At 69.5% G+C, this 57,369-nt stretch carries 53 protein-coding genes and 1 tRNA gene (2 of these 54 running past the window's edge); 44 read left to right on the top strand and 10 right to left on the bottom strand.

Going from position 1 to position 57,369, the window contains the following annotated elements; all coding sequences use genetic code 11:
• Positions 1-542: the 5' portion of an adenosine deaminase gene (locus E1287_RS02925; RefSeq protein ID WP_243718536.1), read on the bottom strand. Its footprint begins 412 nt before the window's first position; the window shows 542 of its 954 coding nt (coding positions 1-542); the start codon lies at positions 540-542; the stop codon falls past the left edge of the window.
• 337 nt (positions 543-879) lie between these two features.
• Between E1287_RS02925 and E1287_RS02920 the strand changes: the two genes are divergently transcribed.
• The 3 genes from E1287_RS02920 (at position 880) to E1287_RS02910 (ending at position 3,285) form a co-directional block, all read left to right on the top strand.
• Complete coding sequence (locus tag E1287_RS02920) at positions 880-1,839, top strand: hypothetical protein (protein ID WP_131963221.1); 960 nt, start codon at positions 880-882, stop codon at positions 1,837-1,839.
• 189 nt (positions 1,840-2,028) lie between these two features.
• Positions 2,029-2,538, top strand: coding sequence for a SigE family RNA polymerase sigma factor (locus tag E1287_RS02915; protein ID WP_131963220.1), 510 nt, complete (start codon positions 2,029-2,031; stop codon positions 2,536-2,538).
• A 3-nt stretch (positions 2,539-2,541) separates the two neighbouring features.
• Positions 2,542-3,285 (top strand): hypothetical protein, encoded by a 744-nt coding sequence (locus E1287_RS02910; protein ID WP_131963219.1) that lies wholly within the window; start codon positions 2,542-2,544, stop codon positions 3,283-3,285.
• Between the two features lie 219 nt (positions 3,286-3,504).
• Here the strand turns inward: E1287_RS02910 and E1287_RS02905 are convergent, their stop codons facing one another.
• Positions 3,505-4,716, bottom strand: coding sequence for a pyridoxal phosphate-dependent aminotransferase (locus E1287_RS02905; protein WP_131963218.1), 1,212 nt, complete (start codon positions 4,714-4,716; stop codon positions 3,505-3,507).
• A gap of 278 nt (positions 4,717-4,994) precedes the next feature.
• On the opposite strand from E1287_RS02905, the gene E1287_RS02900 reads away from it, so the two are divergent.
• The 23 genes from E1287_RS02900 to E1287_RS02790 all read left to right on the top strand — a co-directional run bounded on the left by E1287_RS02900 (position 4,995) and on the right by E1287_RS02790 (position 32,836).
• Positions 4,995-5,067, top strand: a tRNA-Trp gene (locus tag E1287_RS02900).
• 109 nt (positions 5,068-5,176) lie between these two features.
• On the top strand, positions 5,177-5,440 hold the full coding sequence (gene secE / locus E1287_RS02895) for a preprotein translocase subunit SecE (RefSeq protein ID WP_131963217.1): 264 nt from the start codon (positions 5,177-5,179) through the stop codon (positions 5,438-5,440).
• An 81-nt stretch (positions 5,441-5,521) separates the two neighbouring features.
• A complete protein-coding gene (gene nusG / locus E1287_RS02890) occupies positions 5,522-6,415 on the top strand; it encodes a transcription termination/antitermination protein NusG (protein ID WP_131963216.1) in 894 nt (297 codons plus the stop codon).
• A 363-nt stretch (positions 6,416-6,778) separates the two neighbouring features.
• On the top strand, positions 6,779-7,207 hold the full coding sequence (gene rplK, locus E1287_RS02885) for a 50S ribosomal protein L11 (protein WP_131963215.1): 429 nt from the start codon (positions 6,779-6,781) through the stop codon (positions 7,205-7,207).
• 97 nt (positions 7,208-7,304) lie between these two features.
• Positions 7,305-8,021, top strand: a complete 717-nt coding sequence (rplA, locus tag E1287_RS02880; RefSeq protein ID WP_131963214.1) for a 50S ribosomal protein L1 — start codon at positions 7,305-7,307, stop codon at positions 8,019-8,021.
• Between the two features lie 142 nt (positions 8,022-8,163).
• Positions 8,164-9,693: an AMP-binding protein gene (locus E1287_RS02875; protein ID WP_131963213.1), complete on the top strand. Its 1,530-nt coding sequence runs from the start codon at positions 8,164-8,166 to the stop codon at positions 9,691-9,693.
• Between the two features lie 151 nt (positions 9,694-9,844).
• Entirely contained in the window at positions 9,845-10,696 is an 852-nt protein-coding gene (locus tag E1287_RS02870; RefSeq protein ID WP_243718526.1) for a hypothetical protein, read from the top strand.
• Positions 10,697-10,876: 180 nt separating this feature from the next.
• Positions 10,877-11,761 (top strand): hypothetical protein, encoded by an 885-nt coding sequence (locus E1287_RS02865; protein WP_131963212.1) that lies wholly within the window; start codon positions 10,877-10,879, stop codon positions 11,759-11,761.
• A gap of 322 nt (positions 11,762-12,083) precedes the next feature.
• Complete coding sequence (rplJ, locus tag E1287_RS02860; RefSeq protein WP_131963211.1) at positions 12,084-12,677, top strand: 50S ribosomal protein L10; 594 nt, start codon at positions 12,084-12,086, stop codon at positions 12,675-12,677.
• A 53-nt stretch (positions 12,678-12,730) separates the two neighbouring features.
• Positions 12,731-13,117, top strand: coding sequence for a 50S ribosomal protein L7/L12 (rplL, locus tag E1287_RS02855; RefSeq protein ID WP_131963210.1), 387 nt, complete (start codon positions 12,731-12,733; stop codon positions 13,115-13,117).
• Positions 13,118-13,506: 389 nt separating this feature from the next.
• Entirely contained in the window at positions 13,507-14,613 is a 1,107-nt protein-coding gene (locus E1287_RS02850) for an ABC transporter ATP-binding protein (protein ID WP_131963209.1), read from the top strand.
• A gap of 92 nt (positions 14,614-14,705) precedes the next feature.
• Positions 14,706-15,470 (top strand): ABC transporter permease, encoded by a 765-nt coding sequence (locus E1287_RS02845; RefSeq protein WP_131963239.1) that lies wholly within the window; start codon positions 14,706-14,708, stop codon positions 15,468-15,470.
• A 29-nt stretch (positions 15,471-15,499) separates the two neighbouring features.
• Positions 15,500-16,318 carry an ABC transporter permease gene (locus E1287_RS02840; RefSeq protein ID WP_347813944.1) on the top strand — a complete coding sequence of 273 codons (819 nt, stop codon included), beginning with the start codon at positions 15,500-15,502 and terminating at the stop codon, positions 16,316-16,318.
• A 4-nt stretch (positions 16,319-16,322) separates the two neighbouring features.
• The gene (locus tag E1287_RS02835) at positions 16,323-17,633 is read left to right on the top strand and encodes an MCE family protein (RefSeq protein WP_243718524.1); all 1,311 of its coding nucleotides are present in this window, start codon (positions 16,323-16,325) and stop codon (positions 17,631-17,633) included.
• Positions 17,630-18,661, top strand: coding sequence for an MCE family protein (locus tag E1287_RS02830; protein WP_131963207.1), 1,032 nt, complete (start codon positions 17,630-17,632; stop codon positions 18,659-18,661). The genes E1287_RS02835 and E1287_RS02830 overlap by 4 nt, the downstream gene beginning before the upstream one ends.
• Positions 18,662-19,711, top strand: coding sequence for an MCE family protein (locus E1287_RS02825; RefSeq protein WP_131963206.1), 1,050 nt, complete (start codon positions 18,662-18,664; stop codon positions 19,709-19,711). It begins immediately after the preceding gene.
• A gap of 33 nt (positions 19,712-19,744) precedes the next feature.
• A complete protein-coding gene (locus E1287_RS02820) occupies positions 19,745-20,992 on the top strand; it encodes an MCE family protein (RefSeq protein WP_131963205.1) in 1,248 nt (415 codons plus the stop codon).
• Positions 20,989-22,275 carry an MCE family protein gene (locus E1287_RS02815; protein ID WP_131963204.1) on the top strand — a complete coding sequence of 429 codons (1,287 nt, stop codon included), beginning with the start codon at positions 20,989-20,991 and terminating at the stop codon, positions 22,273-22,275. Before E1287_RS02820 ends, E1287_RS02815 begins: the two co-directional genes overlap by 4 nt.
• Positions 22,272-23,744: an MlaD family protein gene (locus tag E1287_RS02810; RefSeq protein WP_131963203.1), complete on the top strand. Its 1,473-nt coding sequence runs from the start codon at positions 22,272-22,274 to the stop codon at positions 23,742-23,744. The genes E1287_RS02815 and E1287_RS02810 overlap by 4 nt, the downstream gene beginning before the upstream one ends.
• Positions 23,741-24,229 carry a hypothetical protein gene (locus E1287_RS02805; protein ID WP_131963202.1) on the top strand — a complete coding sequence of 163 codons (489 nt, stop codon included), beginning with the start codon at positions 23,741-23,743 and terminating at the stop codon, positions 24,227-24,229. The genes E1287_RS02810 and E1287_RS02805 overlap by 4 nt, the downstream gene beginning before the upstream one ends.
• Positions 24,226-25,122 carry a hypothetical protein gene (locus tag E1287_RS02800; protein ID WP_131963201.1) on the top strand — a complete coding sequence of 299 codons (897 nt, stop codon included), beginning with the start codon at positions 24,226-24,228 and terminating at the stop codon, positions 25,120-25,122. Before E1287_RS02805 ends, E1287_RS02800 begins: the two co-directional genes overlap by 4 nt.
• Before the next feature lie 353 nt (positions 25,123-25,475).
• The gene (rpoB, locus tag E1287_RS02795; protein ID WP_131963200.1) at positions 25,476-28,943 is read left to right on the top strand and encodes a DNA-directed RNA polymerase subunit beta; all 3,468 of its coding nucleotides are present in this window, start codon (positions 25,476-25,478) and stop codon (positions 28,941-28,943) included.
• A 20-nt stretch (positions 28,944-28,963) separates the two neighbouring features.
• A complete protein-coding gene (locus E1287_RS02790; RefSeq protein ID WP_131963199.1) occupies positions 28,964-32,836 on the top strand; it encodes a DNA-directed RNA polymerase subunit beta' in 3,873 nt (1,290 codons plus the stop codon).
• Between the two features lie 126 nt (positions 32,837-32,962).
• Here E1287_RS02790 and E1287_RS02785 read toward each other — a convergent pair whose 3' ends face one another.
• On the bottom strand, positions 32,963-33,733 hold the full coding sequence (locus E1287_RS02785) for an SDR family oxidoreductase (RefSeq protein WP_131963198.1): 771 nt from the start codon (positions 33,731-33,733) through the stop codon (positions 32,963-32,965).
• A gap of 378 nt (positions 33,734-34,111) precedes the next feature.
• Here E1287_RS02785 and E1287_RS02780 point away from each other — a divergent pair, with 378 nt between their 5' ends.
• The 6 genes from E1287_RS02780 (at position 34,112) to E1287_RS02755 (ending at position 39,460) form a co-directional block, all read left to right on the top strand.
• The gene (locus E1287_RS02780; RefSeq protein WP_165968856.1) at positions 34,112-35,344 is read left to right on the top strand and encodes a DegT/DnrJ/EryC1/StrS family aminotransferase; all 1,233 of its coding nucleotides are present in this window, start codon (positions 34,112-34,114) and stop codon (positions 35,342-35,344) included.
• A gap of 96 nt (positions 35,345-35,440) precedes the next feature.
• Positions 35,441-36,448: an NAD-dependent epimerase/dehydratase family protein gene (locus E1287_RS02775; RefSeq protein WP_131963196.1), complete on the top strand. Its 1,008-nt coding sequence runs from the start codon at positions 35,441-35,443 to the stop codon at positions 36,446-36,448.
• 31 nt (positions 36,449-36,479) lie between these two features.
• On the top strand, positions 36,480-37,685 hold the full coding sequence (locus tag E1287_RS02770) for an MFS transporter (RefSeq protein WP_131963195.1): 1,206 nt from the start codon (positions 36,480-36,482) through the stop codon (positions 37,683-37,685).
• 146 nt (positions 37,686-37,831) lie between these two features.
• Positions 37,832-38,074: a hypothetical protein gene (locus E1287_RS02765; protein ID WP_131963194.1), complete on the top strand. Its 243-nt coding sequence runs from the start codon at positions 37,832-37,834 to the stop codon at positions 38,072-38,074.
• A gap of 126 nt (positions 38,075-38,200) precedes the next feature.
• Positions 38,201-38,833 (top strand): DUF4360 domain-containing protein, encoded by a 633-nt coding sequence (locus E1287_RS02760; protein ID WP_131963193.1) that lies wholly within the window; start codon positions 38,201-38,203, stop codon positions 38,831-38,833.
• Between the two features lie 54 nt (positions 38,834-38,887).
• Positions 38,888-39,460, top strand: coding sequence for a dihydrofolate reductase family protein (locus E1287_RS02755; RefSeq protein WP_131963192.1), 573 nt, complete (start codon positions 38,888-38,890; stop codon positions 39,458-39,460).
• 103 nt (positions 39,461-39,563) lie between these two features.
• Here the strand turns inward: E1287_RS02755 and E1287_RS02750 are convergent, their stop codons facing one another.
• The gene (locus E1287_RS02750) at positions 39,564-39,998 is read right to left on the bottom strand and encodes a nuclear transport factor 2 family protein (RefSeq protein WP_131963191.1); all 435 of its coding nucleotides are present in this window, start codon (positions 39,996-39,998) and stop codon (positions 39,564-39,566) included.
• 183 nt (positions 39,999-40,181) lie between these two features.
• Between E1287_RS02750 and E1287_RS02745 the strand changes: the two genes are divergently transcribed.
• The 4 genes from E1287_RS02745 to E1287_RS02730 all read left to right on the top strand — a co-directional run bounded on the left by E1287_RS02745 (position 40,182) and on the right by E1287_RS02730 (position 45,116).
• Entirely contained in the window at positions 40,182-40,658 is a 477-nt protein-coding gene (locus tag E1287_RS02745) for a MarR family transcriptional regulator (RefSeq protein ID WP_131963190.1), read from the top strand.
• A 104-nt stretch (positions 40,659-40,762) separates the two neighbouring features.
• Positions 40,763-42,523 carry a serine/threonine-protein kinase gene (locus tag E1287_RS44570; protein ID WP_207933978.1) on the top strand — a complete coding sequence of 587 codons (1,761 nt, stop codon included), beginning with the start codon at positions 40,763-40,765 and terminating at the stop codon, positions 42,521-42,523.
• 71 nt (positions 42,524-42,594) lie between these two features.
• A complete protein-coding gene (locus E1287_RS02735) occupies positions 42,595-44,406 on the top strand; it encodes an alkyl sulfatase dimerization domain-containing protein (protein WP_131963189.1) in 1,812 nt (603 codons plus the stop codon).
• 29 nt (positions 44,407-44,435) lie between these two features.
• The gene (locus E1287_RS02730; protein WP_131963188.1) at positions 44,436-45,116 is read left to right on the top strand and encodes a GAP family protein; all 681 of its coding nucleotides are present in this window, start codon (positions 44,436-44,438) and stop codon (positions 45,114-45,116) included.
• A 30-nt stretch (positions 45,117-45,146) separates the two neighbouring features.
• Here the strand turns inward: E1287_RS02730 and E1287_RS02725 are convergent, their stop codons facing one another.
• Positions 45,147-45,473 carry a transcriptional regulator gene (locus tag E1287_RS02725; RefSeq protein WP_131963187.1) on the bottom strand — a complete coding sequence of 109 codons (327 nt, stop codon included), beginning with the start codon at positions 45,471-45,473 and terminating at the stop codon, positions 45,147-45,149.
• Complete coding sequence (locus E1287_RS02720; RefSeq protein ID WP_131963186.1) at positions 45,470-45,940, bottom strand: hypothetical protein; 471 nt, start codon at positions 45,938-45,940, stop codon at positions 45,470-45,472. Before E1287_RS02720 ends, E1287_RS02725 begins: the two co-directional genes overlap by 4 nt.
• Before the next feature lie 125 nt (positions 45,941-46,065).
• Here E1287_RS02720 and E1287_RS02715 point away from each other — a divergent pair, with 125 nt between their 5' ends.
• Positions 46,066-47,085 (top strand): DNA polymerase IV, encoded by a 1,020-nt coding sequence (locus tag E1287_RS02715; RefSeq protein WP_131963185.1) that lies wholly within the window; start codon positions 46,066-46,068, stop codon positions 47,083-47,085.
• Between the two features lie 22 nt (positions 47,086-47,107).
• Here the strand turns inward: E1287_RS02715 and E1287_RS02710 are convergent, their stop codons facing one another.
• A complete protein-coding gene (locus E1287_RS02710; RefSeq protein WP_131963184.1) occupies positions 47,108-48,574 on the bottom strand; it encodes an MFS transporter in 1,467 nt (488 codons plus the stop codon).
• 96 nt (positions 48,575-48,670) lie between these two features.
• Here E1287_RS02710 and E1287_RS02705 point away from each other — a divergent pair, with 96 nt between their 5' ends.
• A complete protein-coding gene (locus tag E1287_RS02705) occupies positions 48,671-49,354 on the top strand; it encodes a TetR/AcrR family transcriptional regulator C-terminal domain-containing protein (RefSeq protein WP_131963183.1) in 684 nt (227 codons plus the stop codon).
• A 7-nt stretch (positions 49,355-49,361) separates the two neighbouring features.
• On the opposite strand, the gene E1287_RS02700 is transcribed toward E1287_RS02705, so the two are convergent.
• The 3 genes from E1287_RS02700 to E1287_RS02690 all read right to left on the bottom strand — a co-directional run bounded on the left by E1287_RS02700 (position 49,362) and on the right by E1287_RS02690 (position 50,943).
• Positions 49,362-50,006 (bottom strand): NAD(P)-binding domain-containing protein, encoded by a 645-nt coding sequence (locus tag E1287_RS02700; protein ID WP_131963182.1) that lies wholly within the window; start codon positions 50,004-50,006, stop codon positions 49,362-49,364.
• Between the two features lie 77 nt (positions 50,007-50,083).
• Positions 50,084-50,434 (bottom strand): helix-turn-helix domain-containing protein, encoded by a 351-nt coding sequence (locus E1287_RS02695; RefSeq protein ID WP_131963181.1) that lies wholly within the window; start codon positions 50,432-50,434, stop codon positions 50,084-50,086.
• 26 nt (positions 50,435-50,460) lie between these two features.
• Entirely contained in the window at positions 50,461-50,943 is a 483-nt protein-coding gene (locus E1287_RS02690) for an Lrp/AsnC family transcriptional regulator (protein ID WP_131963180.1), read from the bottom strand.
• Positions 50,944-50,977: 34 nt separating this feature from the next.
• On the opposite strand from E1287_RS02690, the gene E1287_RS02685 reads away from it, so the two are divergent.
• From E1287_RS02685 to fusA, 6 genes are all read left to right on the top strand, one after another.
• Positions 50,978-51,799, top strand: coding sequence for an EamA family transporter (locus tag E1287_RS02685; protein ID WP_131963179.1), 822 nt, complete (start codon positions 50,978-50,980; stop codon positions 51,797-51,799).
• 11 nt (positions 51,800-51,810) lie between these two features.
• Complete coding sequence (locus E1287_RS02680) at positions 51,811-52,791, top strand: aldo/keto reductase (protein WP_131963178.1); 981 nt, start codon at positions 51,811-51,813, stop codon at positions 52,789-52,791.
• Between the two features lie 160 nt (positions 52,792-52,951).
• Complete coding sequence (locus E1287_RS02675; RefSeq protein ID WP_131963177.1) at positions 52,952-54,583, top strand: hypothetical protein; 1,632 nt, start codon at positions 52,952-52,954, stop codon at positions 54,581-54,583.
• Between the two features lie 648 nt (positions 54,584-55,231).
• The gene (gene rpsL, locus E1287_RS02670; RefSeq protein ID WP_117398359.1) at positions 55,232-55,606 is read left to right on the top strand and encodes a 30S ribosomal protein S12; all 375 of its coding nucleotides are present in this window, start codon (positions 55,232-55,234) and stop codon (positions 55,604-55,606) included.
• Positions 55,606-56,076: a 30S ribosomal protein S7 gene (gene rpsG / locus E1287_RS02665; protein WP_131963176.1), complete on the top strand. Its 471-nt coding sequence runs from the start codon at positions 55,606-55,608 to the stop codon at positions 56,074-56,076. Before rpsL ends, rpsG begins: the two co-directional genes overlap by 1 nt.
• A 40-nt stretch (positions 56,077-56,116) precedes the next feature.
• Positions 56,117-57,369 carry the 5' portion of an elongation factor G gene (gene fusA, locus E1287_RS02660; RefSeq protein WP_131963175.1) on the top strand. 859 nt of this gene lie beyond the right edge of the window, so only the first 1,253 of its 2,112 coding nucleotides appear in the window; it begins with the start codon at positions 56,117-56,119; its stop codon lies beyond the right edge, outside the window.

Raw genomic sequence — 57,369 nt, 5'->3', positions numbered from 1 at the left:
TCGCCGCCGTGCGGCACCGACAGCAGCCCGCCGCGCTTCGCGATCCGGAACGCGCCCTCGAAGTCGTACGCCCGTCCCCGCCGCTCGTCGTTGGACAGCCCGAACCCGACCACGCCCTCGCCCGCGTACCGGACGGCCAGCCGCGCGAGCGTCTTCGCGTCCAGCGGGTGCCGCGTCCGGTTCGCCGCGATCACCACGCCGATGCCGACGCCCGCCGCGTCCGACGCCGCCCGCGCGGCGTCCAGCACCAGCTCGACGGTCGGGGTCAGCCCGCCGAACATCGCCGCGTAGCCGCTCGGATCGACCTGGATCTCCAGCCAGCCCGAGCCTTCGGCCGCCTCGTCCTCCGCGGTCTCGCGGAGCAGGCGGCGCAGGTCGTCGGGCGTCCGCAGCACCGAGCGCGCGATGTCGTACAGGCGCTGGAACCTGAACCATCCGCGCTCGTCGGTCGCGTGCAGGCGGGGCGGCCAGTCTTCGACGAGCGCGTCCGGCAGGTGGACGCCGTGCACGCCGGCGAGCTCCACCAGCGTGGAATGCCGCATCGAACCCGTGAAGTGCAGGTGCAGGTGCGCCTTCGGGAGCAGGGCCACGTCCGGACGGGTGGAGCCGCACGCGACGCGTGGGTGCTCCGAGCGGGGTGAAACGGTACGGGCCTCCATGAGCCAATGTTGCCGGATCTTCAGCTCGGCGGAACCCCCGGCCCGAAGGATCATCACACCGGACTACCTCGCATGACACCGCACGGCCATCCCGCTCATGGGCATCACTGAAAAAACTTTGGAATCACGTGCAACCCCTGCCCGGCACCGTGCGTATACGAGGGGCGCCAGAGAGAGACAGGCACACCCCCGCAAGGAAGACGGGCAGAAGGGATACACGATGATCACGCTGAAGGCCGCACTGATCGCGGCGTCCGCCGTCGGCACCGTCGCCGTGGGCGGCGGCGCGACGTGGGCGATGACCGGCGCCTCCGGCCCCGCGGCCCCGCAGCCCCCCGCCGCCAAGGCGCCCGCTGCGGAGCGCCAGGTCCAGGACAAGCTGCCCGCGACGCCCCCGACCTGCCTGCCGGCCAAGCCCGGCCTGCCCGGCGCGAAGCTCCCGGACGGCAAGCTCCCCGACGCCGCCGCCAAGAAGGAGATCGAGAAGCACCTGAAGCAGAACCCGGTCGGCAAGGACCTCCCGCAGGGCCAGCTGCCGAAGCCGGACGTCCCCGCCGTCCCCGGTGCGCCGAACCCCGGCGTGCCCAGCACCCTGCCGAAGGCGGACGTGCCGAAGAGCGACGTCCCCGGCGTCAAGGCCCCGGACGCCAAGACGCTGCCGAAGAACCTGCCCACCTGCGCGCCGTCCACCGACGACCTCGGCAAGAACGTCCCGGCGCCGCCGGCCGGCCGCGTCCCCGGCAAGCCCGGCCTGCCCTCCGCGCCCAAGCTCGACTGCAGCAAGCTGCCGCCCGCGGTGAAGGTCGGCAGCCCGGTCGAGAAGGCCGTCATGCTGACCAAGGGCCTGCGCTACGCCTCGACCGTCCCGGGCTCCGCTGAGCTGCGCAAGCACAACATCTGCGCCGTCACGCAGAAGTGGACCGGCACCGCCGGCCAGTGGATCACCGTCGAAACGCTGAAGACGCCCGCCGGAATGACGCAGAATCAGCTCCGGCAGGCGCTGAACCTGCCGAAGGGCGGAACCCCGATCACCGTGTACGGGGCGGCCGGCTGGATGGGCCCGGGCGGCAGCGGCGTGCTGCTGTTCGACCCGAACGGCTACTCGATGTTCGTCAACGGCAGCCCGGTCCTCGCGGGTGGTCTCAAGGACGTGACCACCGCCCTGCGCCAGGCCCAGTAGAGGAAAGGACGCGGGCGGTCTGAGGGACGCGGACCGCCCGCGTCAGGGCCCGCGAGCGCACCGGCCGCACGATCGCGCGGGGAGCCGGTGCGCGGGCGCGAAAAGAAAGACGCGGGCGGGCGGCCCGGCGCGGAGGCCGCCCGCTCTCGGTAAGTACGCCGGATCCGCTCTAGCCGGGACGGAGCACAGGTGGGGCGTCGAGACGACCAGTCGTTCGTGGAGTTCGTGACGGAACGCGGCGATGCCCTGCTGCGCACCGCGGCACTGATGTGCGGGGCCCGGCAGGACGCCGAGGACATCCTGCAGACCGCGCTGGAAAAGGCCTACCGGCACTGGGGCCGGCTGGAGGCGGGCAGCGATCCGGAACCCTACGTCCGCCGGATCCTGGTCAACCTCGTGATCAGCCGGTCCCGCCGCTGGAAGGTGCTACGGGAGATCCACATGGCGAGGCTTCCGGAGACGCCGGCCGTCTCGCCGAACCACGCCGTCGAGCTGAGGGGGACGCTCATGGACGAGCTGCGCAAGCTCGGTCCGCGGCAGCGGGCCGTACTGGTCCTGCGCTTCTGGGAGGACCTGTCGGAGGCGGAGACGGCGCAGGCGCTCGGCTGTTCGGTCGGAACGGTCAAGAGCCAGGCGTCCCGGGGGCTGGCCAGGCTCCGGGAACGCCTCGACAAGAACCTGGCGCCACTGGGGAGATGAGCGATGGATCTGGAGAGTGAACTGCGGAAGGCCATGGCCGAGCAGGTGTCCGGCGCGTCCGCGCCGTCGTCGCTCGTCGCGGACGTCAAGCGCCGCCACCGGCGCAGGAAGACCCGGATCCACGCGGCCGCCGGAGCGGTCGCCGCCTCGGTCGCCGCGCTCGCCCTGGTGCCCACCTATCAGTCGTTCCGGGCCACACCTGCCGGAAACTCCGAGACGACACGTCCGACGAGCACTGTCTCGGCGTTCCAGCAGCCGGAACGGCCGCCCGCCCCGGGCCTCTCCCGGCCCCCGTCAGCAAAGGGACGGTCCGGGGCGGGAGCGACCAGGCACCCCGAGCACCCGCCCGGCGGGCCGGGCGGCGGGGCGCGCAAGCCCGGCATCGGCGGGCTGCACGACCTGCCGAGCTGGGTCACCTACCTTCCCGACGGCCTCACCGCCGCCGCGCCCTGCGCCGTGACGGGCAACGCCCACCGCAAGACCACGACCTGCAAGTGGCGGGGCGACGTCGGCTGGGTGGAGATCGTCCTGGTGAAGGGCGGGCTCGCCGGGCCGCAGGAGCTGATGAAGTCGACGGGCATCCCCGGCCGCACGTCCGTCCGCGGGACGCCCGCGCTCACCGGCGACCTTCCCGGCTCCGGACGCCAGATCTCCTGGCTGGCCGGGCCGAACGTCGGCGTGACCGTGTCCGCGGGCGGATCGGTCACCGGCCACCTCATGCGCATCGCCGAAGGCGTCCGCCCATGAAGCCCGCGAAGCCAGCAAGCCCATCAAGCCCATAAAGAAGAGAACGCGATGACCCCGCTCCGGCGGGACGTTCCAAAGCGGAGAGGGGCCGTGCGGAACGTCCCGCCGGACATTCCGGGAACGGGATCAAGAGGCGGGCCCGTTCCATACGGGACCGGCCCCGGGCCAAATTGTGTGCGCCCGGGGCCGGCTCGTGACGTCGAGGCCGATGGTCGGCGGTCAGCCCGCCTCGGAGAGCAGCTTCGCGACACGCGAGACGCCCTCGACGAGGTCGTCGTCGCCGAGCGCGTACGACAGGCGGAAGTACCCCGGCGTGCCGAACGCCTCGCCCGGGACCAGCGCGACCTCCGCCTCCTCCAGGATCAGCGACGCCAGCTCCACCGACGTCTCCGGACGCTTCCCGCGGAACTCCTTCCCCAGCAGCGCCTTCACCGACGGGTAGGCGTAGAACGCGCCCTCCGGCTCGGGGCACACCATGCCCGGGATCTCGTTCAGCATCTTCACGATCGTCTTGCGGCGCCGGTCGAACGCCTTGCGCATCTCCGCCACCGCCGACAGGTCGCCGGTCACCGCCGCGAGCGCCGCCGCCTGCGACACGTTCGCCACGTTCGACGTCGCGTGCGACTGGAGGTTCTGCGCGGCCTTCACCACGTCCGCGGGCCCGACCATCCACCCGACCCGCCAGCCCGTCATCGCGTACGTCTTCGCGACGCCGTTCAGGACGAGCGTCCGGTCGGCCAGCTCAGGCACCACCACGGGAATGGAGTGGAACTCGGCGTCCCCGTACACGAGGTGCTCGTAGATCTCGTCCGTGATGACCCACAGGCCGTGCCCGTCCGCCCAGCGGCCGATCGCCTCGACCTCGTCGCGCGTGTACACCGCGCCGGTCGGGTTGGACGGCGACACGAACAGCAGCACCTTCGTCCGGTCGGTGCGGGCCGCCTCCAGCTGCTCGACGCTCACCTTGTAACCGGTGGTCTCGTCGGCGACGACGTCGACGGGCACCCCGCCGGCCAGCTTGATCGACTCGGGATAGGTCGTCCAGTACGGCGTCGGGACGAGCACCTCGTCGCCCGGGTCGAGCAGCGCCGCGAACGCCTCGTACACCGCCTGCTTGCCGCCGTTGGTGATCAGGACCTGCGCGGCCTCGACCCGGTACCCGGAGTCGCGCTCGGTCTTCTCGGCGACGGCGGCGCGCAGCTCGGGCAGCCCGCCCGCCGGCGTGTACTTGTGGAAGCGCGGCACCCTGCAGGCGGTCACCGCCGCCTCGACGATGTAGCCGGGAGTCGGGAAGTCGGGCTCGCCCGCGCCGAACCCGATGACCGGGCGTCCCGCCGCCTTCAGCGCCTTGGCCTTGGCGTCGACGGCCAGCGTGGCGGACTCGGATATCGCGGCGATGCGCTTGGAGATGCGAGGACGGTCGATGCTCATGCCCCTATCGTTACAGACGCCGTCCCGGTGCCCGAGCCATATATCGCGGCCGGTGGGACGGCACGCCCCCGCACCGGCCCGGCCGCCCGCCGCGCCCGCCCGAGGATCTCCGGCCCATCTGGTTCGACGCGGCGGCCTTGTGGCCGTAGACTCACCGTCCTAGTGACGCGTCCCCGCCATACGAGCCTGTCCGCACACCGATGCCGGACGAGGTCGTAAGCTGGTACGCGACACCACCCCGATCCGATGGTCGGGTTCTCCTTAGCCGGAGAAATTGAAGGGCAGTGGCTCAATTGGTAGAGCTCCGGTCTCCAAAACCGGCGGTTGGGGGTTCGAGTCCCTCCTGCCCTGCGAGGTGCGGTGCGCGCACCCGTGCCCGCCACGCCGTGGCAACCGCGGCGCGGGACCGCGCGGCAACCACATGGTGGTTGGATCACGACCGATGAGGTGAACGGCGGCTATGGCGACCGAGACTGACGAGCGCGACGAGCCCGAGGCCAAGGACGAAGGCAAGGGCAAAAAGGAGAGGTCTTCCTCCAGGCGGACGTCTCCGGCGCTTTTCGTGCGCCAGATCGCCGCCGAACTGCGCAAGGTCATCTGGCCGACGCGGCGGGAGCTCATCACCTACACGACCGTGTCCCTCGTCTTCGTGCTGATCATGGTCGCGATCGTTTCCGCCGTGGACTACGGGCTGCAGGAGGGCGTCTACGCCGTCTTCGGCTAGCCGCCGCGGCCCGGGCCGTCCGGGACGACCCGCCCCGCGCCATCGCAAGTCCATCACCGAAGACCGAGAGAAAGAGTCACCGTGTCCGAGCCCTCACAGCCCTACGACGAGGCCGTTGACGAGGCCCAGTCCGCTGCGGCTGCTGCGGCGGACCAGGCGGCGCAGCCCGTCGACGAGACGGCCGAGGCGGCCGTCGCCGCCGGCGACGCCGAACCCGCGGACACGAAGCTCGAGGACGAGGGTCCCGAGCCGGGTGCCGCCGAGGACGCCGGCGATCTCGCCGCCGCCGTCACGGGCGAGCAGGACGGCGCCGCCGAAGAGGCGGCCGAGTCGGATGAGGAAGGCGAGGACGAGGACACCGAGGCGGCCGCCGAGCCGCCCGTCGACCCGTACGCCGACTTCAAGATGCAGCTCCGCCTCCAGCCGGGCGACTGGTACGTCGTGCACTCCTACGCGGGGTACGAGAACCGGGTCAAGACCAACATCGAGACCCGCACCCAGACCCTCAACATGGAGGACTACATCTTCCAGATCGAGGTCCCGCAGCACGAGGTCACCGAGATCAAGGGCGGCAAGCGCCAGAAGGTCAACGAGAAGGTCCTGCCGGGCTACATCCTGGTCCGCATGGAGCTCACCGACGAGTCGTGGGCCGCGGTCCGCAACACGCCGGGCGTCACGGGGTTCGTCGGCCTGCTGAACAAGCCGTCCCCGCTGAGCCTGGACGAGGTCGCCAACCTGCTGGCCCCCGAGCCGGAGGAGGGCACCGTGCCCGCCAAGGAGGCCGCGAAGGCCGCCGCCGCGACGGTCGACTACGAGGTCGGCGAGTCCGTCACCGTCATGGACGGCCCGTTCGCCACCCTCCCCGCCACCGTCAACGAGATCAACGCCGAACAGCAGAAGCTCAAGGTCCTGGTCTCGATCTTCGGCCGCGAAACCCCGGTCGAGCTCTCTTTCAACCAGGTCTCCAAGATCTGACCGACGACCACCACGTACGGGCCGTCCCCGCCAGCGCGGAGACGGCCCGTACGCCTGTCCGGAGGTCTCGCGCAGGGGGTGCCGCCCCGGCCAGGTCGCAAGAGTGGACCGACGCACTTCGCCGAGGCCGTATCCTGGACGGGTTGTCCTCGCACTCGTGAGGCGATCACTCGTGTCCTGTAACAGTCAATAGACAGCTGTTGGACAACGAGTGGACGGCATTGGCCGGTCACGGAGCGTTCGGCTCCCGCGCCTGCGGACTGCCGTCCATAGCGGTTCCTACACGGTGGATTCGTCCCAGCCGCCGTGTTGCCCGGGTGGCCGGGAGTCGGAACCACCGATAAATGGGACAAAGGGGTTTGTATGCCTCCGAAGAAGAAGATCGCCGCCCTGGTGAAGGTCCAGCTGCAGGCTGGGCAGGCGACTCCGGCGCCGCCGGTGGGTACCGCGCTCGGTCCGCACGGCGTCAACATCATGGACTTCTGCAAGCAGTACAACGCCGCCACGGACTCCCAGCGCGGCAACGTCATCCCCGTAGAGATCACCATCTACGAGGACCGCTCGTTCAGCTTCGTCACCAAGACCCCGCCGGCCGCGCAGCTCATCCTGAAGGCCGCGGGCGTGGAGAAGGGCAGCGGCGAGCCGCACAAGACCAAGGTCGGCTCGGTCACCCGCGACCAGGTCCGCGAGATCGCCACGACGAAGATGCCCGACCTCAACGCCAAGGACCTCGACGCCGCCGAGAAGATCGTCGCCGGCACCGCACGGTCGATGGGCATCGAGGTCAAGTAGGGGCCTCGAGGCCACGTAGGGCTTCGAGGTCACGTAAGTCACCCCAGTGGAAGGGCCGGCGCTGGCCCGTACCACGAGTTCCAGTGGAGGAACGCACATGAAGCGCAGCAAGGGCTACCGTTCGGCGGCCGACAAGATCGACCGGGAGCGGCTGTACAGCCCGGCGGAGGCCGTGAAGCTGGCCAAGGAGACGTCGGTCGTCAAGTTCGACCCGACGGTCGAGGTCGCGCTGCGGCTCGGCGTCGACCCGCGCAAGGCCGACCAGATGGTGCGCGGCACCGTGAACCTGCCGCACGGCACCGGTAAGACCGCCCGCGTGCTGGTGTTCGCCGTCGGTGCGAAGGCGCAGGAGGCGGAGTCCGCGGGTGCCGACCTGGTGGGCTCGGACGACCTGATCGAGCGGATCCAGGGCGGCTTCCTGGACTTCGACGCGGTCGTGGCGACGCCCGACCAGATGGGCAAGGTCGGCCGGCTGGGCCGGGTGCTCGGTCCGCGCGGCCTGATGCCGAACCCGAAGACGGGCACGGTCACCATGGACGTGTCGAAGGCCGTCACCGACATCAAGGGCGGCAAGATCGAGTTCCGTGTCGACCGGCACGCGAACCTGCACTTCATCATCGGCAAGGCGTCCTTCGACGAGCGCCAGCTGGTGGAGAACTACGCCGCCGCCATCGACGAGATCCAGCGGCTCAAGCCGTCCGCCGCCAAGGGCCGGTACGTCAAGAAGGCGATCCTGACGACGTCGATGGGCCCGAGCATCCCGGTGGACCCGAACGCGATCCGCAACCTGACCGCGGAGCTCGAAGAGGTCTGACGAGCGTCATCGAACAGGGCGTCCCTGCCACGGCGGGGGCGCCCTGCCGCGTTGTTCGGCCTCCCGTCCACCCAGTGGAACGAGCGCCTCCAGTCCACCAGTCGATTGGTAGATTATTCGGCACGGCGAGCGAGGGGGAGCGATGGACGGGACGCGGCTCTACGACATACTCGACGCCGCCGCGCGGGACGCCCCCGACGCCCCGGCGCTGTCCGTTGACGGCACCACATGGACGTTCCGCGAGCTCCGAAGCCGCACCGACGCGCTCAGCTCCCACCTGGCCGCCCGCTGCTCGCCCGGGGCACGGGTCGCGCTGCTGGCGCACAACCGTCCGGAGTACGTGGCCGCCTACTACGGGGTTCCGCGGGACGGCCGGATCCTGGTGCCGCTCAACCAGCGGCTGCATCCTCGCGAATGGGCCGACCAGATCGTCCGCAGCGGCGCCGGGCTGATCATCGGCGAAACCGGCCTGCTCGACCGGCTGGCCGCCGAAGGGGAGTTCCCCGCCGATCTTCGTCCTCCGCTGGTCGCCGTCGAAGACCTGCCCTGGGACGCCGCCCCGCCCACCCACGAACGAGCCGCCGCGGCCTCTGACACCGAGGTCGCCTGGCTGATGTTCACCAGCGGCACGACGGGCCGTCCCAAAGGGGTTCGGCTCACGCACAGGAGCCTGCTGGCGGGGATCGGGGTGTCGGCGTCGGGCAGGCCCGTGCGGCCGGACGACGTGTTCCTCACGCCGTTCCCGCTCTGCCATGTCGCCGGATACCAGGTCATGCTGCACCACCTGTTCCGGCGGCATGCCGTCGTCCTGCGCCGGTTCGACGCGGCGACCCTCGTGGCGGCGGCGCGCCGGCACGGCGTGACGAGCCTGTCGCTGGCCCCGACGATGCTGGAAGACCTGCTCGCGCACGTGGAAGCCGACCCAGCGGCACGCGACGCCCTCCGCGCCGGCCTCCGGGTGATCTCCTACGGTTCGGCGCCGATGCCGGTCCCGCTGCTGCGCCGTGCCGACGACGTGCTGGGCTGCGATCTCAACCAGGGGTTCGGCATGACCGAGCTGTCCGGCAACGCGACGTTCCTGTCTCCCGGCGACCACCGCGCCGCCATCGCGTCCAGGCCGGAGCTGGCGGCGTCCGCGGGCCGTCCGGGCGAGGGCGTCGAGATCGCGGTGATCGGCGCGGACGGGACGTCTCTCCCGCCCGGTGCGCTGGGCGAGGTCGTCGTCCGGGGAGCGCAGGTGACGACGGGCTACTGGGACGATCCGGACGCAACGGCGGAGGCGTTCAGCGGGGACTGGTTCCGCACCGGCGACGTCGGCCGCGTCGACGCCGACGGCTACCTCTACCTGGTCGACCGCCTCAAGGACGTGATCATCACCGGGGGCGAGAACGTCTCGTCCCGCGAGGTCGAGGACGTGCTGCGCACGGTCCCCGGAGTCGGTCAGGTCGCCGTGATCGGGCTGCCCGATCCGCGCTGGGGCCAGACGGTGTGCGCGGTGATCGTCCCCGACGGCGTCCCGCCGGACGGCGACGAGCTGAGCGGCGCGTGCCGGGCCAGGCTCGCCGGGTTCAAGACGCCCCGCCGCATCGAGTTCGTGGACGCCCTGCCGCGCACCGCCACCGGCAAGATCCGCAAATCGGCCCTCCGCGCCCACCTGAGCGACCACCCCTAACCCGCCCGGGTCCCGGTCATTCGGCTCCCCCTCGGGTACGCCGCGGGTCGTACCGCCGCCGCGGGCATTCGTACCACCGGGGGATGTAGCGCCGTTAACGCCTCGGGAGACTGGGAACACCAGCAGGGCGATCAAGGGAGGCTCAACCCTCATGAACCGACGACTCATGGTGGCGGCCGGAGGCACCGCCGTGGGTGCCGCGCTCCTCCTGTCCGGATGCGGCGGGGACGGGACGACGAGCACCGAGAACATGAAGCTCAGCGCCGACCAGGCGTTGCTGAAGACGTCCCAGAAGACGGGCCAGACCGACACGTTCAAGGCCGACCTCACGGTGACCGGCACCGGCGAGCACGGCGGCAAGGTCCACGCCGACGGCCAGTTCCAGCTGCGTCCGACGCTGAAGTTCAGCGCGAAGCTGGACGAGTTCAGCACCAACGGCCGGACGGTCCCCGGCGCCAAGGGCCAGGCGCTGTTCACCGACAACGTCCTGTACGCCAAGGTCCCCCAGCTCGCCCAGTTCGTCAGCGGCGGCAAGCCGTGGCTGAAGATCGACGTGAACCAGATGGCGCAGCGGACCGGGTTCGACGTCCAGAGCCTGCTCCAGCAGGTCCAGCAGGTCGACCCGGCCGAGCAGACGAAGATGTTCACCGGTTCCAAGGACGCCCGCCGCGTCGGCACCGAGACGGTCGACGGCGTCAAGACGACGCACTACGCCGGGACGGTGACCGTCCAGGACGCGCTGAACAAGCTCGACGCGCAGTCCCGCGACAAGGTGGCCAAGTGGCTGCCGAAGGACCGCGCCAACAGCAAGATCAACTTTGATCTGTGGACGGACGGGGACAACCTGCCCCGCAAGCTCGTGTCCAAGGCGACGAGCCCGGAGGGCGAGACCGGCACGGTGACCGTCCTGTACAGCGACTACGGCGAGTCGTTCAGCGTGAACGCGCCGCCGTCCGACCAGGTGGGGCAGCTGTCGCTCGGCGGGATGCTCGGCGGGAACTGAGAAACCCGTCATCTCCGGCATCTTCGGACTTGTGTGAACCTGCGGGGTCTCCTCAGCGTCTGATCTAGCATTCGGCTCTGACGGCCGGTGGCGCGCCAACAGCGGACCGGCGCTGGCAAGACCAGACCGCGCTAGCAGGACCAGACCCGCTAGCAGGACCAGACCAGGGAGACCCCCCACATGATCCGTCGTTTCGCCGTGGGCACGGCGCTGGCGACCGGCCTCGCCCTCTCGCTGACCGGCTGTCTCGGGGACGCCGGCAACAAGGTGGACGAGGCCGGCAAGAACCTGAAGCTGTCGGCCGCGCAGGTGCTGGGCAAGGCCGCCGAGAAGACCGGCAGCGTCGACTCGTTCAAGGCCGACCTCTCGATGCAGATGAACGGGTCGAGCGAGGGCGACGTCTCGGCGACCGGCCAGATGCAGTACCGGACCAAGCCCGACCTCGCCTACAGCATGCGCTTCGACCAGATGTCGGTGGGCGGCAAGTCCATGGGCGGCATGGAGTACGTCCTGGTCAGCCGGACCATGTACATGAAGATCCCCATGCTGTCGCAGCTCGGCGGCGGGTCCGCGGCCAAGCCCTGGCTGAAGATCTCGCTGGACGAGCTGGGCAAGAAGTCCGGGATGAACATCGACGAGCTGCTCCAGCAGTCACAGCAGATGGACCCCGTCCAGAACACCAAGATGCTGACGGCGTCCAAGGACGTCCGCGAGGTCGGCAAGGAGACGGTGAACGGCGTCGAGACGACGCACTACACCGGCACCTACCGGATGGAGGACGCGATCTCCAAGCTTCCCGCCGAGAGCCGGGAGGCCATCCGCAAGAGCTACGCCGACAGCGGCATGCAGAACATGACCTTCGACCTGTGGGTGGACGGCGAGCAGCTCCCCCGCAAGCTGGCGATGAAGTCGCAGCAGACGGCCGACGGCGTCATGAACATGACGATGACGTACCGCGACTACGGCAAGCCGGTGGAGATCGCCGCGCCGCCCGCGAGCGAGACCTCCGACTTCAGCCAGCTGCTGAACGGCCTCGGCGGCGGTGGCGGCATCCCGGGCAGCTGACCCGCACGCCGCGAAACCGAACGAATGTAGGGCCGCGCCGGAACACCACCGGCGCGGCCATCACCGTTTCCGATTTGGTCAACCCCGGAGACGCACGTATTCTGTTCTCTGCCGAAGACCGCCGGTCGCCACCTCGCGAGAGGTGGCCGAAGGACCCGAACTCGTTCGGGCGGCCTGCGCAGGTAAGACGAGAGCTTCCGCATGGCCTCCCGTGCCGTGCCTGGACGCCCCGCGCGCCTGCGCCGGGGCGTTTTTTGGTCGACCCGACCCCGTCCCGGACGGACAACGGTCGTGACCACCCAGGTAATCGGAAGGAGGCCGCATGGCCAAGGCCGATAAGGACGCGGCGATCGCCGAGCTCAAGAACGAGTTCGAGAGCTCCAACGGCGCCGTGCTGACCGAGTACCGCGGGCTTACCGTCGCGCAGGTGCAGGAGCTGCGCGGCAATCTCGGCGAGACCGCACGGTTTCGCGTGGTGAAGAACACGCTGACCAAGCGCGCGGCGAACGAGGCCGGTGTCGACGAGCGGTTCCGCGAACTGCTCGAGGGCCCGTCGGCCATCGCGTTCGTCCGCGGCGACGTGGTCGAGGCCGCCAAGGGCCTGCGCGACTTCGCCAAGGCCAACCCGATGCTGGTGATCAAGGGCGGCTTCATCGACGGTCAGTCGATGGACGCCAAGCAGATCACCCAGCTGGCGGACCTGGAGTCTCGCGAGGTGCTCCTCGCGAAGCTCGCCGGCGCGATGAAGGGCTCCATGGCGAACGCGGCCGCGCTCTTCAACGCCCTGCCGACGCAGGCGGCCCAGCTCGCCGAGGCGCTGCGCGCCAAGCGCGCGGAGAGCGGCGAGACCGCCGAGGCCCCGGCCGCGGACGCGTCGGCCGCCGAGGCCCCCGCCGCCGAGGCGTCAGCCGAGTAAGGCACCCGCGGTTTCACAAACCCCAGTACTCAAGCCATAGCGGAGGAAAGATCATGGCGAAGCTCAGCACCGACGACCTGCTCGACGCGTTCAAGGAGATGACCCTCCTTGAGCTCTCGGAGTTCGTGAAGCAGTTCGAGGAGGTCTTCGACGTCAAGGCCGCCGCCCCGGCCGCCGCCGTCGCGGTCGCCCCCGGCGCCGCGGCCCCGGCCGAGGAGGCCGCGGTCCAGGACGAGTTCGACGTCATCCTCGAGGGTGCCGGCGACAAGAAGATCCAGGTCATCAAGGAGGTCCGCGCGCTGACGAGCCTCGGCCTCAAGGAGGCCAAGGACCTGGTCGACGGCGCGCCGAAGCCGCTGCTGGAGAAGGTCAACAAGGAGGCCGCCGACAAGGCCAAGGAGGCCCTGGAGAAGGCCGGCGCGACGGTCACCGTCAAGTAAGGCGCGCCAAGCCACTGCTTCCTGGGAGGCGGTCGTCCCACCCATCGGGTGGGTGCGGCCGCCTCCTTCGCATGTCGGGGATGTGGCCGCACCTGGCCGCCCGGGTCTTGGACCGCTAGTCTCATAGGGCTCTAAGTAACGATTGTCTTACGACGTCGCATTTAGCCGCTGATCTGGGTCGGAACCCCTTCCATTTGGCCGGGGTGCCGCTACGGTAGGGGAACCCTCCCGGCTACCGAACGGTAGTAAGACGGTGGCCACACGGTGTGACGACAGGACGTGCGACGGACAGACAGCGCGTGACAGACCAAGCCTGAGTGCAGACAGAGCCTGAGTGCTACTCGCTCATTGGTTCGGGATTTCCCCCCGGCCTGGACGAAAGGTGACGAGTGGGCGTCGAGATCAGAGTCGAGGGCCTGACCAAGTCCTTCGGTCGCCAGGTGATCTGGCAGGACGTGTCGCTGAGCATCCCCGCGGGTGAGATCTCCGTGCTGCTGGGCCCGTCCGGCACCGGCAAGTCGGTCTTCCTCAAGTCGCTCGTCGGGCTCCTCAAGCCCGACCGCGGGCACATCTGGATCGGTGACCGGGACCTGCCCCGCCTGCCCGAGTCGAAGCTCTACGAGACGCGGAAGCTGTTCGGCGTCCTGTTCCAGGACGGCGCCCTGTTCGGCTCCATGAACCTCTTCGACAACATCGCCTTCCCGCTGCGCGAGCACACCAGGAAGCGCGAGTCCGAGATCAAGAACATCGTGCTCGAGAAGATGGAGATGGTCGGCCTCCTCGGCGCCGAGCACAAGCTGCCCGGCGAGATCTCCGGCGGGATGAAGAAGCGCGCCGGACTGGCCCGCGCGCTGGTCCTGGACCCCGAGATCCTGCTGGTGGACGAGCCCGACTCCGGCCTCGACCCCGTCCGCACCGCGTTCCTGAACCAGGTGTTCATCGACCTCAACGCGCAGATCGGCGCGACGTTCCTGATCGTCACCCACGACATCAACACGGCCCGGACGCTGCCCGACAACATCGGCCTGCTGTACCAGCGCCACCTCGCGATGTTCGGGCCGCGGGAGATGCTGCTGACCAGCGAGGAGCCGGTCGTCCGGCAGTTCCTCAACGCCAGCAAGGTCGGCCCCATCGGCATGTCCGAGGAGAAGGACGAGTCGGAGCTGGAGGCCGAGGCGAAGCTCGGCCACGACCCCGGCAAGCTGCCGCCGATCCCGCCGCAGCAGATGCCGAGCAACGGCATGCTCCGCACCGGGATGCACGCGCCCGGCGCCTGGTGCGCGGCGCACGGCGTCACCCCGCCGCCCGGGTCGTTCATCGACGACCTGGGACGCAACTGGGTGGAGGAATGGCCGCGGTACGTGGCGTCCATGTCTCCGGTCGGCGCGCACGGCGGTCCCGGTGCTCCCGGTGCGCCTGGCGCTCCCGGCGGACCGGGCGGGCGCTTCCCGGGCAACCCGCCGCCAGGACGCCATGGGTCGGGTGCAGGGTACTGATGTCCACTCCCGATACCGGTATCGGCGCGGGCCGGCGACGGGATAGGAAGGGCGGCGGCTCTTCCGCGACGTTCCGCAAGGTCGGCGACGGCATGGCCAACGTCCTGGTCAAGGAGCCCGGACGGTTCTTCGCCCTGTGCCTGGACACCGGCCGCGCGACGTTCAAGTGGCCGTTCCAGTGGCGCGAGTTCATCCAGCAGGCCTGGTTCATCGTCAGCGTCACCGTCGTCCCCACGATGCTGGTCGCGATCCCGTTCGGCGGCATCCTGTCGTTGCAGGTCGGCGGGCTGATCCGGCAGTTCGGCGCGCAGTCCTACACCGGCGCGACCGCGGTGGCGGCGATCGTCCGGGAGGCGAGCCCGCTGGTCACCTCGCTGCTGGTCGCGGGCGCCGCCGGGTCGGCGATCTGCGCCGACATCGGCTCCCGCAAGATCCGCGAGGAGATCGACGCGATGGAGGTGCTGGGCATCAACCCGCTGCACCGCCTGGTCGTCCCGCGGATGCTCGCGTGCGCGTTCGTCGCGCTGTTCCTGAACGGCCTGGTCTCGGTGGTCGGGCTGATGGGCGGCTACTTCTTCAACGTCATGCTGCAGGGCGGCACCCCGGGCGCGTACCTGGCGTCCTTCAACGCGATCGCGCAGCTGCCCGACCTGCTGCAGGCCGAGTTCAAGGCGTTCGTGTTCGGCATCACCGCCGGGCTCGTCGCGGCCTACAAGGGCCTGAACGCCAAGGGCGGCCCGAAGGGCGTCGGCGACGCGGTCAACCAGACCGTCGTCATCACGTTCATGCTGCTCTTCGTGGAGAACTTCCTGATCTCCTCCTTGTACTTCCAGCTCGTCCCGTCGAAGGGCATGTGATGGCGGCGCCTGGCAAGACGGGGAAGACGATGTCCCGGGTGGTGAACGCGCCGCTGCAGCGGCTGGACGACTTCGGCCACCAGATGTCGTTCTACGCCCGCGCGTTCGCGTGGACCTTCCGGGTGCTGCGCCGCTACCGCTCCGAGGTGCTGCGGCTGCTGGCGGAGGTCAGCCTCGGCACCGGCGGCCTCGCCGTGATCGGCGGCTCGGTGGTGATCGTCGGCTTCATGACGTTCTTCACCGGCAGCCAGGTCGGGCTGCAGGGCTACGAGTCGCTGAACCAGATCGGCACGGCCGCGTTCACCGGGTTCGTCGCGTCGTACTTCAACACCCGCGAGATCGCGCCGCTGGTGTCGGCGCTGGCGCTGTCGGCGACGGTCGGCTGCGGGTTCACCGCGCAGCTCGGCGCGATGCGGATCTCGGACGAGATCGACGCGCTGGAGGTCATGGCCGTCCCGTCGATGCCGTTCCTCGTCACGACCCGGATGCTGGCCGGGATGATCGCGGTCGTCCCGCTCTACATCGTGGGCCTGCTCGCTTCCTACGGGGCGACGCGGGTGATCGTGACGGTGTTCTACGGGCAGTCCACGGGCACCTACGATCACTATTTCCATCTATTCCTACCGCCGAACGACATCCTCTGGTCATTCGGAAAAGTGATCATCTTCTCGGTGCTGGTGATGCTCATCCACTGCTATTACGGCTACCACGCGAGCGGCGGCCCGGCGGGCGTCGGCGTCGCGGTGGGCCGCGCCGTCCGCACCAGCATCGTCGTGATCAACGTGACCGACCTGATGCTCGGCATGGCGATCTGGGGCACCGGTACAGGCGTCCGGATCGGTGGGTGACCGGATGAGCGAACGGATGCGGTACCGGCTGCTCGGCACGGCGATGGTCATCGTGATCGGCCTGCTGCTGGCGCTGACGGTCGCCTTCTACAACAAGGCGTTCACCCCGGTGACCGAGGTGACCGTGGACGCCGAGCGCGCCGGCCTGCAACTGCTCCCGCACTCGGACGTGAAGGTCCGCGGCCTGATCGTCGGCGAGGTCCGCGAGATCGACGCGACCGCGAAGGGCGCGACGCTGCGTCTCGCGCTCGATCCCGGCAAGGCGAAGCTGGTCCCGCGCAACGTCCAGGCGCGGCTGCTGCCGAAGACGCTGTTCGGCGAGAAGTACGTCGACCTGCAGATCCCCGCGCAGCCGGGCCCGCTGGGGCTGGCGGAGGGGGCCGTCATCCAGCAGGACCGCTCGCAGGCCGCCGTCGAGATCGACAAGCTGCTGAACGACCTGCTGCCGCTGCTGCGGGCGGTGAAGCCGGAGCAGCTGAACGCGACGCTCAACGCGCTCGCCACGGCCCTCCAGGGACGCGGCGACCAGATCGGCCGCAACCTGGAGCAGGCGGACGCGCTGCTGAAGAAGATCAACCCGCAGCTCGGCACGCTGGTGCACGACCTGAACGGCCTCGCGGACGTGTCCGACATCTACCATGCCGCCGCCCCCGACCTGCTGCAGACGCTCCGCAACCTCAACGTGACCAGCAAGACGATCACCGACGAGAAGGCGACGATCGAGCAGCTGATCCCGGCGACGACCGCCCTGGCCCTGGACGCCGACACCTTCATGCGGCACAACGGCCCGAAGATCATCGGTGTCAACATCGCGAACCGGGACGTGCTGGGCCTGGTCGCCCGGTACTCGCCCTCGCTGCCGTGCGTGTTCGCCGGCCTCACCAAGATCAGGCCGGACGCGGAGGAGGCGGGCGGCGGGAACGGCTCCAAGACGTTCAACCTGACCATCGAGATCGTCAAGCCGCGGCCGGGCTACAAGTACCCGCTGGACCTGCCCGAGGCCAAGGACCAGCGCAACCCGCGCTGCTACGGCCTGCCGAACCCGAAGGTCCCGTTCCCCGACTACCTGGCCCTGGACGGCACGCAGGACGACCTGTGGTGGAAGAACCCCGATGACCCGAACGCCCCCGCCGCCGGCGGGCGGGGCAGGGCCCTGTCCAACGTGTTCGTCGACCCGGGCTCCATGAGCGAGAAGGAAAAGATCAAGAACGTGGTCGGGCCGATGACGCGGACCCCCGCCGGCGACGTCTCCGACGTGTCGGCGCTGCTGTTCGGCCCGCTGATCGCGGACGGATCGGTGGTGACGATCAGGTGAGGACGACCAGCGCCGCGATCAAGCTGACGATCTTCGTGGTCGTCACCTCGGTGGCCACCGGCGTGCTGGCGATGACGATCGCCAACCTGCGGTTCCGGGACACGATCGAGTACAAGGCGATCTTCACGGACGTGACCGGGCTGCTGGACAACGACGACGTCCGCGTCGCGGGCGTCCGGGTCGGGCAGATCGAGGGCGTCCGGCTGCACAAGGGGAACCAGGCGGAGGTGACGTTCAGCGTCGAGGAGGGCGGCGTCTTCAGGAACGGGCTGCCGTCGTCCACGAAGGCGCAGATCCGTTACCGCAACCTGATGGGCCAGCGGTACCTGGCGCTGACCGACGGCGCGGGCGCGTCCAACGCCTACCTCGACCCCGGCGACACGATCCCGATCACGCAGACCGCGCCCGCGCTCGACCTCACGACGCTGTTCAACGGGTTCCGGCCGCTGTTCCGCGCACTGGAGCCGAAGGACGTCAACACGCTCGCCATGCAGCTCGTCCAGGTGCTGCAGGGCGAGGGCGGGACGATCAACAGCCTGCTCGCGCACGTCGCGTCGCTGACCAACACGCTCGCCGACCGGGACAAGGTCATCGGCCGGGTGATCGACAACCTGAACAGCGTCCTCGGCACGATCGACCAGCGGCACACCCAGGTCGACCAGCTGATCAGGGACCTGCGGAGCTTCGTCGGCGGCGTCTCCGACGACCGGCAGGCGATCTTCGACTCGGTCACGGCGATCAACGGCCTGACCGGCACCACGCAGGACCTGCTCGCCGACGCCCGCCCGAGCCTCCGCAACGACATCGCCGGGCTCCAGAAGCTGACCGCGACGCTGGACGCGAACAAGCGCGACCTCGACAAGGGCCTGCAGCGGACGCCGGAGCGGCTGGAGAAGCTGGTCAACATCTCGTCCTACGGGTCCTGGTTCAACATGTACATCTGCGGCATGGACGCGAAGGTGCGCCTGCCCGGCGGCCCCGTCTACCAGACACCGGCGATCATGAACGAGAACGCGAGGTGCAAGTAGATGAGGGTCACGTTCCGGGAGCGCAACCCGGTCCCCATCGGCCTCTCCGGGTTCGCGGTCATCATCGTCCTGGTGGTGCTGGCGATGAACCTGGAGAGCATCCCGCTGATCTCGGGCGGCGACACCCACACCGCCGCGTTCAAGGAGGCCGCGGGGCTGAAGAAGGACGAGGAGGTCCGCATCGCGGGCGTCAAGGTCGGCAAGGTCACCGACCTCGAACTCGACGGCGACCGCGTCAAGGTCACCTTCAAGGTGGACGACGGCGTCCGGCTCGGCGACCGCACCGAGGCCAGCATCAAGATCAAGACGGTGCTGGGCGCGCACTACCTGGCGCTCACCCCGCGCGGCAAGGGGCGGCTCGGCCGCAACATCCCGATCGAGCGGACGCACGTCCCGTTCGAGGTCGTCCCGGCGATCAGCGAGCTGAGCCGGCGGGTCGGCGCGATCGACGTCCAGCAGGTCGCGAAGTCGTTCGACGTGCTGTCGGAGACGTTCAAGAACTCCCCGGAGGAGGTCCGGGCCTCGCTGCAGGGCCTGCGGCGTCTGTCCAACACGGTCGCCTCGCGCGACGACCAGCTCCACGAGCTGGCCGGTAAGGCCAAGGATGTGTCGAAGCTGCTCGCCGACCGCAACCAGGACTTCGCCAAGCTCGTCGCGGACGGCGACCGGGTGCTGCAGGCCGTCCAGGCGAGGCGCGCGGTCATCCACCAGCTCCTCGTCAACACCGTCGCCCTGTCCCAGCAGGTCAACGCCCTGATCAGCGAGAACGAGAAGCAGCTGCGGCCGATGCTGGACAACCTGGCGAAGGTCAACCGGGTGCTTCTGAAGAACCAGGACAACCTCGACCGGATCCTGCAGCTGTTCGCGCCGTTCGCCCGGCAGTTCGCGGACGTCACCGGCACCGGACGCTGGTTCGACTCCTGGATCCAGAACCTCATCCCGATCCCCGCGTCCATCCAGGCCCCGAAGAACGGCGGCAACGGCACGACGACCCGGAAGCCGGGCGGCCAGACCGGCAACACCGACAACCCCCTCCCCTTCCTCCCATGACTCCCGTGAATCCCGTGACCAGGCAGGTTCGTAGTGCGTAACTCGGCGACCATCCTTCGCCTCGGCGGCGCGGTCCTCGCCGTCGCAGTGCTGGCGGCCGTGCTCGTGCTGGTGTTCCAGGAGCCCAGGCAGCGTCACCTGACGGCGTACTTCACCAAGACCGTCGGCCTGTACAAGGGCGCGGACGTCCGCATCCTCGGCATCCCGGTCGGCGAGGTCACGAGCGTCGAACCGGTCGGCGACTCGGTGAAGGTCGAGCTGAGGTACGACGCCAAGTACAAGGTGCCCGCGAACGCGCAGGCCGTCATCATCAACCAGACCCTGGTCGCGGACCGCTACATCCAGCTCACGCCCGTCTACAAGGGCGGCGGCGTCCTGGCCGACGGGGCGACGCTGACGACGAGCCGCACCGCCGTCCCGGTCGAGGTGGACGAGGTCGGCGGCAGCCTGAACGACCTGTCCAAGGCGCTCGGGCCGCAGGGCGCGAACGCCCCCGGCCCGAACGGGCAGGAGGGCTCGCTGTCGCGGCTGCTGCAGGTCGGCGCGGCGAACCTGAACGGGCAGGGCGACGACATCCGGCAGACGATCGAGGACGCGTCCAAGGCGCTGAGCACGCTCAGCACCGACCGCGGCGACGTCGCCGAGACGATCAAGAACCTGCGGGTCATCACGGACGCGATGAAGGCCAACGACCAGCAGATCAAGTCGTTCACCGGGCACCTCAACGGGGTGTCGGGGCAGCTCGCGGGGGAGAAGGAGGAGCTCAGCGCGGCCCTCAACACCCTCGCGCCGACGCTGCGGAACGTGCAGCGGTTCGTGAAGGACAACCGGACCGAGCTGGCCGCGAACGTCCGGCAGCTAGCGCAGATCACCGGCGTGCTGGTGAAGGAGAAGGACTCGCTCGCCGAGATCCTCACCGCCGGCCCGCTCGCGATCAACAACCTGGCCCGCGCGTACGACCCGATCAGCGGGACCATCCACACCCGCGACAACTTCCGCCAGTTCCACGACCTCGCCGACTGGATCTGCTCCCTGGCCTACTCGGTGGGGACGCCGGCGAAGCAGTGCCTGGACTTCGTCCGCCCGTACAACGGCATCGGCAAGGCGCTGACGGGCTTCAGCCTTGACCTGTCCTGGATCACGGCGCTGACCACGCACTACGACCCCGTCCCGATCCCGCCGGACGCCTACGGCCCGCAAGGCCCGCCCAAGTCGGGCACCCCCAACAACGCGAGCAGGCCGACCGACGTCACCGCGCTCCTGCCCGGAGGTGGCCGATGACCACGACACGGCGGACATGGCTGGCAGGCGCGGCCGCGGCGGTCGCGGGCGCGGTGGCACTGTCGGGCTGCTCGTTCAACGGCGTCGAGTCGATCCCGCTGCCCGGCGGGCCCGACCTCGGCTCGAACCCGAAAACCGTGAAGATCGAGTTCGCGAACGTGCTGGACCTCGTCCCGCAGTCGGCGGTCAAGGTCAACGACGTCTCGGTCGGCAAGGTCGACAAGATCGACCTCGCCGGCGGGGCCGCGACGGGCGGGCAGAGCGGCTGGCACGCCGTCGTCACCGTCAAGGTGCGCGGGGACGTCAGGCTGCCCGACAACGCCGTCGCCACGATCGGCCAGACCAGCCTCCTCGGTGAGAAGTTCGTGCAGATCGAGCCGCCGAAGGGCGAGGCCCCGGCCGGGGAGCTGGCCTCCGGCGACCTGATCCCGCTGAACCGCACGACCCAGGGCACCGAGATCGAAGAGGTGCTGTCGGCGATGTCGCTGCTGCTGAACGGCGGCGGGCTGGAGCAGGTCTCCACGATCAGCCACGAGCTGCAGGCCGCGATGCGCGGCCGCGAGCCCACGATCAGGTCGGTGCTGCACCGCGTCAACACGTTCGCCGGGACGCTCGACCGCAACCGCGCCGCGATCACCCGCGCGCTCGACAGCATCGACCGGCTGACCGGCAAGCTGTCGGCCGAGCGCAAGACGATCCAGGACACCATCGACGAGACGGGCCCGGCGATCTCCGTCCTCGACCGCAACCGCGCCGACCTGACCAGGATGCTGGTCGCGCTGAACAAGCTCAGCCGCACCACCACCTACGTGATCAACCAGTCGAAGGCCGACCTGCTCGCCAACCTCCAGGACCTCGACAAGATCCTGCGGAACCTCAACAAGGCGGGCTCCGACCTGCCGAAGTCGCTGGAGTCGCTGATCACGTTCCCGTTCCCCGCGACGTTCGGGAACACGATCGAGGGCGACTACGGCAACGTCCGGCTGACCCTCGACCTGGACTTCGAGTCCATCGCGCAGAACCTGCTCGGCGGCACCGATCTCGAGGTCCTGCTCGGCAGCGGCAAGGAGATGCGCAACATGCTCCAGGTGCCGAACGTCACGCTGCCCGACACCCCGCTGGGCGTGCTGCCGCAGATGCCCGGCGACACCGGCGCCGGCGGCGGCTCGGGCGGCTCCGGCGGCCTGCTGCCGGGCCTTCCCGGCCTGCCGGGGGTTCCGGGGGCGACCACCCCGGCGCCGACGAAGGCGCCGTCCGGCACGAAGACGGGGGGCAACCCGTGATCCTCAAGCGCGGCGTCATCCTCCAGCTGATCGCGTTCGCGGTCATCACGGTCGTCGGCGTGACGATCGTGTCGGTGAACTACATCGGCATCGGCCGCGACCTGCTCGGCCGCGAGTACGTCGCCTACGTCGACCTCACCGACTCCGGCGGCGTGTTCACCAACGCCGAGGTCACCTACCGGGGCGTCCCGGTCGGACGGGTCGGCCCGATCGAGCTCACCGAGGACGGCATCCGCGTGAAGCTCCTCATGGAGCGCGGCGAGCGGATCCCGCGCGACGGGACGAAGGCGGTCATCGCCAACCGGTCGGCGGTCGGCGAGCAGTACGTCGACCTGGAGCCCACCAAGAAGACCGGCCCCTACCTGGACGAAGGCGACCCGTACACGATCCCGCGGAACCGCACCACGCTGCCCGTGTCGACCGCCGAACTGCTCCGCAACGTCGACTCGCTGGTCGGCTCGGTGAACACCAAGGACATCGGCGTCATCGTGGACGAGCTCGACAAGGCGTTCTCCGGCTCCGCCGAGGACCTCCAGTCGATCCTGGACGACACCGACCGCCTCCTGAAGACCGCCGAGGCGGCCTACCCGGACACCAAGCGGCTCCTGGACAACAGCGTGACCGTCCTGGACACCCAGCGCGGCCAGGCCGCCAACATCCGCGGCTTCGCCAGCAACCTGAACGAGCTGACCACGTCCCTGCGCAACGACGACCCGGCCCTGCGCAAGACCATCCAGGGCGTACCGGGCGCGGTGGACGAGACCCACAAGGCCATCAACCAGCTGGCGCCCACGCTGCCCGTCTTCCTGGCGAACCTCACCACCACCGGCCAGATCATCTCGTCGCGCAAGGCGGGCCTGCGGTCGCTGTTCATCCTTTATCCCGTGACGGTCGCGGGCGCGTCCACCGTCAACCCGGGCGACGGAACCCAGCACCTGGGCCTCGCGCTGAACATCGACTCACCGCCCGCGTGCACCGAGGGCTACGAGAAGACCAAGCACCGCTGGCCGCAGGACACGTCCAAGAAGAAGCCGCGCCTGGACGCCGGCTGCAAGGCCCCGCACGACGCGCCCACGGGCGTGCGCGGCCCTCGCAACTTCCCGCGCGACGCCATCGCGCCCTACCCGCAGGTCCCGCCGGGCGCGACCGCCGGCGCCGGATTCCCGGAGGGCGGCGCGACCGGGGACGACGGCGACGGCAAGACCGACGGCAAGACCGAGGCCAAGAACTCGGGCGGAGGCGACGGCGGCGGCAAGACCGCGGCGGCCCCGACCGGCCAGTTGTCCGATGGACGGCTCTACCTGTCGTATCCGGCCGATTCAGTCGAATTCGCTGGATACGATCCAACGACCGGTGCGGTCTACGGCCCCGACGGCAAGCGATACGTCATGCCCCGCAGCGCCGGTACCCGTCAGTTGGGAGAGGAATCCTCGTGGAAGTGGCTCCTTCTCGGACCGCTGAGCCAATGAGGCGCGGCCTGTCTCCGGCGATCGTGATCGCCCTGAGCGTCGTCGTGATCGGCCTCGCCGTCGCGTCCGGCTGGCTCGGCGTGGTCACCCTCCAGAACCGGGACGACGCCGACCAGAAGGCCCAGGCGATCCAGTCGGCGCGGCAGATGGGCGTCAACCTGATGTCGCTCGACGCGTCCACCGCCCAGCGCGACCTGGACCGGATCGTGGACGGCACCACCGGCGACCTGAAGAACAAGCTGGCCTCCCAGTCGAAGGCCTTCATGGACCAGGTCACCAAGCACAAGGCGAAGTCGACGGTCAGCGACGTCGACGCCGCGCTGGTCTCCATCGACGACGACTCCGCCGAGGTGATGGTCTCCCTGAACGGCACCGTCACGAATGACAAGGTGAAGAACGGCACGCCCCAGGGCTACCGGTACCAGATGGACCTCACGCGGGTCGATGACCGGTGGCTCGTCTCCGGACTGGAGGTCGTCCCGTGACGATCAAGCCGAAGGACAGGGCCGCGGAGAAGGCCGCCAGGGCGGAGGAGGCGGCCGAGGCCGCCCGGCTCGCCGAGGAGGCCGCCGCCAAGGCCCGCGAGGCGGCCCGCCTGGCGAAGATCGCCGCGGACGAGGCCGCCGCCGAGGACGAATCGGACGAGGCCGAGGAGCCCGAGAAGGCCACCAAATCCCTCCAGAAGCCACAAGACGACCAGGAGGACTCCGAAGACGCGTCCGACGGTGACGGCGCGTCAGAAGACGACTCAGAGTCCCCGGAGGACGCCTCCGCCCCCGTCGACCTCACCAAAGCCGACGAAGACCCTGAAACCGGCAAATCCGCATCGAAGCCGGTCAAGGTCAAGAAGGCCGCCAGGACGGAGGGCGGCAAGTCCCGGCGCCGGTTCCGGTCGGGGAGCCCGGCGGCGGTCGTCGCCGTCCTGGTCGTCCTCATGATCGCGTTCGGCGCCGGCACCACGGCGCTCGCCCTGGAGGTCCGCGAGCAGAACGCGACCGAGACGGCGAGCAAGGAGGCCTCCTTCGCCGCGTCCCGCGCGGCGCAGAAGCTGTCGTCGTACGACTACCAGACGCTCGACGCCGATCTGAAGGCCGCGTCCGCCACGACGACCGGCAAGCTGCGCACCGACTACGACAAGCTCGCCCAGCAGCTCCGCTCGGTCGCCGCCCAGCAGCAGGCCGTCTCCACCACCACGGTCATGAAGGTCGGCGTCGTGAGCGCGACCCCTGACAAGGTCGTGGCGCTCGTCTACGCGAACCGGTCGTCCGCCACCAAGGCCGACAAGCAGCAGCGCCTCCCCGAGCCGCTCCGGATCCGGATGACGATGGTGAAGCAGGACGGGAAGTGGCTCGCGTCCGAACTCACGGTCATCTCCTGACCAGCGCGTATCAGTTCGCGACACGTGTTTCGGGAGGGCGGCGTCCGGCCTGCGCGGGGGCTTAAACTATGGCCTTCCTCACTGCAGGTCAGAGCCCGAAAAGTCCAAGTCCGCTCTTGACTGAAAGGCGCTGAGGGGCGATGCTCCATGGCAACGTGATGCATACTGCGGCGCTAGAGTTGCGAGCGGTGTGGCATGTCGGCTACACTGCCCCTTTGCGCTGCCCTCTGACTATCCGCGTGTGAGAGAACCCCTGCCCTGGTCCATTGAGGACCTGTCTGTGCAGGTCTCGGACGTGGATCGTCTGGCGTGCGTGTCACCAGTTACGCCGCGAGCCCTCGGAAGGACCACTCTTGGCAGCCTCGCGCAACGCCTCGAATACCGCAACCGGTCCGAACCGCGTCTCCTTCGCGCGCATCAAGGAGCCGCTCGAAGTCCCGGACCTCCTTGCTCTGCAGACCAACTCGTTTGACTGGCTGCTGGGCAACGAGAGGTGGAAGGCCCGGGTCGAGGCGGCCCAGAAGGCCGGAAGTAAGAGCGTCCCGACGCAGTCGGGGCTGGAGGAGATCTTCGAAGAGATCAGCCCGATCGAGGACTTCTCCGGAACCATGTCGCTGTCGTTCCGCGACCACCGGTTCGAGCCGCCCAAGTACTCCGTCGAGGAGTGCAAGGACAAGGACATGACCTACTCCGCCCCGATGTTCGTCACGGCGGAGTTCATCAACAACACCACGGGCGAGATCAAGAGCCAGACGGTGTTCATGGGCGATTTCCCGCTCATGAGCCCGAAGGGCACGTTCATCATCAACGGCACCGAGCGGGTCGTCGTCTCCCAGCTCGTCCGGTCTCCGGGCGTGTACTTCGACCGCGCGCTCGACAAGGCGTCCGACAAGGACATCTACGGCTGCCGGGTCATCCCGAGCCGCGGCGCGTGGCTCGAGTTCGAGATCGACAAGCGCGACAACGTCGGCGTGCGCATCGACCGCAAGCGCAAGCAGCCCGTCACGGTGCTGCTCAAGGCGCTCGGCTGGGACGAGGCCCGCATCCGCGAGCGCTTCGGCTCCTACGAGTCGATCAACGTGACCCTGGAGAAGGACCACACCTCCGGCCAGGACGACGCGCTCCTCGACATCTACCGCAAGCTGCGCCCGGGCGAGCCGCCCACGCGCGAGTCGGCGCAGACGCTCCTGGAGAACCTGTACTTCAACCCGAAGCGCTACGACGTCGCCAAGGTCGGCCGCTACAAGATCAACAAGAAGCTCGGCCTCGACCTGGACATGAACCAGGGCACCCTCACCGAGGACGACATCGTCGCGACGATCGAGTACCTCGTCCGGCTGCACGCCGGTGAGGAGGAGGCGACCCTCGGCGCCGTCGCCGTGCCGATCGAGGTCGACGACATCGACCACTTCGGCAACCGGCGGCTGCGCACGGTCGGCGAGCTCATCCAGAACCAGGTCAGGCTCGGCCTGGCCCGGATGGAGCGCGTCGTCCGCGAGCGGATGACCACCCAGGACGTCGAGGCGATCACGCCGCAGACGCTGATCAACATCCGGCCGGTCGTCGCCTCCATCAAGGAGTTCTTCGGCACCAGCCAGCTGTCCCAGTTCATGGACCAGACCAACCCGCTGGCCGGCCTGACGCACAAGCGTCGCCTGAACGCGCTCGGCCCCGGCGGTCTGTCCCGTGAGCGGGCCGGCATGGAGGTCCGCGACGTCCACCCGTCCCACTACGGCCGCATGTGCCCGATCGAGACGCCGGAAGGCCCGAACATCGGGCTGATCGGCTCGCTCGCCGCGTTCGGCCGGGTCAACCCGTTCGGGTTCGTCGAGACCCCGTACCGGCGCGTCACCGACGGCATCGTCACCGAGGAGATCGACTACCTGACCGCCGACGAGGAGGACCGCTTCGTCATCGCGCAGGCCAACTCCCTGCTCAACGACGACGGCACCTTCGTCGACGACCGGGTCCTGATCCGCCGCAAGGGCGGCGAGGTCGAGCTCGTCCCGGCCCGCGAGGTCCAGTACATGGACGTCTCGGCCCGGCAGATGACCTCGGTCGCCACCGCGATGATCCCGTTCCTGGAGCACGACGACGCGAACCGCGCGCTGATGGGCTCCAACATGCAGCGCCAGTCCGTCCCGCTGCTGCGCAGCGAGGCGCCGCTGGTCGGCACCGGCATGGAGTACCGCGCGGCGACCGACGCCGGCGACGTCATCACGGCCGAGAAGGCCGGCGTCGTCGAGGAGGTGTCCGCCGACTACGTGACCGTCATGAACGACGACGGCACCAGGACGACCTACCGCGTCTCCAAGTTCAAGCGGTCGAACCAGGGCACCTGCTTCAACCAGAAGCCGATCGTCGAAGAGGGCGCCCGCGTCGAGCTGGGCCAGGTCATCGCCGACGGCCCCTGCACCGACAACGGCGAGATGGCGCTCGGCAAGAACCTCCTCGTGGCGTTCATGCCGTGGGAGGGCCACAACTACGAGGACGCCATCATCCTCAGCCAGCGCCTGGTGCAGGACGACGTCCTCTCCTCGATCCACATCGAGGAGCACGAGGTCGACGCCCGCGACACCAAGCTCGGCCCCGAGGAGATCACCCGGGACATCCCGAACGTCTCCGAGGAGGTCCTCGCCGACCTCGACGAGCGCGGCATCATCCGCATCGGCGCGGATGTCGTCCCCGGCGACATCCTGGTCGGCAAGGTCACGCCGAAGGGCGAGACGGAGCTGACCCCGGAGGAGCGGCTGCTGCGCGCGATCTTCGGCGAGAAGGCCCGCGAGGTGCGGGACACGTCGCTGAAGGTGCCGCACGGCGAGCAGGGCAAGGTCATCGGCGTCCGGGTGTTCTCCCGCGACGAGGGCGACGAGCTCCCGCCCGGCGTGAACGAGCTGGTCCGGGTGTACGTCGCGCAGAAGCGCAAGATCACCGACGGCGACAAGCTGGCCGGACGGCATGGCAACAAGGGCGTCATCTCCAAGGTGCTCCCCGTCGAGGACATGCCGTTCCTTGAGGACGGCACCCCGGTCGACATCGTCCTGAACCCGCTCGGCGTCCCCGGACGCATGAACGTGGGCCAGGTCCTGGAGACCCACCTCGGCTGGGTCGCGTCCCGCGGCTGGAAGGTCGAGGGCGACGACGCCGACTGGAAGAAGGCGCTCAACGCCATCGGCGCGTCCGAGGCGCCGCCGTGGACGAACACCGCCACGCCGGTGTTCGACGGCGCCCGCGAGGACGACGTCACCGGCCTGATCGAGAGCACCCTGCCGAACCGCGACGGGAAGCGCATGGTGGGCCCGGGGGGCAAGGCGCGGCTGTTCGACGGCCGCACCGGCGAGCCCTACAAGGACCCGATCTCGGTCGGCTACATCTACATCCTCAAGCTGCTGCACCTGGTCGACGACAAGATCCACGCGCGCTCGACCGGTCCGTACTCCATGATCACCCAGCAGCCGCTCGGCGGTAAGGCGCAGTTCGGCGGCCAGCGCTTCGGTGAGATGGAGGTGTGGGCGCTGGAGGCGTACGGCGCCGCCTACGCCCTGCAGGAGCTTCTGACCATCAAGTCCGACGACGTCCTCGGCCGCGTGAAGGTGTACGAGGCCATCGTCAAGGGCGAGAACATTCCCGAGCCCGGCATCCCCGAGTCCTTCAAGGTGCTCATCAAGGAGATGCAGTCGCTGTGCCTCAACGTCGAGGTGCTCTCCAGCGACGGCATGTCCATCGAGATGCGCGACACCGACGAGGACGTCTTCCGCGCTGCGGAGGAGCTCGGCATCGACCTGTCCCGGCGTGAGCCGAGCAGTGTCGAAGAGGTCTGATCAACTCAAGGGGAATTCTGTTGCTTGACGTCAACTTCTTCGACGAGCTACGCATCGGCCTGGCGACCGCTGACGACATCCGCCAGTGGTCGCATGGCGAGGTCAAGAAGCCGGAGACGATCAACTACCGCACCCTCAAGCCGGAGAAGGACGGGCTCTTCTGCGAGAAGATCTTCGGTCCGACCCGCGACTGGGAGTGCTACTGCGGCAAGTACAAGCGCGTCCGGTTCAAGGGCATCATCTGCGAGCGCTGCGGCGTCGAGGTGACCCGGGCCAAGGTGCGCCGTGAGCGGATGGGCCACATCGAGCTGGCCGCGCCGGTCACGCACATCTGGTACTTCAAGGGCGTCCCGTCCCGGCTCGGCTACCTGCTGGACCTGGCCCCGAAGGATCTCGAAAAGATCATCTACTTCGCGGCCTACATGATCACCAGCGTGGACGCCGAGCGGCGCGACCGCGACCTGCCGACGCTGGAGGCCCACATCTCCGTGGAGCGCCAGCAGATCGAGCAGGCCCGCGACGCGCAGGTCGAGGCCCGCCAGCAGAAGCTGGAGGGCGACCTGGGCGAGCTGGAGGAGGCCGGCGCGAAGGCCGACCAGAAGCGCAAGGTGCGCGACGGCGCCGAGCGGGAGATGAAGCAGCTGCGCGACCGCGCGCAGCGCGAGCTCGACCGCCTCGACGAGGTGTGGAGCCGCTTCAAGAACCTCAAGGTCCAAGACCTTGAGGGCGACGAGCTGCTCTACCGCGAGATGCGCGACCGGTTCGGCAAGTACTTCGAGGGCGGCATGGGCGCCGCGGCCATCCAGGCGCGGCTCCAGAACTTCGACCTCGACGCCGAGGCGGAGAAGCTCCGCGACACGATCCGCACCGGCAAGGGCCAGAAGAAGGCCCGCGCGCTGAAGCGGCTGAAGGTCGTCTCGGCGTTCCTCAACACCCGCAACAGCCCGCTCGGCATGGTGCTGGACTGCATCCCGGTGATCCCGCCGGACCTGCGTCCGATGGTGCAGCTGGACGGCGGCCGTTTCGCGACGTCCGACCTGAACGACCTGTACCGCCGGGTCATCAACCGGAACAACCGGCTCAAGCGGCTGCTCGACCTCGGCGCGCCCGAGATCATCGTGAACAACGAGAAGCGGATGCTGCAGGAGGCCGTCGACGCGCTGTTCGACAACGGCCGCCGCGGCCGTCCGGTCACCGGGCCGGGCAACCGTCCGCTCAAGTCGCTGTCCGACATGCTCAAGGGCAAGCAGGGCCGCTTCCGCCAGAACCTGCTGGGCAAGCGCGTCGACTACTCGGGCCGTTCGGTCATCGTCGTCGGCCCGCAGCTGAAGCTGCACGAGTGCGGCCTGCCCAAGCAGATGGCGCTGGAGCTGTTCAAGCCGTTCGTGATGAAGCGGCTGGTCGACCTCAACCACGCGCAGAACATCAAGTCCGCGAAGCGCATGGTCGAGCGTGCCCGCCCGGTGGTGTGGGACGTCCTCGAAGAGGTCATCACCGAGCACCCGGTGCTGCTGAACCGGGCGCCGACCCTGCACCGTCTCGGCATCCAGGCGTTCGAGCCGCAGCTGGTCGAGGGCAAGGCCATCCAGATCCACCCACTCGTCTGCACCGCGTTCAACGCGGACTTCGACGGCGACCAGATGGCCGTGCACCTGCCGCTGTCCGCCGAGGCGCAGGCCGAGGCGCGGATCCTGATGCTGTCGACGAACAACATCCTGAAGCCGTCCGACGGCAAGCCCGTCACCATGCCCACCCAGGACATGGTCATCGGCCTGTACTGGCTGACGACGCAGAAGGACGGCGCGGAGGGCGAGGGCCGCGCGTTCGGCTCGGTCGCCGAGGCGATCATGGCCTACGACCGGGGCGAGCTTGACCTCCAGGCCAAGATCCAGATCCGGCTCAAGGACGTCCCGCCGCCGCGCGAGTGGATCGCGCCTGAGGGCTACGACCCCGGCCAGCCGTACCGGCTGGAGACGACGCTCGGCCGCGCCATCTTCAACGAGACGCTGCCGGACGACTTCCCGTTCGTCGACGACGAGATCGGCAAGAAGCAGCTCTCGGCGATCGTCAACGAGCTGGCGGAGACGTACCCGAAGGTCGCCGTCGCCAACGCGCTGGACGCGCTGAAGAGCACCGGGTTCCACTGGGCGACCAGGTCCGGCGTCACGATCGCGATCGACGACGTCATCACGCCGCCGAACAAGCAGGAGATCCTCGGCGGCTACGAGCAGCGCGCGGAGAAGGTGCAGCGGGAGTTCAACCGCGGCCTGATCACCGACGACGAGCGCAAGCAGGAGCTCATCGAGATCTGGAACAAGGCCACCGCGGACGTCGCGGTGGACATGGAGCAGGCGTTCCCGAAGGCCAACCCGATCTGGATGATGATCCAGTCGGGCGCCCGAGGCAACCCGCTGCAGCTCCGCCAGATCGCCGGGATGCGCGGGCTGGTCTCCAACCCGAAGGGCGAGACGATCCCGCGTCCGATCAAGTCGTCGTTCCGTGAGGGGCTGTCGGTCGTCGAGTACTTCATCTCGACGCACGGCGCCCGGAAGGGCCTCGCCGACACCGCGCTGCGCACCGCCGACTCGGGTTACCTGACCCGGCGCCTGGTGGACGTCGCGCAGGACGTGATCGTCCGCGAGGAGGACTGCGGCACCGACCGCACGATCCCGTTCGAGATCGTCGAGCGGCAGTCGGACGGCAGCCTCGCCAAGCTCTCCACCACGGAGACCAGCCTGGCGGGCCGCACGATCGCCGAGGACGTCGTCGTCGACGGGACGGTCATCTACCCGGCCGACACCGACCTGTCCGACGCGGTCGTGTCGCGGCTGTTCGAGGCCGGGGTCGAGAAGGTCCGGACCCGCAGCGCCCTGGTCTGCGAGGCCAAGATCGGCGTCTGCGCCGCGTGCTACGGCCGTTCGCTGGCCACCGGCAAGCGGGTGGACGTCGGCGAGGCCGTCGGCATCATCGCCGCGCAGTCCATCGGCGAGCCCGGCACGCAGCTCACCATGCGGACCTTCCACACCGGCGGTGTGGCGGGCGGCGACATCACGCACGGCCTGCCGCGCGTGCAGGAGCTGTTCGAGGCCCGCATCCCGAAGGGCGTCGCGCCGATCAGCGAGGTCGCCGGCCGCGTCAAGATCGACGAGACGGAGAAGGCCCGCAAGGTCGTCATCGTCCCGGACGACGGCTCCGACGAGATCGCCTACCCGGTGCCGATGCGGTCCCGCCTCCTGGTCAAGGAGGGCGAGTCCGTGGGCGTCGGCCAGCAGCTCATCGCGGGTGCGATCAACCCGCACGAGGTGCTGCGCATCCTCGGCCCGCGCGCGGTGCAGCTGCATCTCGTGCAGGAGGTCCAGGAGGTGTACCGGTCGCAGGGCGTGTCGATCCACGACAAGCACATCGAGATCATCGTCCGCCAGATGCTGAAGCGGGTGAACATCCTCGAGTCGGGCGACACCGACCTGCTCCCGGGCGACCTGGTGGAGCGTCCGATCTTCGAGGAGACGAACCGGAACGTCGTCGCCGAGGGCGGGGTCCCCGCCGCCGGCCGTCCGGTCCTGATGGGCATCACCAAGGCCTCGCTCGCGACCGAGTCGTGGCTGTCGGCGGCGTCCTTCCAGGAGACGACCCGGGTTCTCACCGAGGCCGCGATGCACGCCAAGAGCGACCCGCTGCTCGGCCTCAAGGAGAACGTCATCATCGGTAAGCTCATCCCGGCCGGTACCGGCATGCCGCAGTACCGCAACGTCCGGGTCGAGCCGACCGAGGAGGCGAAGGCGGCGGTCTACTCCGTCGGCTCCTACGACGACGGCGCCGAGTACGCCTTCGGTCAGGGATCCGGCGAAGCCGTCCCGCTGGAGGAGTACGACTTCGGCCAGTACAACCGGTAACGCCGGTACGCCCGGTAACGCACGGCACGCAGAGGGCCGCCACCCGCATCGCGCGGGCGGCGGCCCTCCGCCGTTCCACGGCTGTCCTCCGCGGTTCTCCGGGCGTCCTCCGGCGTTCTCCGGGCGTCACGTCAGGGTGGCGCCGCCGTTGACGGTGATCCTCTGCCCGGTGATGAAACGGGCCCGGTCCGAGGCGAGGAACGCGACGGCTTCCGCGACGTCGTCGGGGACGCCCAGGTGCCCCAGCGGCAGGCGTCCGGCGTACTCGCCCCTGGCCCCGTCGGGTATGTCCGCGTGCCGGTCGGTGGGGATCCAGCCCGGGGCGACGAGGTTCACGGTGATCCCGTGGGGGCCGAGCTCGCGTGCCCAGGAGCGGGTGAGGCCGAGCTGGGCGGCCTTGGCCGCGACGTAGGCGCTGGACGCGGGCGGCCCCAGCTCCACGACGTCCGATCCGATGTGGACGATGCGGCCGTGCCCGCGCCGCTTCATGCCGGTGATCGCCTTCTGGGTGAGCAGCAGCGGGCTCTTGACGAAGAAGGCGAGCTGGTCGAGGACGTCCTGCCAGCTCAGGTCCTCGATCGGAATGTCGGGCTGGGGCCCGGTCGCGTTGAGGACGAGGATGTCGATCCTGCCGAAGGCGGCGAGCACCCGGTGGTAAAGCTCGTCGACCTCGTCCTCGTCGGTGACGTCGGCGCGGAAGACTTCGGCGCGGCCGCCCGTCGCGGCGATCTCGTCCCGCAGGTCCTCGGCCGCGGACCGGTCGCGCATGTAGTTGATCGCCACGGCGGCGCCGTCGCGGGCCAGGGCGGCCGAGATCGCGGCGCCCAGCCCCCTGGACGCGCCGGTCACCAAGGCCACTCTCCGCCCGGCCCCGTCCTGGTCTTGGTCCTGGTCCATCGGAAAACAACTCCGGAGTCTCGCACTTAATCTGCTCGGGCATATGGGTGTACTCGCGTGCCGGCGACCGTGAGCCGTGTCACGTCGGCGGCGCGGGCGGCGGTAAAAATAACGCAAAACGAGCTGCTGGTGCCGCCCTTCGGCGTTCCCCTTCAGTGCCGAGCGGTGAATTGAGGGCTTGCCGTCGGCAGGACGAGGTCGATACATTCATGACAGAGATCATGACGCATACACCTTGAATCGGTTGCCGATCCGGTCGCAGGCAAAAGTCGACGCAATTTCACCTCCTATTAACCGGCATCGCGCGATGGTCGCCCTTACCGGCGAGAACAAGGTTTCACCCGGAGAATGCCGAGGCCTATGGAGAGGAGCGGGTGCATGACGTACATGGTGCCGTACAGCGGCATCTCCAACCGGCTGGGCGCGGAAGAGATCAAGGCCGTCACCGACGTGCTGGCGCAGGACACCCTGGCGATGGGCCCCGCGGGCGCCGAGTTCGAGCGGCGCTTCGCGGAAATGCTGGACGGCCGCCACGTCCAGGCGACCAGCTCCTGCACCACCGCCCTGTTCCTGGCCGCGCAGGTGCTCGGGCTGGGCCCGGGCGACGAGGTCATCACGACGCCCCAGACGTTCTGGGTCACCACATGGCCCTTGCAGGCCCGCGGCTGTGTCATCAAGTTCGCCGACATCGATCCCGACAGCCTCAATCTCGATCCGGCCACGATCGAGCCTCTCATCACCGAACGGACCAGATCGATATGGGTCGTCCATTACGGCGGACAGGCCGTGGACATGGACCCGGTCATGACCATCGCCCGGCGCCACGGGTTGAGCGTGGTCGAGGACTGCGCCCATGTCGCCGGCGGCACCTACAAGGGCCGGCCGCTGGGCTCCATCGGTGATATCGGATGTTTCAGCTTCCATTCCCTGAAGAACATGACCACCGGAGAGGGCGGGGCATTCGTCACCGGCAACGATCGGTACGCCGAAATGGCCCGGGCGCTGGGGACCATTCACGTGTGGGGCGAGATGAGCGAGCGCGATGACCCTCGCATCGGCCCGTACCGGCAACCGGCGTATTACCGGGACGCGCACGTCCGCAAGTCCTACACCCACGACTACGTCGACGGGCGTTACCTCGTCGGCAACAACTACCGGATGAGCGAGTTGAGCGCGGCACTCGGCATCGTCCAACTCGGCAAGCTGGACCGCCTCAACGGGCGGCGCCGTGACATCGCGCACCGCCTCGACGAAGGGCTGCGGCGGGTGCCCGGCATCGGCGTCCAGAACGAGAAGCCCTACGCCCGCCACGTCCACCACCTTTACACCCTCTTCTACGATCCCGAAACCGTCGGCGCCCCCAAGGACGACTTCATCCGGCACCTGCAGGAGCGGGAGGGGATCGAGATCGTCGTCCGGTACTTCCCCATTCACCTGCTGCCGGAGTTCCGGGCGCTGGGGCACCGCTACGGCGAGTGCCCGGTCGCGGAGAAGACCTACTTCGAGCATCAGATCCAGTTGCCGATCTACGACCACCTCACCGACGACCAGGTGGAGCACATGATCGGCGCCGTGTCCCGAGGGGTCGCCAGGCTCGCCGAGAACCGGTGACCGACGCGCCCCGAGCCCCGGGGCGGACCTCTGGCCTTTCCCGACTTCCGCACCATCACGTGCTCCCTTCGCATGCGTGAGAACTGGAGTTTCCCCATGGCTGGAACGTTGCAGGAATCCACTGGCTCCGAGACCCCCGACGTCGCCGTCACCGGAGGCTCGGGTTTCGTCGGCGGTCACCTCGTCACCGCGCTGAGCGGGGCGGGCAGGAGCGTGACCATCGTCGACCTCGCCGATCCGTCGCCGGAACTGGCCGCCCTTCCCGGCGTCCGGCATGTGCGCGCGGACGTGCGCGACTACGGCGAGACACTGCTGGCGCTGCGCGGCGCCGACACGGTCTTCCATCTGGCGGGAAACGCGAGCGGCTCCCGCTCGGTGGAGTTCCCGAGATTCGATTTCCAGATCAACGGGCTCGGCGCCTGCAATGTGGGCAACGCGTGCGTCGAGCTCGGCGTCCGGCGACTGGTCTGCCTCTCCTCGGCGATCGTGTACGGCGTCCCGCAGCGGGTTCCCATGACCGAGGAGCATCCCACGCGGCCGTTCCTGCCTTACGGCGCGTCCAAGCTGTCGGGTGAGCTCGCGCTGCGAAGCCTGTACGACGCCATCGGCCTGCCGGTCGTGATCGGCCGCTCGTTCGTCGTTTACGGGCCGGGCGAGGACCCGCGCTCCGCCGGCGGCGAGGTCTCGCAGTTCCTGCGCTGGCAGCTCAACGAGATGCCGATTCCGCTGGTCGGGGACGTCGACCGCAAGACCCGCGACTTCGTCCACGTCTCCGATGTGTGCGCGGCCCTGATCACTCTCGCGGACGCCGGTGCCGCCGGGGAGGTCTACAACATCGGCAGCGGGCGGGAGGTGTCCATGCGCGACCTCGCCGACGCGGTGGCGAAGGCCACGGGCCGTCCGGCCCGCCTGCAGCCGGACGCCTCCAGCCTGGAGGACAGCTTCCGGCTGGTGGCCGACATCTCCAAGCTCCGGTCCTTGGGCTTCCGGCCCGGCGTGACGCTGGAGAGCGGCCTCGCGTCGCTCGCCGACGTGCTCGGCCCATTCCCCGAGCTTCCGTCGACGACGGCGATCTTCCGCCGCGAGCGCGTCCCACAGCCCTGAGTGGCGGCCCGGAAGGCCAAGGCAGCAGACCGTGAGTGAGATCAAGGACTCGGCCCGTTCCGTACCCGCGCGGGTATCGGCTCCGGTGCGTGCCGCGTTGCCGGCCGCCCGGAGCCGGGCGGCGCGCACCGCCGTCCGCGGCGTCTTCTTCGCCAACGGCGCCGCGTTCGCCTCCTGGGCCGCGCGGGTGCCGGACGTCCGGGACGGCCTGGGCCTTTCCGCGGGCGGGCTGGCCGTGGCGCTCGCCGGCCTGGCGGCCGGCGCGCTCGCGGGGCTGCCGCTGGCGGGCGTCGTGGTGGCCCGGTGGGGCAGCCGCCGGACGCTGATCGGCGGCGCGGTCCTCTTCTTCGGGACGCTCCCGCTGATCCCGTCCGCGCCGGGTCTCGTGCCGCTGACCGTCGCGGCGGCGATGTTCGCGGTCGGCAACAGCGCCGTCGACGTCGCCATGAACACCCAGGGCGTGCTGGTGGAACGCGCATGCTCCCGTCCCGTCATGGGCGGCTTCCACGCCATGTTCAGCCTGGGCGGGATCTCGGGTGCGGCGGTCGGCGGCCTGGCGGCCGCCGGGGACGTGGGAGCCGGAACGCATTTCCTGCTGACCGCGGTCGTCCTCTTCTCCGTCTGCTGCGCCGCGACGATCTTCCTGCTGCCCGACGCACCGGACACCGGCGTCGCGGGGCCGGCGTTCGCGTTTCCACCCCGGGGCTTGTGGGCCCCCGCGCTCATCGCGCTCTCGGCGCTGATGGGCGAAGGCCTGATGAACGACTGGGGCGCCGTCTATCTGCGGGACGTCGCCGGTTCGTCGGCCGGCGCCGCGGCCACCGGCTTCGCGGTCTTCTCGGCGGGCATGGTCGCCGGGAGGCTGGCCGCCGACCGGATGCGCTCCCGCGCGGCCACCGACCGGTTCGTCCAGTGCTGCTCGCTCCTCGCCGGGGCCGGCGCCGTACTCGCCCTCGTCGCGCCGTCCCCGGGGACGGGCCTGGTGGCTTACGCCCTGATTGGCCTGGGCCTGGCACCGGTCGTCCCGGTGGCGTTCAGCCATGCCGCGTCGCACACTCCGCGGGGCCCGGGTCCCTCGATCGCCGCCGTGTCCACGGTCGGCTACGTGGGCTTCCTCGCCGGACCGCCGATCGTCGGCGGCGTCGCGGAGGCGGCCGGGCTGCGCGTCACCATGGTCGTGCTCCTGATCCTGACGTGCGCCCTTAGTGTTCTCGCGCCCCGCCTCGGACGCGCGTGACGTGGGCCTGACGGCGCACGCGACGCGGGCTGACGGGCTTGACCTGGAGGTATGCTGAATTTCTTGACCTTTTGCTGTGTTTTGTGGTGGTACGGACGGGGAGGTACCTCGTCGTTGACGATGTACGCGACGGGGGAGAGACGCAGATGAAGAGGGTCATGACCGGGGCATTGATCGTCGGCGTTCTGGGGATCGGGGGCGTCGGCGGCGCCACCGCCGCCTGGTCGTCCGGCGACCAGACCTCGCGCCAGGACTGCCGCACCTATTCGAGCGTCGGCCAGTGCGGCGAGCCGCGCCTGGACGAGAAGCAGCGCGCGTGCGTGACCTCGGCCGTCCAGCAGGGCATGACCGAGCGCCGCGCCGAGGTGGAGTGCCGCGCCTTCGGCTGAACGGGCCCGCCGCCACCCGATGAAGTGAAATGTGAATAAGAAATCGAAAGGCGTTAGCGTTGACGCCTTTCTGGGGCGCATTTACTCTCGCGATCGAATCCACTGCCTGATTTTTGGAGTCATGCCATGACGCATGTCAGGCGCAAGGCGATCGCGATACTCGGCGCCGTTCTCGTCCCGTCCGCCATGATGGCGCCCGCCGCGTCGGCCGCCCCGGCGGACCCGCCGCCCGGGGTGACCATCACCGTGGTGAGCTTCAGCCAGGACTGCTGGGGCGGTGAGGTGTCGATGCCCGTCACCGCGACCAGCTTCACGGTCCGCTACTGGGGCCTCCATGCCCTCGCGGGCGGCGACTCCACCCCGGCCGAAAGCCGGCAGAAATGCCAGGTCGTCCTGCGGGTGGACAATGCGGTGGGCTTCACCTACGCGATCAGCCGGCTCCGGTTCGCCGGCTCCGCCGAAGTGGCTGCAGGGGCGACCGGCGAGCTGAAGACGCAGCACAATTTCCAGGGCACGCCGCCGTCCCAAGAGTGGACCCACAAGGTCCCCGGGCCCCACGCCGCGCCCTGGACGTTCGACCAGCAGATCCCCCTCGACCAAGTGGCGTTCAAGCCTTGCGGCGAGGAACGCCTCCTCTACCTCGACACCGAGATGGGCGTTTCCGCGGGCGACTCGGACCCGTCCAGGACCAGCATCATGGCCCTGGACACCCCCGACGACTCCGCCACCTACGACCTTCTCTGGAAGACCTGTCCGTGATGCCGCGAACCTGAGAGACCGATGAGTTCGGCCGACTCGTATGGTCACAGTGGTATGCGCAGACTCATCGTCCAGGAACTCATCACGGTCGACGGCTACGTTGCCGGGCCGGATGGAGAGCTCGATTTCTTCGACTCCGTCTCCGACTACAGCCACGTGGACCGCGACAACCTCCAGATTCTGGAAGACGTGGACACCGTCCTCCTGGGAGCGGACACCTACCGGATGTTCGTGCAGTACTGGCCCACCGCCGACGAGCCGGTCGCCAACACGGTGAACACCATGCCCAAGCTGGTCTTCTCCTCGACTCTGAACGAAGCACCGTGGGGAACCTGGCAGCCGGCAGAAGTCGTCAAGGGCGATGCGGCCGCGAAGGTCGCCGACCTCAAGCGGCAGCCAGGCAAGGACCTCATGCTCTGGGGCAGCCTGTCGCTGGCACGCTCCCTGACCAGGGCGGGCCTGCTGGACGAGCTCCAGCTCCGCGTCGTCCCGGTCGCCATCGGCAGCGGCGAGAAACTGTTCCCCGACGACCTGGGCCGCCTGGACCTGGAGCTCATCGAAGGCAAGCTCTACCCGTCGGGGATCATCTCGACGCGCTACCGTCCGCGGCGCACACCCGGCGCCTGAACAGGCCGTCCACCACGGCCCCGCCGCCTCCGCGCCCCCGCACGGGCGGGCCAGACCGTGAGCAAGCGCGGTTTCGCGTCAGAGATGTCCGCTTCGGCGTTTTCTAGAGGGCTCGGTCGAGGGCTTCGGTCAGTGCGACCGGGGTGACCAGGAGGCGGTCGAAGCGCCAGCCGTGCTCGGTGCGGCGCGCACTGTAGTGGTGGACCCCGGCCGCGATGGCCTCGGTCTTGTCGTCGATGACGAACACGGCGACGTCGTGGGCTCGCACAGTGGCGGTCTCGCCGTCGAGCTCGATGATGACATTGGACTTGTTGTGCAGGGTGCGGGCGTACGTGTCGTGGCCCGAGCGCACCAGTTCGATGAGCGCCTCGATCCCGTGGGCCTCCCCGCGCGGGGACTTGACGGCGACGTCCTCGGTGAAGAGGCGGTCGGTCTCGTCGTAGCGGCCCTCGTCGATCCACAGGCTGTGGCGGGCGACCAGGTCGGCGAGCTCGGCGCGGTCGGCGAGTGCGCGGATCACGGTTTCGGTGCTGGTCATGATGGCTCCTGTCAGTTGGTGTGGGCGAGGAAGAAGTCCCGGACGTCCTCGGCGAGCAGGTCCGGCATGTGGGACGGCCCGATCATGGTCTTGCTCCGGAGGGTTCGTTTGTGGGTCTAACGTTTGTGTTACTAACGAAGTTAGACTGTTAGTGTCACTAATGCAAGAGGTGGAGAGGAAACCATGAGCCCGGCTCCCGAACCCGCTCCGGCCCGGCTGCGCGCCATCCCCAGCCGCCTGCTCGCTGGGGCCGCGATCGCCGCGGATCGGCTCGTCAGCGAGCGCCTGGCCGCCGAAGGCGCTCGCAAATGGCACTTCGCGGTGCTGGCCGCGCTCGCCGAGGCCGGTGCCGCCAGCCAGGCGGAGCTCAGCCGCCGCACCGGCATCTACCGCAGCGACATGGTCGCCGTCCTCAACGAGCTCGCCGACACCGAATACATCCGCCGCGATCCCGACCCCGCCGACCGCCGCCGCAACGTCATCACCCTCACCTCCGAGGGCCATCACCGCCTGGAGTGCCTCGACGCGCTCGTTACCGACGCCCAACGCGAACTCCTCGCCCCCCTCTCCGCCAGCCAGAAGGACGAACTCACCCGCCTGCTCACCGTCCTGAACGAGTACCACCGCCCTCCGCACCCTCGCCCGCAGGACGCGAAGTAGCCCGTCCAGCCCGGCGTGCGCGGCGTTGCTGATTCCGGGGCTTTACGTGACAGTAAGGATCCGGACGACCACAAACCTCTGCCCCAGGAGATCGGCGCGTGGTGATGGGTGATTGGCGGGTTGCCGATTTCGTCGAAGTGCGCGAGTTGGGCGCAGGGGCCCAGGGACGGGTCGTGCTCGCGCGGCACCGCACGGCGGGCACCCCGGTGGCGATCAAATATCTGACCCGCCGCCCCGGTGATGACGAGGCGCTGGAGCGGCTGCGCGCCGAGGCGGTGTTGCTGGGGCAGGTGTCCGATCCGTACGTGGCCCGGTTGTACCGCATGGTGGAGAGCGAGCACGGTGCGGCGATCGTCATGGAGGCGGTCGACGGGGTCTCGTTGAAGAGGGTGCTGGCCGAGCATGGGGCGCTCGGGCCGGAGGCGTCCTTGCTGATGCTCAAGGGCTCGCTGTTAGGGCTGGCCGCCGCGCACGAGGCCGGGGTGGTCCACCGCGACTTCAAGCCCGCGAACGTGGTCGTCCAGGCGGACGGCCTTAGCAAGCTCATCGACTTCGGGGTGGCTGCGCTGGCCGGTGATCGGGCCGTCGGCGGTACGCCCGCCTATATGGCGCCCGAACAATGGCGCGGGGAACCGGCCGTCCCTGCCACTGACGTGTACGCCGCCACCTGCGTGTTCTTTGAATGCGTGACCGGACGCCGTCCATACGCGTCCTCCGTCCGGGCTGAGCTGATGAGTCGGCATCTGGCCGCGCCGGTCCCCGTGTCCGAGCTTCCGGAGGTGTTGCGGCCGCTGCTGGAGCAGGGCATGGCCAAGGAACCGGCGGAGCGTCCGCGCGACGCGATGACGCTGGTGGCCGAGCTCGACCGGATCGCCGTCTCGGCCTACGGCTCGGCATGGGAACAGCGTGGGCTGCGCACGTTGGCCGGTGCCGCCGTGGGGCTGGCGGCGCTGTTTCCCCTGGTGGCATCAGGGATCGGCGGTGGGGCGGCCGCCGCCGGGACGGCCGCCGGAGGCGCCGCGGCCGGTGCGGGCGCGGTCACCGGGCTCGGCGGCAAGATCGCCGCGGCGATCACGGGGGCGAGCGTGGCCGTCGCCGCCGGAGGGGCGGGCACCTACCTCGCCACCCGGGACACGGCCGAGACGCCCGCGCGGGCCGCGGTGCAGCAGGTGCGCGTCTCGCTGGTGTCGTCGGTCCGGCGGGACGCCTCGTCGGACCTGACGACGCAGTACGTCAAGGTGGACGGCGTCCGTGATCCCGACGTGGAATCCAGGATCAACACCGTGCTGCGGGAGACAGCGGACGCGCTCACTCGTCCGTGGGTGGACGGGGTCAGGCGCTATGGGCCAAGACCTGGCGAGGAGCGCTGGCGGGCCACAGCCGTCGCGAATTTCGGCGTGCGAGGACCGAGGCTCCTTTCCGTCTTCTACGACCTGGTCGACAGCCAATCGGCCGCCGGATATTCCGGTGGGTCCGGCGTGGTCGTGGACCTGTCGGACGGACGGCGGCTCGGCGCGCAGGATCTGTTCAAGTCGGCAGCCCTGACCACGACAGGGATGCGCGACTTGGCCCGCACGATCGTCCAAAGCGAGGGCGACCCGGAAAGCGCCGCGCAGACCCCGGCCGGTGCGGTGTGCTACGCGGGACGCCCCATCACCGCGGCCGATCTCGTCCCGCGGAGGCTGATGGTGCTGCCGACCAGGGACGGCCTGACCTTCGTCATCACCGGGATCTCCGAACTCGGCTGCACCGGAGGCTCCCGCGGGAAAAGGATCAAGGTGCCGTTCTCGCGGCTGAGCGCGTTGGTCCGGCCCGGCATCGTCGCCCAGGCCACGGCCCCGTCGCCGACACCCGGACGATCCTGAGAGATCCGCCGTGCGCGGAGTCTTTGCGGTTCGGCGGCTTTGGGTTGGTGTGGGCCGGATACATCCACGGCATGGGGGATCTTGCGTTCGGGGACCGGACGGATTTCGAGAACGCCGAGCGGGGGCTGGTGGCGTCGCTGTCGCCGGGGGTGGTGCGGGACGCCGGCGGACGGGTCGTCTGGGACAACGACGTGTTCGAATTCCTCGACGGCCCATGCCCGGAGACGGTGAACCCGTCGCTGTGGCGCCAGTCGCAGCTATGCGCCAAGCAGGGCCTGTTCGAAGTGACGGACGGCGTCTACCAGGTCCGCGGCCTGGACCTGTCGAACATGACGCTGGTCGAGGGCGACCGCGGGGTGATCGTCATCGACCCGCTGGTGTCGGTGGAGACCGCGGCCGCCGCGCTCGCGCTGTACCGGGAGCAGCGCGGTGACTGGCCGGTCACCGGCCTGATCTACACCCATTCGCACGTCGACCATTTCGGCGGCGCTGAGGGTGTCATCGAGCCCGGAAATCCCGACCGGGTGCCGATTCTGGCCCCGGCCGGATTCCTGGAGAACGCCGTCTCGGAGAACGTGTACGCCGGGACCGCGATGGCCCGCCGCGGCGTTTACCACACCGGCGTCAATCTGGAGCGGAGCCCGGAAGGAATGGTCGGGACCGGGCTCGGGCAGACCGCGTCCTCGGGACGGGTTTCGCTCGTCCCGCCGAACAAGGACATCAAGCGCACCGGGCAGGACGAGGTGGTGGACGGTGTCCGGATCGTTTTCCAGCTGACGCCCGGCACCGAGGCCCCGGCCGAAATGAACTTCCATTTCCCGGAGCGGCGGGCGCTGTGCCTGGCCGAGAACGCCACGCACAATCTCCACAACATATTGACGTTGCGGGGGGCGCTCGTCCGCGACGCGCGGGTCTGGACGCGGTACCTGGACGAGGCGATCACGCTGTTCGCCGACGGCACCGACGTGGCGTTCGCGTCCCACCACTGGCCGACATGGGGACGCGACAACATCGTGGCGTACCTGTCGCAGCAGCGGGACCTGTACGCCTACCTGCACGATCAGACGCTGCGCCTGCTCAACCAGGGGCACACCGGCATCGAGATCGCCGAGATGATCGACCTGCCGCCCGCGCTGGCCGGCGCCTGGCACGCCCGCGGCTACTACGGCTCGGTCAGCCACAACGTCAAGGCGATCTACCAGCGCTACATGGGCTGGTTCGACGGGAATCCGGCCCATCTGTGGGAGCATCCGCCGGTCGAGGCGGCGGAGCGGTACGTGGAGTGCATGGGCGGCGCGTCCAGGGTCATGGCCTTGGCCCGCGACTACACGAGCCACGGCGATCTGCGGTTCGCCGCGACGCTGCTGAACCACGTGGTGTTCGCCGATCCCGGCAATTCCGACGCCAAGGACGCTCTCGCGGACGTCTACGAGCGACTCGGCCATGGCGCGGAGAACGGCACGTGGCGCAATTTCTACCTCACCGGCGCCGAGGAACTCCGGTCAGGCCCCAAACCCCTCCCGACGAGCATCGCCGGCGGAATGGCGGCGGGGCTGACGGTCGAGCAGGTCTTCGACTCGATGGCGATCCGGGTGAACGGCCCCAAGGCGCGGGACGAGCATCTGACCATCGACTGGGATTTCACCGACACCGGCGACCGTTACCGCATGACGCTGTCGAACGGCGTCCTCATACACAGGCGCACCGAACGCGCGGACGAAGGCGCCGCCCTGACACTCACGCTCAGCCGTCCGCAATTGTTCGCGCTCATCGCGGGAGGCGATACCGACGGCATCACCAGCACCGGTGACGCGGCGGCGTTGCACCGGCTGCTCGCCGTCATGGACGGCGCCGAACCCGACTTTCCCATCGTCACGCCCTGACCGCCGTGGGCATCGGACAGGGGGCTGCAATGGGCGAGGTCATCGGGGATCTGCTGCCGCTGGCGGTCGGGGTGGCGATCAGCCCGATCCCGATCATCGCGATGATCCTCATGCTGCTGTCGCCGCGCGCCCGCACCACCGGGCCGGGGTTCCTGGCCGGGTGGGCGGGCGGCATCGTGATCGCCACGACCGTGCTGGTGGTGATCGCGAACGCCATCGGGATGAACAGCGCCTCCGGCGAGCCCAAGACGCCGGTCTCGTGGATCGAGCTGCTGCTGGGCGTGCTCGTCCTGACCTTGGCCGTCAGGCAGTGGACGTCCCGTCCCGGCGCGGGCACGCGGGCCGAGACTCCTTCGTGGATGAGGGCGATCGACGAGGTCACCCCGGCCAGAGCGGCGACGCTGGGGCTGCTGCTGTCGGCGGTGAACCCCAAGAACCTGATCATGTGCGTCGCCGCAGGGATCGCCATCGCGCAGGGCGAGTTGGGCGTCGGTAGCGAGGTCGTGGCGGTCGCCGTCTTCAACGTGATCGCGGCGTGCAGCGTGGCGGTCCCGGTGCTGGTGTACGTCTTCGACGCCGAACGCATGCGCGCCCCGCTGGACGACTTGAAAGCCTGGCTGGAACGCAACAGCACCACGGTGATGTTCGTCCTCCTGCTGGTCATCGGCTTCGTCCTGCTCGGCAAGGGCATCGGCGGACTCATCGACTGACCGTCGGCGCAGCACGTCGTCGGCGGGCGCTCACTCGTCGGACTGGTCGACGATTTTGCGGAGGGCGGCGACGTGGCCGCGGTAGGCGGTGCGGCCCGTGGCGGTGAGTTCGAGCCACACCCGCTGCCGGGTGTCGCGGACCGCCTTGCGCTGCTCGACGTAACCGGCGTCCATCAGGACGCTCACATGCTTGCTGAGCACCGAGGCGCTGACCCCCAGCCGCTCCTGGACCAGCCCGAACTCGATCTGGGTCACCGCGTCGAGCATCGCGCAGATGCGCAGCCGTTGGGGAGCGTGGATGACGGTGTCGAAGGCTTCGGGGGCCTCGGCGCCGTCCGCCGGGGCCTGCCGGGTCATGACGACCGTCCGCCCGTCAGCCGGTGATGCACCCCGAAGGCGACGATCCCCGCCGCGACCACCACGGTGATGGCCTCGGGGCCCCACGGCGGGTCGGCGGCGCTCTGCACCAGGGCGTACAGGCCGAGCAGCGGAAGCATGATCACGGCGAACGGCCGCATCTGCCGGTCGTTCAGCCACATCAGGACCCGCATCCGCTTGACGACCACGTGCATGAGCAGCCCGAGCCCCGCCGCCCAGACCGCCACCCCGGCCAGGAGGATCACCACTCCCGCCGGAGGGTCCGGGGTGATCGACACCAGGGGGCCGATCGGCGCCGTCCAGATCCCGAGGGCGACGAAGTACCACAGCGGCGTCCGGATGCCGGACAGCGCGGCGCGGGTCTGCTCGACGTCGTCCAGTGCCGCCGCGGCTTCGCCGGGAGTCGGCCGGGCGCCCGCCACACCTTCGTTCTCGTGTGTTTCCATGACGGAAACTATGGTGCTTAGTTTCCATCTTGTCAACACACAACTTTCCGGTACGGCAAGTGACGGACGATGGCGCACCGCCCCCGGCTGTACGGCGTTTGCGCTGGTAGAGGGACAATGGTGGGGTGGCTCGATGGGTCCTGCACGTCGACCTGGACCAGTTCATCGCCGCCGTCGAGGTGCTCCGCCACCCGGAACTGAGCGGGCGGCCGGTCGTCGTCGGCGGTGATGGCGATCCGACGAAGCGCGGCGTGGTGAGCACGGCCTCGTACGAGGCCCGTGCCCACGGCGTGCACTCTGGGCTGCCGCTGCGGACGGCGGCCCGGCGCTGCCCCGACGCGGTGTTCCTGCCCGTGGACAGAGAGCTCTACGAATCCGTGTCGGACCAGGTCATGGCGACATTGCGGAGCCTCGGCGCCGTGGTCGAGGTGCTCGGCTGGGACGAGGCGTTCCTTGCCGTCGACGGCGACCCGGAAGCGATGGCGCACGAGATCCGCGACCGGGTGCGCGCGGCGACGGGCCTCGAATGCACGGTCGGCATCGGAGAGAACAAGCTCCAGGCGAAGCTGGCGACCGGCTTCGGCAAGCCCGCCGGGATCTTCCGGCTCACCGGCGACACCTGGTTCGACGTGCTCGGCCACCTCCCGGCGGACGCGCTCTGGGGCGTCGGGTCCAAGACCGCCAAACGGCTGAAGAAGCTGGACATCGCCACGGTCCGCGAACTGGCCGCCGCCGATCCCGACGTCCTCGCCGGCGAGTTCGGCCCCACGAACGGCCCATGGCTGGTGCTCCTCGCCCGAGGGCTCGACAACTCGCCGGTGAGCGACGCGCCGCACGTCCCGAGGTCACGCGGACGGGAGACCACGTTCCAGGACGACCTGCCGGACTGGGAGGACGTGCGGCGCGAAGTGCGCAAACTGGCGCGGCGGGTCGCCGAGGACGTCGCCGAGGAGGGGAGGGAGGTCGTCCGCGTCATCGTCAAAGTCCGGTACGCGCCGTTCATCACCCAGACTCATGGCCGGACGCTGCAGGCCCCGTCCGTCGAGCCGCATCTGATCGAGGAGGCCGCCCTAGCCGCCCTTGACGCGTTCACTGGACGCCGCCCCGTCCGCCTCCTAGGTGTCCGCGCCGAATTCCAACGCTGACCAGGCGAACTTCGATTATTGATCATGTGGAATGGCCGATTTGCACGCTCTTTTCGGCCTCGTCGGTGGGGATCTCCTCGATGGGGCGGCGGCGCGACCGGCGGGTGAGGAGGAGGGCGGTGAGGAGGGCGGCGATGAGGAGGATGGCGAAGGCGATCGTGAGGGCTGTGGTGTAGCCGTGGACCACCGCCGCCGTGGGGCCGGCCTTGGGGTGTGCGGTGAGGTAGGACGCGGCGGTGCTGGCGGCGACCGTGTTGAGCAGGGCGGTGCCCAGGGCGGCGCCTAGTTGCTGGGACGCGTTGTACGCCGCCGATGCCGACCCGATGTCCTGATGGTCTATCGCGGTGGTGGCCAGGCCGGCGGTGGGAGGCATGACGAGGCCGATCCCCAGGCCGGTGAGGATCAGGGCGGGGACGAGGTACAGGGCGAAGACGTCCGTGGTGGACGCGGTCAGCCGCGTCAGGAGCAGCATCCCCGCGGCCGCGGCGAGCAGGCCGGGGAGGATGAGCGCGGCCGGGGGGACGCGGCCGTGCAGGCGTCCGGCGATGAGCGTCGAGGCGAGCAGGGCTGCCAGGGCGTTGATGATCAGGGTGAGGCCCGCCTCGACGGGCGAGTAGCCGAGGACGGTCTGCGTGTAGTAGCTCATGAAGAGGTAGAAGCCGAACATCGCGACGAACATCAGGGTGATCGAGAGGAAGGCGCCGGCCCGTGCGCGGTGCAGCAGGATCCGCATGGGGAGCAGGGGGCGGCGTGTGCGCAGTTCGACCATGACGAACGTCGTCAGCAGGACGCCTCCGGCGAGGAGGGCCAGGGCGGCGTTCCGTTTGTCGGACTCGGCTTCGGCGAACGCGTAGACCACCGCCGCGAAGCCCGCCGCGCTCAGGAGTGCGCCCGGCACGTCCAGGCCCTGGCCGCGGCGGTTCGGCTGGTCGCGGGGCACGAGCGTCGTGCCGAGGACGGCGAGCAGCGCGACGGGGACGTTGATGTAGAGGCACCAGCGCCAGCTCGCGTACTCCGTCAGCAGTCCGCCTGCGATCAGGCCGATGGCCGACCCCGCGGCGCCCACCGCCGCGAACACGCCGAAGGCGCGGCCGCGTTCGCGTCCCCCTGTGAAGGTGATCGTCAGGAGTGAGAGGCCGGCGGGGGCCAGCGCGGCGGCGAACACCCCCTGCAGGGCCCGTGCCCCGAACAGCAGCTCGGGGCTCGTGGCGGCGCCGCCCAGTGCGGACGAGCCCGCGAAGCCCAGCAGGCAGACGATGAACGTCCGGCGGTGCCCCAGCGCGCTGCTGATCCGGCCGCCGATCAGCAGGAGGCCGCCGAAGGCCAGCGCGTACGCGGTGATGGCCCACTGCCTGGCGGTGTCGGACATCCCGAGCGCGTGCTGCGCGGACGGCAGCGCGATGTTGATGATCGTCCCGTCCAGCACGACCAGGAGCTGGGCCGCGCTGACCGCGAGGAGCGTCGCCCAGCGCCTTCGATTGTCTTCCACCGTGTCTCCCTAACGTCGTTTGGGACTGCCTAACGCTGTTTGGTTCATCGAACACTGTAGCCTGGCGACGCGACCGTCGGGTGTGGAAGGGGTGCGATGGGCAAGTCGAGTGATGTGCGCAGCGTCTGGCTGCGGCCCCGGCGCGAGCAGCGCGGGGAGCCGCCGCTGACGCACTCCCGCATCGTCGCGGCGGCGGTGGCCCTGCTGGACGAGGAGGGCATCGACCGGCTCACCATGCGGCGGCTCGCGGAGCGGCTCGACGTCGTCGCGCCGTCGCTGTACTGGCACGTCGACACCAAGGACGACGTGATCGACCTCGCGGTCGACGCGATCTTCGGGGCGGCCCCGCCGGAGCCGGGTGCCGGACGCGCGGAGGAGTGGCGCGACGACGTCACGGCGGTCCTGGCCGGCTGGCGGGCCGCGCTGCTGCGCCACCCCTGGGCCGCCGCGGTCCCGGCGCGGCGGCGACCCACCATCGGCCCGAACTTCCTCGCCGGGATGGAGGTGCTCCAGGCGACGCTCGCCCGCGCCGGGTTCACCGGCCAGAGCCTGTCGGCGGCGACCTGGGCGCTCTACAACCACGTCATGGGGTCCGCCTCGTCGCAGATCGCTCTGCACATCACCGACGAGGAGCGCCGCCTAGGGCAGGAGCAGCTGCGAGCCGCCCGTGACCGGTATCCGACCCTGGCCGCCAACGGCTATCTCTACGACGACGACTGGGATGGGAGCTACAGCGCGGGGCTGACCTACATCCTCGACGGCCTAGAGGCGCAACTGTAGGCGGGGCTCACCGTTTCTCAGACGCTGACCAGGCGAAGACGGACAGCGGGGCGGCGCCGGAGGACAGCAGGCGGATGACGATGATCGCCATTGCCTCCAGGTGGCGGGCCTGGGTGAGGTCGCCCGCGTCCAGCGGCTCGGCGCCGAGGTCCGTGATCAGGGTGCGGGCGGCCGGCTTGCCCTCGTCCGCCCCGGCGATGGGGACGGCCAGCGGACGGCCGCCGAAGACCGGGGGCCGCATCCGCCACACGTCGGCGTGGGCCTGGTTGAACGCTTTGACGACGTGGGCGCCGGGGGACAGGCGGGCGATCTCCTCCGCCATGGAGCTGCCGCCCTCGTATCTCACCTGCGAGTAGTCGGTCACATCGACGGCGTTGCCGCAGTCGATCACCGCTTTGCCCGCCAAGGTCCCCTCGGGCGCGCCCGCCGCGCGGAGCGTCTCGTCCAGCCCGGCGAGGAGGACCGCGACCAGGACGGCGTCGCCGAACTCGGCGGCCTCGCGCAGCGTCCCGGCGCGGGCGCCGATCCGCTTGGCCATGTCGGAGGTCTTGCCCGGCGTGCGACCGCCGACGAGCACGTCATGCCCGGCGTGTACCCAGCCGGACGCCAGCGCCTCGGTCATCCTCCCGGCTCCGAGCACACCGATCTTCATTGCGTCCTCCCAATGGTTCGAGGTCCTGCCGCAGGACGCCAAGGACGCTAGAGAACCGTGAGGAACCCCGCGGTTCTCTACGGGGCGGCTTCGCGGGCGTCCAGGAGCGCGCCCGTGTTGTCCTCGGCCCATCGGGTCAGTGCCGTCACCGGGATCAGGAGACTGCGGCCCAGGTCGGTGAGGCTGTACTCGGTGCCGGGCGGGGCGGTCCGCAGGGCGCGCCGCTCGACGAGGCCGTTCTCGCCCAGCCGGCGCAGCGTCTGCGTCAGCATCTTGTTGCTGATGCCGCCGACCTTGTCGCGCAGGTCGCTGTACCTGGCCGGGCCGCGCCCGAGCGCCACGATGACGACCACGGACCACGTGTCGGAGATCAGATCGAGGGTCGTCCGGGCGGGGCAGTCGGTGAGGAACACGTCGTAGGCGACCACGCCGAAAAGCGTACGCGCCGCGCGGGTCAATCGAGGGGGAGCGGACGCCGGGGGACGGGAGCCGACTGCAGGATCGACGTCGTCGTCCGCGCGTACGGGGTGAAGCGGTCGAGGATCGGCTCCAGCTCCTCGACCGTCCGCAGGTGCGCGATGAAGTAGAAGCAGTCGTCGCCCGTGATGCGGTGGCATTCGACGATCGCTGGGATCTCGTCGGCGATCTTCGGGATGCGGCTCAGCTCGCGCGGGCTCGGGTTCACCCGGACGAGGATCGTGATCGGGAAACCGAGCGCGACCGGGTCGACGGACGCGTGGTACCCCGTGATCACGCCCGTGTCCTCCAGCCGCTGCACGCGTTCGGCGACGGCGGGCGCGGAGAGCGCGACACGGCGGCCGAGGTCGGCGAGCGTGGCGCGGCCGTCCCGCTGCAGCTCGGTGAGGATCCTTAGGTCGATCGCGTCGAGCGGCTTCGGTTCGTAGGCGCGGCCCGGCCGGCCCCTTCGGTTCGCCATTCCTCCAACTTACGAACCCGCCGACGATACGGCCATGTCCTTTCCGCCCTGGTCGTACTTCGTCGGCAGCGCGGTTTTCCACTATCTGGGCCCGTCGTTCGCCGTCCTGCTTTTCTCCCGGGTCGGGCCGCTGGGCGTCGCCGGGTTGCGCATCTGGAGCGCCGTCCTGGTGTTCCTGCTGTGGCGCCGCCCCTGGCGCACGCTCAACCGCGACACCTGGCGGACGATCGTGCTCTGGGGCGCCGTGCTCGCGCTCATGAACTCGTCCTTCTACATGGCGATCGAGCGGCTCCCGCTGGCGACCGTTGCGGCGATCGAGTTCCTGCCCGTCATCGGGCTCGCGGCAGTGGGGATGCGGACGCGCCGTAACCTCACCGCCCTCGCCGCCGCTGTCGTCGGCGTCTACCTGCTGACGGACGTACGCCTAGAAGGAGAGCCGCTCGGATTCGTCTTCGCGTTCGCGAACGCTGCGCTGTTTGCGCTGTATGTAGTGGTCGCGCATAGGGCCGCGCAGTCGGACGCCGGAGGAATCGACGGATTGGCCATGGCGATGGTGGTCGCGACGGTGTTCGTCCTGCCGATCGGAGGCGTCCAGGCCGTGCCCGTCCTGACGGACCCGGTCGCGTTGGCCGCGGGCATCGGGGTGGGCATCTCGTCGTCCGTCATCCCCTACGTGTGCGATCAGTTGGCCATGGCGCGCCTGAGCCGCGCCACCTATGCGCTGATGGTCGCCCTACTGCCCGCCACCGCGACCGTGGTAGGGCTGGTCGTCCTGCAACAGGTACCCGTGCCCGCGGAACTCGCCGGAATCGGGTTGGTGATCGCCGGTGTGTCGTTGCACCGTGGAGAACGTTGAAAGGAGCCGTCATGGAACAGGTACGTCTCGGCACGACGGGAACGAAGGTCTCCCGCATCTGCCTCGGGATGATGAGCTACGGCGACCCGTCGAAGCGGGCGTGGATCCTGGACGAGGACGCCGCGGAGCCGATAATCCGGCGGGCCGTGGAAGCGGGCGTGACGTTCTTCGACACCGCGGACGTGTACGCGGAAGGCACGAGCGAAGAACTGACAGGGCATCTGCTCCCGAAGTTCTTCGCCCGCCGGGACGACTACGTCCTGGCCACCAAGGTCTGTCTCCCCATGGGGCCGGGACCGAACGACCGAGGGCTGTCGCGCAAGCACATCATGGCGAGCATCGACGATTCGCTACGGCGGCTCGGCGTCGACCATGTCGACCTCTACCAGATCCACCGATGGGACTACGGGACGCCTATTGAGGAGACGATGGAGGCCCTGCACGACGTCGTGAAATCGGGCAAGGTCCGGCACATCGGCGCGTCCAGCATGTTCGCGTGGCAGTTCGCCAAGGCGCAACACGTCGCGGAGACGCACGGCTGGACGAAGTTCGTCACCATGCAGAACCACTACAACCTCATCTACCGCGAAGAGGAGCGGGAGATGATCCCGCTGTGCCTCGACCAGGGGGTGGGCCTCATCCCGTGGAGCCCGCTGGCCCGCGGGATGCTGGCCGGGAACCGGGAGCGCGGCGGCGAGCGCAAGACCGTCCGGTCCCGGAACGACGCCTACGGCGACAGCCTGTACACGGAGGACGACTTCGATGTCGTCGACGTGGTCCGGGAGGTCGCGGGGGAGCGGGGCGTCCCGGCCGCCCAGGTCGCGCTCGCGTGGCTGCTCGGACGTCCCGGGGTGACCGCGCCCATCTTCGGAGCGACGAAACTCACTCACCTGGAGGACGCGATCGCCGCCGAACGCCTGGAACTGGACGAAAAGGAGGTCACGCGGCTGGAGGCGCCGTACCGGCCGCACCCGATCCTCGGGCATTCCTGACATATCTCGCCGCTGGACGTCCCCCGACCGTGCCCTGGCCGGAACGGTTGGGGGACGTCCTTCGTCCAACCAGGGTGGTGATTTGCGATACCACGGGCGATCGGGGCAGGCTGGGGGCCAGAACGCCCACGGATGGCAAGACCGCTGAAGGAGCCCGACGATGACCGAGAATGACGGCACGCAGGGGCCGCAGCGGCCGTTGCCGGAGGACGAGGCGCAGCCCACGCCGCCGGAGGCGCAGGAGCCTCCCGCCCGGCCGCTCGGCGACCGCACCGTGGTGTTCGGTGCGCCGCAGCTCGGCGGCACCGGAGCGGCCCAGCCCGAACCGCCCGCGCAGCCGGAACGGCCGGCGCAGGAGCCCCGCGACGAAGAGCGGCCGGCGCCGCCTCCGCCCACGATGGTCGAGCAGCCCGTGCAGCAGTTCGGCGAGCAGCCTCCGCCGCCGCCCCCGTCTCCGTTCGGCGGACCGCAGGAGCAGCAGGCCCCGTACGGGCAGCCGCCCGCCGGGCAGATGCCCTACGGCACGCCTCCCGGGCCCGGCGGATTCCCGCCGCCGCAGGAGCAGCAGCAGTACGCGCCTCCCGGAGAGCAGCAGCAGTACGGCCAGCCCCAGCCCGGCTACGGGCAGCAGCCGGAGCAGCCGCCGTACGGTCAGCAGCCGCCAGAGCAGCCCTACGGTCAGCAGCCGCCCGCGTATCCGCAGCAGCCCATGCACGGCTCGCCCCAGGAAACGGCCCAGGAGCCGCTTCCGCAGTACGGTCAGCAGCCGTTCGGTGGCCAGGGCGGCGGAGCGTTCCCTCCTCCGGGCGATCCCGGCGCGACGCAGCCCGCCGGTGAGCAGCAGCCCCCGCAGCCGTCGCAGGGCGAGCAGCCGCAGGACTCCCTGACGGACCGGACGATGATCGTCCCCGGGCCGTCCGACGCGCCGGAGCCCGAGCCGCAGCGGCCCGTCATCGACGACCAGGCGACACTGCACTGGTCGCCCGGCACCGACATCCCGGTCGCCACCGGTCCGGAGCGCAAGCAGGAGCCTCCGTCCGAGCCGTGGCAGACGCCGACGCCGCCGTCCACGCCTGAGCCGTGGTCGCCGGAGACGTCCCAGCCCGGCGGCGCCCAGCAGAGCCAGCCCGGTCAGCAGGGCCAGCCCGGTCAGCAGGGCCTGGACGCCGAGCGGACGATGATGGTCCCGCCGCCCGAGTCCGGCTTCGGCGCCGGTGCGCAGCCGTCCGCCCCGCAGGAGGACCCGTACCGTCCGCACAGCGAGAGCGGTCCGGAGGACGCGCCCGCGACCGAGGTGTTCAACCCGGGCGCCCAGGGCGCCCAGCCCGCCGAGCCGCAGGGCCTGGCCGACCACACCAGGATGGACATCGGCCAGCAGCAGTGGGGCCAGCAGGCACCGCAGCAGCAGCCCCAGCAACAGCAGCCCTACGGCCAGCAGCAGTACGGCGAACAGCAGCAGCCGCAGCAGGGCTACGGTCAGCAGCAGCCTTATGGGCAGCAGCAGGGCTACGGCCAGCAGTACGGCCAGCCGGGCGAGCAGATGGCCCAGGCCCCCGGAGCCCCAGGACAGGCGCCAGGCCAGGGCCAGCAGTACGGCCAGCCAGGCCAGTACGGCCAACAGCAGCCCTATGGCCAGCAGGGGCAGGGGCAGTACGGCCAGCAGCCCGGCTACGGCAGCGGCACCGGAACCGGTGAGGGCAAGGGCAGCAAGAACACGCTCCTGCTCATCGTCGGCGGCATCGTCGCCCTCGTGGTGGTCATCGCCGTCGTCTACCTCGCCTTCCTCCGCTAGGACGGTCCACCCCCAAGACGGACGATCAGGACGAAGGTAAAACCTCGTCCACGTCTTCCCCAACGGCCGTCACCTGGGACACAATGCCGACGGGTTCACCTTTCTCCGAGGCGACCAAACGGCCGATCACACGGCGGACCAAACGGTCGGTCTCGGAGCCGGGAACACCCGTCGGCGGTCCGCCGTTCATACCTACGGGGAGTAGGCTCCCCGAGACCCGAACGAGCCTCCCGGGCTTGCGCCAGAGGGCGGCGCACGGTAGTGCGCCGCCACTTTGCACTTTCGCGCGGGGCTCGGTAACCTCTTCACTTGTGCCCGCACTGCGGGCCGCTGTGCGTGCGCGTCGGAGAGGCCCCCAGGCCAGCCCCAGCGCCGCATCACATGAGGCTCTCTCATCCTCGGTGGGTTTGGTGGTCTAGGGCCGCCCGGGCACGCCGGATGGAAGGGACTCGCTCCCCGGCTTGATTCGGCCCCAAATACGGGCCGGGCGGTCTGTGTCGGTTTCGCGCGGCTGTATTTCCGTGTGGCGGCGACACGCCCGACCGCGTGGGTCGGAGAGGTCGGGAAACCGGCAGGTCACAGCCTCGCCTGAGGTGGTGATTGCAGCAATAGGACTTACCGGCTCGGTACGAGGAAGACGGAGACGCGGTGCCCACGATCCAGCAGCTGGTCCGCAAGGGCCGCCAGGACAAGGTGACCAAGAACAAGACGCCCGCGCTCAAGGGCAGCCCCCAGCGCCGGGGTGTCTGCACGCGCGTCTACACGACGACGCCCAAGAAGCCGAACTCGGCGCTCCGCAAGGTCGCCCGTGTCCGGCTGTCCAGCGGGATCGAGGTCACGGCCTACATCCCCGGCGTCGGCCACAACCTGCAGGAGCACTCGATCGTGCTCGTGCGCGGCGGCCGTGTGAAGGACCTCCCGGGCGTTCGGTACAAGATCATTCGCGGCACGCTGGACACCCAGGGCGTCCGGAACCGCAAGCAAGGCCGCAGCCACTACGGCGCGAAGAAGGAGAAGAGCTGATGCCGCGCAAGGGCCCCGCTGGCAAGCGCCAGCTCATCGCTGACCCGGTTTACAACTCGCCGCTGGTCACCGCGCTCATCAACAAGATTCTCCTGGACGGCAAGCGCTCGATCGCGCAGAACATCGTCTACGACGCCCTCGAAGGCGCCCGCGAGAAGACCGGCAACGACCCGGTCGTCACGCTGAAGCGCGCCCTCGACAACGTCAAGCCGACCCTGGAGGTCCGCAGCCGCCGCGTCGGCGGCGCGACCTACCAGGTCCCCGTCGAGGTGCGGCCGGCCCGCAGCACCACGCTGGCCCTGCGCTGGCTGGTCGTGTACGCCCGGCAGCGCCGCGAGAAGACCATGACCGAGCGGCTCATGAACGAGCTGCTCGACGCGAGCAACGGCCTCGGCGCTTCCGTCAAGAAGCGTGAGGACACGCACAAGATGGCGGAGTCGAACAAGGCCTTCGCCCACTACCGCTGGTAACCCGGCGAACAGCAACGACGAGACGACGCGAAGGACGACAGTGGCTACCAAAACCGGTGTAGACCTGGCCAAGGTCCGCAACATCGGGATCATGGCCCATATCGACGCGGGCAAGACCACGACGACCGAGCGCATCCTCTACTACACGGGGATGAGCTACAAGATCGGCGAGGTCCACGACGGCGCCGCCACCATGGACTGGATGGAGCAGGAGCAGGAGCGGGGGATCACCATCACCTCCGCCGCCACCACCTGCGAGTGGCCCGTCGACGACGTCAAGCACACCATCAACATCATCGACACCCCGGGGCACGTCGACTTCACCATCGAGGTGGAGCGCAACCTGCGGGTGCTCGACGGTGCGGTCGCGGTGTTCGACGGCGTCGCCGGAGTCGAGCCCCAGTCCGAGACGGTGTGGCGCCAGGCCGACCGTTACGGCGTCCCCCGCATGTGCTTCGTCAACAAGCTCGACCGGGTCGGCGCGGAGTTCCACCGCTGCGTCGACATGATCGAGAGCCGTCTCAGCGCGACCCCGCTGGTGCTGCAGCTTCCGATCGGCGCCGAGGCCGACTTCAAGGGCGTGATCGACCTCGTCCGCATGAAGGCCCTCGTGTGGAACGAGGAGGCCAAGCTCGGCGAGATGTACGACACGCTCGACATCCCCGAGACGCACGTCGAGACGGCGCGCGAGTGGCACGACAAGCTGGTCGAGACCCTCGCCGAGAACGACGACGAGATCATGGAGCTGTACCTGGAGGGCAACGAGCCCACCGTCGAGCAGCTCCACGACGGCATCCGCCGCGCGACGATCGCCGCGAAGCTCACCCCGGTGACGTGCGGCACGGCGTTCAAGAACAAGGGCGTGCAGCCGCTGCTGGACGCGATCGTCCGCTACCTGCCGTCGCCGCTGGACGTCGAGGCCATCGAGGGCCACGCCGTCCGCGACGAGGAGAAGACGCTGTCGCGCAAGCCGAGCGAGGAGGAGCCGTTCTCCGCGCTCGCGTTCAAGATCGCGAGCGACCCGCACCTCGGCAAGCTCACCTTCGTGCGCGTCTACTCCGGCGTCATGGAGTCCGGCTCGAACGTGATGAACTCCGTCAAGGAGCGCAAGGAGCGCATCGGCAAGATCTACCGGATGCACGCCAACAAGCGCACCGAGATCGAGCGCGCGGGCGCGGGCGACATCGTCGCGGTGATGGGCCTCAAGCAGACCACCACCGGCGAGACGCTGTCGGACGACAAGAACCCGATCGTGCTGGAGTCGATGAACTTCCCGGCGCCGGTCATCCACGT

It is taken from the genome of Actinomadura sp. KC06 (genome assembly GCF_004348735.1).
Classification (GTDB): Bacteria; Actinomycetota; Actinomycetes; order Streptosporangiales; family Streptosporangiaceae; genus Spirillospora.
This window is presented reverse-complemented; position numbering and strand designations above follow the sequence as displayed.

Excerpts from the sequence above, each read along its gene's own strand:
- E1287_RS02750 (WP_131963191.1), bottom strand. The coding sequence starts at position 39,998 with ATGACCAGCACCGAAACCGTGATCCGCGCACTCGCCGACCGCGCCGAG.
- E1287_RS02705 (WP_131963183.1), top strand. The coding sequence starts at position 48,671 with ATGGGCAAGTCGAGTGATGTGCGCAGCGTCTGGCTGCGGCCCCGGCGC.
- rpsG (WP_131963176.1), top strand. The coding sequence starts at position 55,606 with ATGCCGCGCAAGGGCCCCGCTGGCAAGCGCCAGCTCATCGCTGACCCG.
- rplK (WP_131963215.1), top strand. The coding sequence starts at position 6,779 with ATGCCTCCGAAGAAGAAGATCGCCGCCCTGGTGAAGGTCCAGCTGCAG.
- E1287_RS02760 (WP_131963193.1), top strand. The coding sequence starts at position 38,201 with ATGACGCATGTCAGGCGCAAGGCGATCGCGATACTCGGCGCCGTTCTC.
- E1287_RS02865 (WP_131963212.1), top strand. The coding sequence starts at position 10,877 with ATGATCCGTCGTTTCGCCGTGGGCACGGCGCTGGCGACCGGCCTCGCC.
- E1287_RS02825 (WP_131963206.1), top strand. The coding sequence starts at position 18,662 with ATGAGGGTCACGTTCCGGGAGCGCAACCCGGTCCCCATCGGCCTCTCC.
- E1287_RS02725 (WP_131963187.1), bottom strand. The coding sequence starts at position 45,473 with ATGACCCGGCAGGCCCCGGCGGACGGCGCCGAGGCCCCCGAAGCCTTC.
- E1287_RS02735 (WP_131963189.1), top strand. The coding sequence starts at position 42,595 with ATGGGGGATCTTGCGTTCGGGGACCGGACGGATTTCGAGAACGCCGAG.
- E1287_RS02905 (WP_131963218.1), bottom strand. The coding sequence starts at position 4,716 with ATGAGCATCGACCGTCCTCGCATCTCCAAGCGCATCGCCGCGATATCC.
- E1287_RS02835 (WP_243718524.1), top strand. The coding sequence starts at position 16,323 with ATGAGCGAACGGATGCGGTACCGGCTGCTCGGCACGGCGATGGTCATC.
- E1287_RS02775 (WP_131963196.1), top strand. The coding sequence starts at position 35,441 with ATGGCTGGAACGTTGCAGGAATCCACTGGCTCCGAGACCCCCGACGTC.
- E1287_RS02730 (WP_131963188.1), top strand. The coding sequence starts at position 44,436 with ATGGGCGAGGTCATCGGGGATCTGCTGCCGCTGGCGGTCGGGGTGGCG.
- E1287_RS02785 (WP_131963198.1), bottom strand. The coding sequence starts at position 33,733 with ATGGACCAGGACCAAGACCAGGACGGGGCCGGGCGGAGAGTGGCCTTG.
- rplJ (WP_131963211.1), top strand. The coding sequence starts at position 12,084 with ATGGCCAAGGCCGATAAGGACGCGGCGATCGCCGAGCTCAAGAACGAG.
- E1287_RS02700 (WP_131963182.1), bottom strand. The coding sequence starts at position 50,006 with ATGAAGATCGGTGTGCTCGGAGCCGGGAGGATGACCGAGGCGCTGGCG.
- rplL (WP_131963210.1), top strand. The coding sequence starts at position 12,731 with ATGGCGAAGCTCAGCACCGACGACCTGCTCGACGCGTTCAAGGAGATG.
- E1287_RS02815 (WP_131963204.1), top strand. The coding sequence starts at position 20,989 with ATGACCACGACACGGCGGACATGGCTGGCAGGCGCGGCCGCGGCGGTC.
- E1287_RS02690 (WP_131963180.1), bottom strand. The coding sequence starts at position 50,943 with ATGGCGAACCGAAGGGGCCGGCCGGGCCGCGCCTACGAACCGAAGCCG.
- E1287_RS02745 (WP_131963190.1), top strand. The coding sequence starts at position 40,182 with ATGAGCCCGGCTCCCGAACCCGCTCCGGCCCGGCTGCGCGCCATCCCC.
- secE (WP_131963217.1), top strand. The coding sequence starts at position 5,177 with ATGGCGACCGAGACTGACGAGCGCGACGAGCCCGAGGCCAAGGACGAA.
- E1287_RS02845 (WP_131963239.1), top strand. The coding sequence starts at position 14,706 with ATGGCCAACGTCCTGGTCAAGGAGCCCGGACGGTTCTTCGCCCTGTGC.
- E1287_RS02910 (WP_131963219.1), top strand. The coding sequence starts at position 2,542 with ATGGATCTGGAGAGTGAACTGCGGAAGGCCATGGCCGAGCAGGTGTCC.
- E1287_RS02685 (WP_131963179.1), top strand. The coding sequence starts at position 50,978 with ATGTCCTTTCCGCCCTGGTCGTACTTCGTCGGCAGCGCGGTTTTCCAC.
- E1287_RS02780 (WP_165968856.1), top strand. The coding sequence starts at position 34,112 with ATGACGTACATGGTGCCGTACAGCGGCATCTCCAACCGGCTGGGCGCG.
- E1287_RS02675 (WP_131963177.1), top strand. The coding sequence starts at position 52,952 with ATGACCGAGAATGACGGCACGCAGGGGCCGCAGCGGCCGTTGCCGGAG.
- E1287_RS02680 (WP_131963178.1), top strand. The coding sequence starts at position 51,811 with ATGGAACAGGTACGTCTCGGCACGACGGGAACGAAGGTCTCCCGCATC.
- E1287_RS02920 (WP_131963221.1), top strand. The coding sequence starts at position 880 with ATGATCACGCTGAAGGCCGCACTGATCGCGGCGTCCGCCGTCGGCACC.
- E1287_RS44570 (WP_207933978.1), top strand. The coding sequence starts at position 40,763 with ATGGGTGATTGGCGGGTTGCCGATTTCGTCGAAGTGCGCGAGTTGGGC.
- E1287_RS02755 (WP_131963192.1), top strand. The coding sequence starts at position 38,888 with ATGCGCAGACTCATCGTCCAGGAACTCATCACGGTCGACGGCTACGTT.
- E1287_RS02720 (WP_131963186.1), bottom strand. The coding sequence starts at position 45,940 with ATGGAAACACACGAGAACGAAGGTGTGGCGGGCGCCCGGCCGACTCCC.
- E1287_RS02840 (WP_347813944.1), top strand. The coding sequence starts at position 15,500 with ATGTCCCGGGTGGTGAACGCGCCGCTGCAGCGGCTGGACGACTTCGGC.
- E1287_RS02805 (WP_131963202.1), top strand. The coding sequence starts at position 23,741 with ATGAGGCGCGGCCTGTCTCCGGCGATCGTGATCGCCCTGAGCGTCGTC.
- E1287_RS02765 (WP_131963194.1), top strand. The coding sequence starts at position 37,832 with ATGAAGAGGGTCATGACCGGGGCATTGATCGTCGGCGTTCTGGGGATC.
- rplA (WP_131963214.1), top strand. The coding sequence starts at position 7,305 with ATGAAGCGCAGCAAGGGCTACCGTTCGGCGGCCGACAAGATCGACCGG.
- E1287_RS02870 (WP_243718526.1), top strand. The coding sequence starts at position 9,845 with ATGAACCGACGACTCATGGTGGCGGCCGGAGGCACCGCCGTGGGTGCC.
- E1287_RS02875 (WP_131963213.1), top strand. The coding sequence starts at position 8,164 with ATGGACGGGACGCGGCTCTACGACATACTCGACGCCGCCGCGCGGGAC.